Source organism: Actinospica durhamensis (genome assembly GCF_018139695.1).
Classification (GTDB): Bacteria; Actinomycetota; Actinomycetes; order Streptomycetales; family Catenulisporaceae; genus Actinospica; species Actinospica durhamensis.
On record NZ_JAGSOG010000003.1, the window covers coordinates 57,672 to 105,122 of the forward strand.

46 protein-coding genes and 1 pseudogene (1 of these 47 cut by a window edge) are annotated in these 47,451 nt (G+C 72.5%); 26 read left to right on the forward strand and 21 right to left on the reverse strand.

Annotation, left to right across the window (positions count from 1 at the left end; all coding sequences use genetic code 11):
• Together phoU and KDL01_RS01235 are read left to right on the forward strand one after the other, a co-directional pair.
• Positions 1-370 carry the 3' portion of a phosphate signaling complex protein PhoU gene (phoU, locus tag KDL01_RS01230; protein WP_212526394.1) on the forward strand. Its footprint begins 269 nt before the window's first position, so the window shows 370 of its 639 coding nt (coding positions 270-639); its start codon lies beyond the left edge, outside the window; the stop codon is at positions 368-370.
• A 51-nt stretch (positions 371-421) separates the two neighbouring features.
• On the forward strand, positions 422-1,282 hold the full coding sequence (locus tag KDL01_RS01235) for a hypothetical protein (RefSeq protein ID WP_212526395.1): 861 nt from the start codon (positions 422-424) through the stop codon (positions 1,280-1,282).
• A gap of 17 nt (positions 1,283-1,299) precedes the next feature.
• Here KDL01_RS01235 and KDL01_RS01240 read toward each other — a convergent pair whose 3' ends face one another.
• Positions 1,300-1,530 carry a hypothetical protein gene (locus KDL01_RS01240; RefSeq protein ID WP_212526396.1) on the reverse strand — a complete coding sequence of 77 codons (231 nt, stop codon included), beginning with the start codon at positions 1,528-1,530 and terminating at the stop codon, positions 1,300-1,302.
• 161 nt (positions 1,531-1,691) lie between these two features.
• Entirely contained in the window at positions 1,692-1,967 is a 276-nt protein-coding gene (locus KDL01_RS01245) for a hypothetical protein (RefSeq protein ID WP_212526397.1), read from the reverse strand.
• Positions 1,968-2,235: 268 nt separating this feature from the next.
• Between KDL01_RS01245 and KDL01_RS01250 the strand changes: the two genes are divergently transcribed.
• Positions 2,236-3,117, forward strand: coding sequence for a hypothetical protein (locus KDL01_RS01250; protein ID WP_212526398.1), 882 nt, complete (start codon positions 2,236-2,238; stop codon positions 3,115-3,117).
• Between the two features lie 30 nt (positions 3,118-3,147).
• On the opposite strand, the gene KDL01_RS01255 is transcribed toward KDL01_RS01250, so the two are convergent.
• Positions 3,148-3,885: an HAD family hydrolase gene (locus KDL01_RS01255; RefSeq protein ID WP_368861491.1), complete on the reverse strand. Its 738-nt coding sequence runs from the start codon at positions 3,883-3,885 to the stop codon at positions 3,148-3,150.
• A gap of 6 nt (positions 3,886-3,891) precedes the next feature.
• Here KDL01_RS01255 and KDL01_RS01260 point away from each other — a divergent pair, with 6 nt between their 5' ends.
• Entirely contained in the window at positions 3,892-4,617 is a 726-nt protein-coding gene (locus KDL01_RS01260; protein WP_212526400.1) for a DUF2625 family protein, read from the forward strand.
• 94 nt (positions 4,618-4,711) lie between these two features.
• On the opposite strand, the gene KDL01_RS01265 is transcribed toward KDL01_RS01260, so the two are convergent.
• The 5 genes from KDL01_RS01265 to KDL01_RS01285 all read right to left on the reverse strand — a co-directional run bounded on the left by KDL01_RS01265 (position 4,712) and on the right by KDL01_RS01285 (position 9,739).
• Complete coding sequence (locus tag KDL01_RS01265) at positions 4,712-6,130, reverse strand: hypothetical protein (protein WP_212526401.1); 1,419 nt, start codon at positions 6,128-6,130, stop codon at positions 4,712-4,714.
• Positions 6,131-6,264: 134 nt separating this feature from the next.
• On the reverse strand, positions 6,265-6,852 hold the full coding sequence (locus KDL01_RS01270) for an SMI1/KNR4 family protein (RefSeq protein ID WP_212526402.1): 588 nt from the start codon (positions 6,850-6,852) through the stop codon (positions 6,265-6,267).
• A gap of 99 nt (positions 6,853-6,951) precedes the next feature.
• The gene (locus KDL01_RS01275; protein ID WP_212526403.1) at positions 6,952-7,728 is read right to left on the reverse strand and encodes a hypothetical protein; all 777 of its coding nucleotides are present in this window, start codon (positions 7,726-7,728) and stop codon (positions 6,952-6,954) included.
• Positions 7,725-8,633, reverse strand: coding sequence for a hypothetical protein (locus tag KDL01_RS01280; protein WP_212526404.1), 909 nt, complete (start codon positions 8,631-8,633; stop codon positions 7,725-7,727). Before KDL01_RS01280 ends, KDL01_RS01275 begins: the two co-directional genes overlap by 4 nt.
• Before the next feature lie 218 nt (positions 8,634-8,851).
• Positions 8,852-9,739, reverse strand: coding sequence for a hypothetical protein (locus tag KDL01_RS01285; RefSeq protein WP_212526405.1), 888 nt, complete (start codon positions 9,737-9,739; stop codon positions 8,852-8,854).
• 16 nt (positions 9,740-9,755) lie between these two features.
• Between KDL01_RS01285 and KDL01_RS01290 the strand changes: the two genes are divergently transcribed.
• Positions 9,756-10,181, forward strand: coding sequence for an MmcQ/YjbR family DNA-binding protein (locus KDL01_RS01290; RefSeq protein WP_212526406.1), 426 nt, complete (start codon positions 9,756-9,758; stop codon positions 10,179-10,181).
• Positions 10,182-10,201: 20 nt separating this feature from the next.
• Here the strand turns inward: KDL01_RS01290 and KDL01_RS01295 are convergent, their stop codons facing one another.
• On the reverse strand, positions 10,202-10,717 hold the full coding sequence (locus KDL01_RS01295; RefSeq protein ID WP_212526407.1) for a GyrI-like domain-containing protein: 516 nt from the start codon (positions 10,715-10,717) through the stop codon (positions 10,202-10,204).
• Between the two features lie 152 nt (positions 10,718-10,869).
• On the opposite strand from KDL01_RS01295, the pseudogene KDL01_RS01300 reads away from it, so the two are divergent.
• Positions 10,870-11,805: pseudogene (locus KDL01_RS01300) on the forward strand (LacI family DNA-binding transcriptional regulator); the annotation flags it as partial.
• 29 nt (positions 11,806-11,834) lie between these two features.
• Here KDL01_RS01300 and KDL01_RS42935 read toward each other — a convergent pair.
• The gene (locus KDL01_RS42935; protein ID WP_307846007.1) at positions 11,835-13,121 is read right to left on the reverse strand and encodes an MFS transporter; all 1,287 of its coding nucleotides are present in this window, start codon (positions 13,119-13,121) and stop codon (positions 11,835-11,837) included.
• Positions 13,118-13,690, reverse strand: a complete 573-nt coding sequence (locus KDL01_RS01305; protein WP_212526409.1) for an ArsR/SmtB family transcription factor — start codon at positions 13,688-13,690, stop codon at positions 13,118-13,120. The genes KDL01_RS42935 and KDL01_RS01305 overlap by 4 nt, the downstream gene beginning before the upstream one ends.
• Positions 13,691-14,194: 504 nt before the next feature.
• Between KDL01_RS01305 and KDL01_RS01310 the strand changes: the two genes are divergently transcribed.
• Positions 14,195-15,361 (forward strand): glycoside hydrolase family 11 protein, encoded by a 1,167-nt coding sequence (locus KDL01_RS01310; RefSeq protein WP_212526410.1) that lies wholly within the window; start codon positions 14,195-14,197, stop codon positions 15,359-15,361.
• A 75-nt stretch (positions 15,362-15,436) separates the two neighbouring features.
• On the opposite strand, the gene KDL01_RS01315 is transcribed toward KDL01_RS01310, so the two are convergent.
• Positions 15,437-15,799, reverse strand: a complete 363-nt coding sequence (locus KDL01_RS01315; protein WP_212526411.1) for an ATP-binding protein — start codon at positions 15,797-15,799, stop codon at positions 15,437-15,439.
• A 182-nt stretch (positions 15,800-15,981) separates the two neighbouring features.
• On the opposite strand from KDL01_RS01315, the gene KDL01_RS01320 reads away from it, so the two are divergent.
• A complete protein-coding gene (locus KDL01_RS01320) occupies positions 15,982-16,650 on the forward strand; it encodes a DUF1345 domain-containing protein (RefSeq protein WP_212526412.1) in 669 nt (222 codons plus the stop codon).
• Between the two features lie 31 nt (positions 16,651-16,681).
• Here the strand turns inward: KDL01_RS01320 and KDL01_RS01325 are convergent, their stop codons facing one another.
• The 5 genes from KDL01_RS01325 to KDL01_RS01345 form a co-directional block, all read right to left on the reverse strand.
• Complete coding sequence (locus KDL01_RS01325; RefSeq protein ID WP_307846008.1) at positions 16,682-17,947, reverse strand: PP2C family protein-serine/threonine phosphatase; 1,266 nt, start codon at positions 17,945-17,947, stop codon at positions 16,682-16,684.
• Entirely contained in the window at positions 17,944-18,753 is an 810-nt protein-coding gene (locus tag KDL01_RS01330) for an alpha/beta fold hydrolase (RefSeq protein WP_246575778.1), read from the reverse strand. The genes KDL01_RS01325 and KDL01_RS01330 overlap by 4 nt, the downstream gene beginning before the upstream one ends.
• 106 nt (positions 18,754-18,859) lie before the next feature.
• The gene (locus KDL01_RS01335; RefSeq protein ID WP_212526413.1) at positions 18,860-19,945 is read right to left on the reverse strand and encodes a hypothetical protein; all 1,086 of its coding nucleotides are present in this window, start codon (positions 19,943-19,945) and stop codon (positions 18,860-18,862) included.
• A gap of 32 nt (positions 19,946-19,977) precedes the next feature.
• Complete coding sequence (locus KDL01_RS01340) at positions 19,978-21,201, reverse strand: acyl-CoA dehydrogenase family protein (RefSeq protein WP_212526414.1); 1,224 nt, start codon at positions 21,199-21,201, stop codon at positions 19,978-19,980.
• Between the two features lie 7 nt (positions 21,202-21,208).
• Positions 21,209-22,675 carry an MFS transporter gene (locus tag KDL01_RS01345; RefSeq protein ID WP_212526415.1) on the reverse strand — a complete coding sequence of 489 codons (1,467 nt, stop codon included), beginning with the start codon at positions 22,673-22,675 and terminating at the stop codon, positions 21,209-21,211.
• Between the two features lie 324 nt (positions 22,676-22,999).
• On the opposite strand from KDL01_RS01345, the gene KDL01_RS01350 reads away from it, so the two are divergent.
• Together KDL01_RS01350 and KDL01_RS01355 are read left to right on the forward strand one after the other, a co-directional pair.
• The gene (locus tag KDL01_RS01350) at positions 23,000-24,028 is read left to right on the forward strand and encodes an MDR family NADP-dependent oxidoreductase (RefSeq protein ID WP_212526416.1); all 1,029 of its coding nucleotides are present in this window, start codon (positions 23,000-23,002) and stop codon (positions 24,026-24,028) included.
• A gap of 95 nt (positions 24,029-24,123) precedes the next feature.
• Positions 24,124-25,278, forward strand: coding sequence for a glycosyltransferase (locus KDL01_RS01355; RefSeq protein WP_212526417.1), 1,155 nt, complete (start codon positions 24,124-24,126; stop codon positions 25,276-25,278).
• Positions 25,279-25,304: 26 nt separating this feature from the next.
• Here KDL01_RS01355 and KDL01_RS01360 read toward each other — a convergent pair whose 3' ends face one another.
• A complete protein-coding gene (locus KDL01_RS01360) occupies positions 25,305-26,312 on the reverse strand; it encodes an Lrp/AsnC family transcriptional regulator (protein ID WP_212526419.1) in 1,008 nt (335 codons plus the stop codon).
• 15 nt (positions 26,313-26,327) lie between these two features.
• Positions 26,328-27,776: an MFS transporter gene (locus KDL01_RS01365; protein ID WP_212526420.1), complete on the reverse strand. Its 1,449-nt coding sequence runs from the start codon at positions 27,774-27,776 to the stop codon at positions 26,328-26,330.
• A gap of 473 nt (positions 27,777-28,249) precedes the next feature.
• On the opposite strand from KDL01_RS01365, the gene KDL01_RS01370 reads away from it, so the two are divergent.
• The gene (locus tag KDL01_RS01370; protein WP_212526421.1) at positions 28,250-29,782 is read left to right on the forward strand and encodes an MFS transporter; all 1,533 of its coding nucleotides are present in this window, start codon (positions 28,250-28,252) and stop codon (positions 29,780-29,782) included.
• A gap of 94 nt (positions 29,783-29,876) precedes the next feature.
• Positions 29,877-30,323 (forward strand): VOC family protein, encoded by a 447-nt coding sequence (locus tag KDL01_RS01375; protein ID WP_212526422.1) that lies wholly within the window; start codon positions 29,877-29,879, stop codon positions 30,321-30,323.
• A gap of 82 nt (positions 30,324-30,405) precedes the next feature.
• Here KDL01_RS01375 and KDL01_RS01380 read toward each other — a convergent pair whose 3' ends face one another.
• A complete protein-coding gene (locus tag KDL01_RS01380; protein ID WP_212526423.1) occupies positions 30,406-31,824 on the reverse strand; it encodes an FAD-dependent oxidoreductase in 1,419 nt (472 codons plus the stop codon).
• 538 nt (positions 31,825-32,362) lie between these two features.
• Here KDL01_RS01380 and KDL01_RS01385 point away from each other — a divergent pair.
• Together KDL01_RS01385 and KDL01_RS01390 are read left to right on the forward strand one after the other, a co-directional pair.
• Positions 32,363-33,466 (forward strand): phenylacetate--CoA ligase family protein, encoded by a 1,104-nt coding sequence (locus KDL01_RS01385; RefSeq protein WP_212526424.1) that lies wholly within the window; start codon positions 32,363-32,365, stop codon positions 33,464-33,466.
• Positions 33,466-34,890 (forward strand): aldehyde dehydrogenase family protein, encoded by a 1,425-nt coding sequence (locus KDL01_RS01390; RefSeq protein WP_212526426.1) that lies wholly within the window; start codon positions 33,466-33,468, stop codon positions 34,888-34,890. The genes KDL01_RS01385 and KDL01_RS01390 overlap by 1 nt, the downstream gene beginning before the upstream one ends.
• 171 nt (positions 34,891-35,061) lie before the next feature.
• On the opposite strand, the gene KDL01_RS01395 is transcribed toward KDL01_RS01390, so the two are convergent.
• Positions 35,062-36,087 (reverse strand): Lrp/AsnC family transcriptional regulator, encoded by a 1,026-nt coding sequence (locus tag KDL01_RS01395; protein WP_212526427.1) that lies wholly within the window; start codon positions 36,085-36,087, stop codon positions 35,062-35,064.
• Positions 36,088-36,439: 352 nt separating this feature from the next.
• Here KDL01_RS01395 and KDL01_RS01400 point away from each other — a divergent pair, with 352 nt between their 5' ends.
• The 12 genes from KDL01_RS01400 to metK all read left to right on the forward strand — a co-directional run bounded on the left by KDL01_RS01400 (position 36,440) and on the right by metK (position 47,384).
• Positions 36,440-37,288, forward strand: coding sequence for an SAM-dependent methyltransferase (locus KDL01_RS01400; protein WP_212526428.1), 849 nt, complete (start codon positions 36,440-36,442; stop codon positions 37,286-37,288).
• Positions 37,289-37,334: 46 nt separating this feature from the next.
• On the forward strand, positions 37,335-38,552 hold the full coding sequence (locus KDL01_RS01405; RefSeq protein ID WP_212526429.1) for an acyl-CoA dehydrogenase family protein: 1,218 nt from the start codon (positions 37,335-37,337) through the stop codon (positions 38,550-38,552).
• A gap of 146 nt (positions 38,553-38,698) precedes the next feature.
• On the forward strand, positions 38,699-39,205 hold the full coding sequence (locus KDL01_RS01410) for a PhzA/PhzB family protein (protein WP_212526431.1): 507 nt from the start codon (positions 38,699-38,701) through the stop codon (positions 39,203-39,205).
• 54 nt (positions 39,206-39,259) lie between these two features.
• The gene (locus KDL01_RS01415; protein WP_307846010.1) at positions 39,260-40,489 is read left to right on the forward strand and encodes a 3-deoxy-7-phosphoheptulonate synthase; all 1,230 of its coding nucleotides are present in this window, start codon (positions 39,260-39,262) and stop codon (positions 40,487-40,489) included.
• Between the two features lie 31 nt (positions 40,490-40,520).
• The gene (locus tag KDL01_RS01420; RefSeq protein WP_212526432.1) at positions 40,521-41,141 is read left to right on the forward strand and encodes an isochorismatase family protein; all 621 of its coding nucleotides are present in this window, start codon (positions 40,521-40,523) and stop codon (positions 41,139-41,141) included.
• Positions 41,138-43,018 carry an anthranilate synthase family protein gene (locus tag KDL01_RS01425; protein ID WP_212526433.1) on the forward strand — a complete coding sequence of 627 codons (1,881 nt, stop codon included), beginning with the start codon at positions 41,138-41,140 and terminating at the stop codon, positions 43,016-43,018. Before KDL01_RS01420 ends, KDL01_RS01425 begins: the two co-directional genes overlap by 4 nt.
• The gene (locus tag KDL01_RS01430; protein ID WP_212526434.1) at positions 43,015-43,365 is read left to right on the forward strand and encodes a hypothetical protein; all 351 of its coding nucleotides are present in this window, start codon (positions 43,015-43,017) and stop codon (positions 43,363-43,365) included. Before KDL01_RS01425 ends, KDL01_RS01430 begins: the two co-directional genes overlap by 4 nt.
• The gene (locus KDL01_RS01435) at positions 43,365-44,198 is read left to right on the forward strand and encodes a PhzF family phenazine biosynthesis protein (protein ID WP_212526435.1); all 834 of its coding nucleotides are present in this window, start codon (positions 43,365-43,367) and stop codon (positions 44,196-44,198) included. The genes KDL01_RS01430 and KDL01_RS01435 overlap by 1 nt, the downstream gene beginning before the upstream one ends.
• A 71-nt stretch (positions 44,199-44,269) precedes the next feature.
• Positions 44,270-44,911, forward strand: coding sequence for a phenazine biosynthesis FMN-dependent oxidase PhzG (gene phzG, locus KDL01_RS01440; protein ID WP_212526436.1), 642 nt, complete (start codon positions 44,270-44,272; stop codon positions 44,909-44,911).
• Between the two features lie 63 nt (positions 44,912-44,974).
• Positions 44,975-45,490 (forward strand): flavin reductase family protein, encoded by a 516-nt coding sequence (locus tag KDL01_RS01445; RefSeq protein ID WP_212526437.1) that lies wholly within the window; start codon positions 44,975-44,977, stop codon positions 45,488-45,490.
• Between the two features lie 106 nt (positions 45,491-45,596).
• Positions 45,597-46,169 carry an NAD(P)H-dependent oxidoreductase gene (locus KDL01_RS01450; RefSeq protein ID WP_212526438.1) on the forward strand — a complete coding sequence of 191 codons (573 nt, stop codon included), beginning with the start codon at positions 45,597-45,599 and terminating at the stop codon, positions 46,167-46,169.
• Positions 46,170-46,190: 21 nt separating this feature from the next.
• A complete protein-coding gene (gene metK, locus KDL01_RS01455; protein ID WP_212526439.1) occupies positions 46,191-47,384 on the forward strand; it encodes a methionine adenosyltransferase in 1,194 nt (397 codons plus the stop codon).
• Positions 47,385-47,451 lie beyond the last annotated feature (67 nt).

Below are 47,451 nucleotides of genomic sequence, written 5' to 3' on the forward strand. Positions count from 1 at the left end.
GGAGCGGATGGGCGACCTCGCCCGGCACATCGCCAAGGTCGCCCGGATGCGCTACCCCGAGCACGCCGTGCCGCAGGAGCTGCGCCCGATCTTCGAGCAGATGGGCGAGATCGGCGCGGAGCTCGCGGAGAACGTCGCGCGCATCGTCGAGGACAAGGACGTCGAGGCCGCGCGGGGCATCGAGGCGCGCGACGACGCGGTCGACCGGCTGCACAGCGCGGTGTTCATGGCCCTGCTCGCCCAGGACAGCCCGCACACCACCGAGTCGGCGATCGACGTCACCCTGCTCAGCCGCTACTACGAGCGCTTCGCCGACCACGCCGTCTCCGTCGCCCGCCGCCTCGTGTTCCTCGTCACCGGGGAGCAGTGACGGCAGGCGTCCACCCCCGGCCCCGCCGCTCTTTATGCTCATGGGCGTACGATGGCGGAGCAGGGGGCGCGCACAGGTGCGCCGGGGGACGCGGGGGACGGCGAGCGCGGTATGGCTTCGGTGGCGAAAGGCGGCGTGGCCGGGGGCTACGGCCCTGCTGAGGAGCGCAAGCTCGCACTGCTGGTACTGCGTATCCAGCTCATCCTCGCCGCCCTGATGACGCTCTCCATCGGCTGCTTCGCGATACCGGCTCAGTTGGCGGCGCAGCGCTACGACTCGGCGCCGCGCTGCCCGGGCACGACGCAGGGGCCGAATTGCGTCGCCTCCGTTCCGGTCACCGTGTCCTCGATCGATCAGGGGGGAGACGAGCGGGACACCTCGTACTGGCTGGAGCTCACCGGGATCGGATCGGGGCAGACGACGTTCACCCCGGCCGGTTCCAATCACGGTCTCCACGGCCTGATCGCTCAGGTGAAGCCCGGGCAGCAGGTCACGGCGACGGTGTGGCACGGCGACCTGATCCAGTTGGAGTCGGCCGGCACGGTCAGCGTGGACAGCGGTTCTCCGGACATCCGGGCCCGCAACTGGCTCGGCGGCTTCGCGATCCCGTGCAGCTTCCTGCTCGGCTTCGTGATCATGTACGTCGGACGGCGCCGCCCGGGCCGGCGCGCCAAGGCCCTCGGGATGGGCGTGGGCCTGCTGGTGATCCTGAACGGGCCGGCGTTCCTGTTCCTACAGTACGCATTGACGGACAGGCCGAGTCCGCTGCTGGCGTTGGCCACCTTGGCCGGTGTCGGCGCGATCGCCGCCGGACTGTGGGCACTGAACGCGTGGGGGACGCGGCGCAACAACCGGAGACTGGTGGAAATGCTCGAGATGCGCGACGCGGTGCCCGCCGACTCGCGCTTGTAGCGCTCGGGCATCGATCCCTACTCGACAGGCTGAGTCTCAGCCGGCGCCGACGCGTCCACCGCGCTGTCACCGGCGTGGGGGCGGCTGTATGTCAGCAACTGGAAAAGGCGCTGCCGCACTGCGTACGCGGTCCCGCGCAACAGATCGCCTTGGGCCGCGGCGGGCGCCTCAACGCGCTCGGACCTCACCGCTTCGCCGGCGGCACCGACCGCAAGGTCGGTGGACACCATCTCCACGAGCTGCGACATCACGAACCCCTTGATCCATCTCGACCCACACGGTGCGTGCCGAGGACTCCAGGCTCGCGGCCTGTCGTGCGCATCGGCAGGACCATGTGTCCCGTCCGGGCAGATCTACACGGCCCGGTGCCAAGAAAAAAATCAATGGGGCCGCGAAGGCGACGTCGAGCTCAGAGGACGGACAACAGGGTGCTCGTGTCCATCCGATCGGCAGCCAGGTCCGCGTCGTCGGCGTGGTGCACGGACGCGAGCAGCGCCGGCAACCGCGCGGGGGAGATCGGCTGCAACGATTGGCTGTCGACCGTCAACGCGACATAATATGCGCCGTAACGCTCCACCTGGGTTGTCGCGGTCGATTCCGGCTCCCCGGTGACAAGCCATCGGCCGCTGGGGAGCGCCGAGCACGACACCGGGCCGCCGCCGTTGAATCCCACACTGCTGCTCAAGGCGGCGCCGATCGACGAACACGGCGGCTCCGGTGCACCGACCGCCCACGCGACGGCACGTCCCCGGGCCGGCCACCCCCTGCATGAAGCGCGATTTCGGTCACGCGACCCACCTCCCGCCCCGTCAGACGTCCTCTCCGGCCGAGTGGGTTGCAGCCCGCTCTCGCAGGACGAGCCCCGGCTTGAATGACAAGGTCCGACCCGGCTCTTGGTGTCGGGTGCGGCGACAGGCTACTGTTCGGCTGATTGCTCGACCTTGGAGGGGGAAATGGCAGCCAAGCGGACGCTGATCACCGGCGTATGCGCCGCCGTACTGGCCGGATGTGCGCTGACCTGCGCCGCCCCGGCGGCTTCGGCCGCGAGCGTCGAGCTGAAGATCACGGAGAGCTGGAGCGGCAGCCTGCCGCAGCGGGTCGAGCCGGGCCAGACGGTGACGCTGCTCACCTCGTTCGGCCAGAACACGTACCACCAGCCCATCCAGATCAGTGGCCTGAGTTTCGGCCTCTCGGCGCAGGGCTCGACCATCGACCACGAGGTCCAGGTCCAGTTCATGAACCCGGTCACGCACGCGTGGGTCACCGAGAGCCCGGACAACGGCCAGAGCTGGAGCTACGAGTTCGACACGTTCCTGACCGAGGAACCGGGCAAGACGTACACCTCAGGCGTCCGCTTCACCATCGAGGACAAGGCTCCCGCCGGAACGTGGACCGTCGATTACCCGACCGTGTGGGGCGTGACCACGCAGACCGCGCTCCCCTACGGCGCGATCTCGTTCCCGACCGGGCCGACGCGCACCTTCACCTTCAAGAGTTCGACGGCCACGGCACCGGTCCCCGTGCACTCGACGGCGCCGGCGTCGGTCCGCACGACGCACGCCGCCTCGAAGCCCAGTCCCTCTCCGTCGCCGCGTAAAGCCGCGACCTCGGCGGCGCCCACCACGCCGAGTGCGACGGAGACGGCCACGACCGCTGCGGCACCGAGCCCGAGTGCAGCGGCCCCGTCCGCCACGCCGATCAGCGCTGATCTCGCCGCGGACGGCAAGCCGTCGAGCACGGCTTCGCCGGCACTCGCCGCCGGCGCCGCCGCGGCGGTCGTCGCGCTGCTGCTCGGGCTGGGGCTGTGGCGCAGGGTACGTCGACGCGGGGTCTGAACCGACGCCACCGTGAGGTGACGTGACGGGTCAGGCGGCCGAGGCCAGCAACGCAGCGAGCGTGTCTTGGTCAAGATACGTGTAATCTGCGATGGAGTCCTGCACCTGGGCCTTGAGCGCTGCGTTCGGGTTGACCGCGATGAACGCGACGCCAGCTTGCCGAGCTGCGTCCCGGTCTGCCGGAGCGTCACCGAAGAACACCACGTGCTCATCGCGGTGTCGCGCGCAGATCTCGCCCAGTGCCTGCGTCTTCGTCCACCGGCGCCCGAACACTCCGTGGAACGCCGCGTCGAGGCCGTGTCCGGTCAGCATGCGGTGGATCTCCGCCTCCGGAGCGCTGCTGACCACGTAGCGGACCGCGGCGACGGCCGCGATGAACTCCGCGAGCCCGGCGATCGGCGGACACTGACCCAGCCGCTGCTCCAGCAGGTGCGCGTACCGCGCGTCGACCTCGTCCTGCAACCGCGGCGGCTGCCCGAGGATGTCGGTCAGGATGTGCTGGAACTTCTCCGCTCGAGGGATCCCGCGATGAGCGGTGTTGTACGCGTCGACCTGCCCGAGCTGCTCCTCGTTCGCGCACAGCGGAGCGAACGCGTCTCGGAACGAAGCCAGCTTGACGCCCTCGGTGTCGAACAAGGTCCCGTCCATATCGAACGCCAGCACACGTGCGTGCCCACCCACCGCGTCGCCCTCCCCCACACCACGAATCGATCTACGAGAACCTAGCGCATCCCTTGGTCGCCAAGGGCCTCGCGGTAATGCGATCATCGGTCGGTGCGTGAACTCGAGGAACTGACGACGGTCGATGACCCGGCGTGGCCGGCGCTGGAGGCACTGTTCGCGGAGAGCGCGGTGCCCCCGGTGGTGCTGCCCGCCGACGACGGCGAAGCTCGTCGCGGCCTGCTGCAACTGCAGATCAGCGCCCGCTCCGCGCTCGGCGGGCTGGTGCTCAACTGTGGCGGGTTGCTCGTGGACGAGGGCTGGGTGCGCGTGTACGGCGCCGGGTCGAGCAGCGAGCGGCGCATGCCGAGTCTCGCCGAGGTCAACGCGTTCCCCGCCGACTTCGACCCGGAATGGCATCCGGCGCCGAGTCTGGTCGTCGGCCACGACGTGCTCGGCGGGGTGTTCGCGCTGAACGGGCACGATCCCGCCGCGGAGGGCCGCCCCGGCGTGCCGGGACAGATGACCTACTTCGCGCCCGATTCGTTGGAGTGGGAGGAGCTGCGGATGGGCCACTCGACGTGGCTCTCCTGGCTGCTCTCGGGCCGGCTGGAGCAGTTCTACGAGGGAATGCGCTGGCCGGGATGGCAGCAGGAGACCGGGGCGCTGGCTTGGACCGAGGGCATCAACTTCTTCCCGCCGCTCTGGAGCGAGGAAGCCCACGCCGATCTCCCGGCCACCAGCCGGAAGGCGGTGCCCATGGGTCAAGTACTGGGCGTGGCCGTGGACTTCGCCCGGCAGATGGGACCCGCGGATCCCGGCTTCCTCGGCACGGTGTAGGACTCTGATATAGGCGGACAGCCCCGATCCGAGCGCCCGAGCCACCGAGCGCCCGCGTGCCAGGGACCGCGGGGTCCACCACCGCAGGGTTCTTCTAGGACGAGCGCTTCCACAGGCGACGCTTCTTGTCCGGGTTCCGGGCCGCCGCCTGCGCGTCGTGTTGCGCCTTGATGCCCTGCCCCCACTGCTTGATCGCGTCCGGGGTGAATTCGGCCGGAACCGGCGGCTCCGCCAGGGACCGGTGCATCGCCAGGATGTCGCGGATCGGCTCGCGCAGGCGCGGGTTGTCGCCGGGCGTGGTCAGGATGAGTTCACCGAGGGGCTCGAGCAGTTCCGTCGCACGGGAATGGCTCGCCTCGATCACGGTCAGCGTGCGCTTCATCAGTAGGTTGAGGATCTCGGCGCGCGTCTCCGGCAGGTTCCACGCGGCCGTGGCGAGCGCGTTGGCCGCCGCGTCCACGGTCCAGTCCTCGGGGCCGAACAGCAGGTCGCCGAGCACGTGCAGGCGCGTGGACGTGCGCCACGGCTCCTCGGGACGCACGTGCAGCCAGCCGAGGCACACCCATACCTGCGCCACGCGTGGCCAGTAGAGCGGATTGTGCCGGGACATCGCAGCCCACCGCTCGTCATCAGGGGCCGGGGGCACGTGCGTGAGCAGGCCGAGCAGGTCCTCGTCGCCGAGCTCTCCCAATGCGGCGGACTGCTCGAACACGTGCAGCGGATCTCCCCACCGCGTGGCGGCGACTCGGCGCAGCGTGGCCGCGGCCTGCGGCGACGGCTCCGGGTAACGGGCGATGGCCGTCGTGTCCTGATAGTCCCACAGCCGGTAGGCCAGGCCCTCCACGGCCGGGCGGCGGATGTCGGGCTCGGGAACCTCGACGACGGTGAGCTGCGCCTCGGGAAAGAGCGCGCCGAAAGCGGCCGCGGCACTCGGCGACTCCAGCGCCGACGCCTTCAGGACCAGCGGCGCGTCGTAGGTGCCGTCCGGGCCGGGGGTGTAGTCACCACTCGCGAGAAGGTTGTGTGTCAGGGAGACGAGCGAGTCGGTGGGTCCGGGCACGAATCCCAGCCACGTCGTGCCACGACATGACACCGCGAACAGTCTCCGCACGACGTCGTCCTCGTCCGGTTCCTCGCGCGCGAGGTCGGCCAGCTGCACGAGCAGCTCGATGTCGCCGGTGTGCTTGTAGGTGAACGCGAGCAGCTGCGCTCGGGACCTGCGCTCCTGCGGCGCCAGCTCGTAGGTGCGCTGGGCCCAGCTCACCGCCTGCGCCGTGTCGCCCGTGTCGATGAACAGGCCGGCGAGCGTGCCGGTGAGGCCGGCGTCCTGGGACCCCGCCTCGGCCACGCGCGCGGCGAGCATCTCCAGCGCGTCCTTGATCTCCGGGGTCGCCCCGCCCGCCGTCAGTGCTCGAATCACGTGATCGACCGCGTGTTCGAACTCGCCCGCAGCCGCCAGCCGACCTGTGATCTCGAGTTCTCCGGCGACGTCAGCCGGGTGATCCGTAGCCATCCGTCCACTCCCCCACAGGTCCCGCGGACGATCCGCGCACGTGAATATACCGCCTCACACGGATGCCCCGCGGCCCCTCACCCGACACAGCACACTGCTTCGCTCCGCAGAACCCGGATACAGCCCGATTCCGCCTACCTGACCTTGCGCCTCCAGTCGCTGCGCATATGCCACTGCACGTCGGGGCCGGCCCAGCTCGGCGTCCACGGAAACTCGCCGGTCACCACGCGCCGCAGGAACTCGACGAAGCCGCAGTCGAGGGTGAACGCCTCGGCCGGATCGCGCATCCAAGCGACCACCGGCCACGCGTCGGGATCCTCGCCCCGCATCAGCCAGAAGAACGAGTCGCCCCACTCGCTCATGCCCCAGCCGAGCACTCCGCCGGGCTCGGGATACACCGGGTACGGCGCGCCGTTCCACATGGCCAGGTCGGCGCCGTCATAGGTGAAGGACTCGTGGAACCCCGCCATGTGATACTCCCGCAGACCCGCGAGCCCGGCCGGGCAGCGGCCGCGGGGAGCACTGGTGGGCGCGAAGATCTCGAACTCCGAGCTCTCCATGACCGACGCGCCCTGGAAGAGCGATCCACCACCGTAGGTGTCGCAGAACCACCGATAGTCGGCAGGCGGCCGGAAACCCAGTGCGGACTCGATCTCGTCCCAGGGCGGGCCGGCCACCTCCACATCGGGCGGCGGGAGCAGCTGGACTAACTCTTCGTACACTGATGGCGTCATGCCACAGGCTTATATCCTGCGGCGTCGAGCTTCGGCAACCGGGGTTCGACAGGACACTGTCGGCGCCCGCTCATCCCACGCCGACGCTCACCCCACGCCGACGAGCACGCCCAGCCGGTCGCGGACGCCGTCGCGGCCGTCGACGGTCTCGGGGGTCAGTGCACCGTCGCCGGTGGACCGGTCGCGGCTGAGGGCGTGCAGGTGGCCGTCGCGGGCGGCGAGGATCAGGTCGGTGCTCGCGCCCGCGGTCTCCGCGGAGCCTTCGGCCGTGTACTCGGTGAGGGTGACCAGTGCGGACCGCTTGGAGCCGGAGAGCAGTTCGTCCTCGTCGGTCACGGTCTCCTGGCGGGCGGAGGAGCCGTGCGGCAGCCAGTCGGTGAGCATCTGCAGGGTGTCGTCCAGCTTCCGCAGCGCGATCTCGTGCACACCCAGCGCGTCGATCCGCACGACCAGGCAGATCTGCTCCGGCTGCGGGAGGACGAGGATGCGCCAGGGCTCGCCGGGCTCGGTGCCGGAGACGCGGGCGTCGAGCACCTTGCGGGCGCGCTGCTGGAACGCCACCGCGATGCCGAGGTCGCCGCGCACCTGCACCTGCTCCGGGGTGTCGCCGGGCAGCAGCAGCTGGCGGGCCGCGAGCGAGCGCACCGCCTCGGCCAGTACCTCGTCCGAGGGGCGGCGCTCGAGGAAGTCCACGACCGCGTCCACCGCCGTCAGCTCGGCGATGGTGTAGGCGCCGAGCAGGACCGGTCCGGTCTCGACCAGGTGGACCACGGCGTCCACCAGGCCTTCCGGCACCGACGCGGCGCCGGGCAGGCCGGCCGATCCCGGTCCGGAGGCGAGGCCGTCGTGCTCGGGGGCGTTCATCCCGTCTCTCCCGTCTGCCAGGTGTGCGGTGCCGGGGGTGTGCGGGTCCGGCTGAGCAGGGCGGCGGCGCTGGGCGACGGGGCCTGGGTCACCCACACCTCGGAGCTGCCGAACAGCCCGCGGCCGCTGTGGCCGGACAGGGCCTGGCCCAGCTCCTGCGCCGGCTCGGCCCGTTCCGGCGGCGGCACCCGGGTCGCTAAGTCCGCGGAGACCGCCGTGGTGTCGTCGGCCTCCTCGATCCGCCGCAGCGCCTGGTCGAGGGTGCGGGCGACCGGGTGGCTGAGCTCGACCGGCACCGCCAGCATCGGCGAGAGGTAGAGCGGGCGGCGCTCGGTCATCCGCGAAAGGCCCCAGGGGCCGACGTTGCTCCTGGTGACGCGGTAGACGAAGTAGTCCATCAGGTGCCGCAGGTCGTCGAGGCTGGGCAGCTTGCGCTTGCCGAAGGCCGCGGGGGTCTTCTCCAGCTGCACCCAGGTGCCGGTCTTGGTGCGCCCGTGCAGCTTCTCCCGCACCAGGCTCCCGCGCAGGCCGATGTCGGGGTAGCGCGCCTTGTCGATGTCGCGGTGGTGGCTGGAGATGCGCGGGTGGCTCACGTCCGGAAACCGCCACTGCTCGTACAGGTCGGGGTCGTCGACCAGCACGTGGCCGCCGCGCAGCACGTCGCGCAGCTGCGGCACCTGCAGGCCGTGATCCTCGAGGTCGCCGAGGATGATCGTCTCCTCGGTGCTGAGCCGGTCCGCCGCGTGCACCAGGCCCCTGCGGTATTCGCCGGCCCGCGCGGTGATCAGGATCATCAGGCGCACGCGTTCACGGCGCCGCGCGGCGGCACGTTCGCGTTCGTCGTCCGCGGCCGAGCCGGACTTCTTGGAACGTGCGCCGAGCAGGAGGGTGCGCTTGCGGTCCACACCGCCAGTGAAACATCGCCACGCGGGTCCCGCATCGTCGGCCGCGCCTCGGCCGAGGAGTCGTCACCGCAGGTCAGAGCACATTCCGGGGGCGGGCTGGAGCACGGCGCCATTCGGCTTGCGCCCCAGGGTTGCGCGGCATCCGGCCGCGACCGTCCGCAGTAGGGCGGTGTGGGAAGTTGCGTATGCATATGGGTTCAGTTTGCCTGTTTATCTGTTTATGGTGGAGTCTTGCGGTCGGCACTAGGCGAAGGGAACCCGATGCGCGAGAGCAGGACGGGGGCACGGCACGCTCGCGTGAAGCCCCAGGTCGTCCGCAGCAGAGTCTTCCGCACCAGCGTCTTGCGCAGGGCCGGTCTGCGGGCGCGCTCCCGGCTGATGCACCCGGCGAAGGGCGTGCTGCTCAGCTCCGTCGGCGTGGTCGGCATCGCCGCCGCGGCCGCCGCGCTGAGCTTCGGCACGGCCGGCTCGAACCACCCGGCGCAGGCGTCGTCCGTCTCCGTGCCGGTGACCTCGTCCTCGGCGCCGACCACGTCCGCGACGACGTCGCCGGCGGCGCAGACGACCGCCGCGAGCACGACCACGACGGCCACCACCGCGAGAAAGACGTCCTCGGCCGCGGCGGCGCCGAGCACGTCGATCAGTTCGATCGCATCGCTGACGTCACTGGCCTCGCTGACCGGCACGCAGGGGTCGAGCGCGACCCCGCTCGGCTCCCTGACCATCACGGCGGCGCCCACCACGTCCACGGCGGACACCACCCAGCCCACGGTGACCCCGTCGGCCGGCTCCTCGTCGACTTCGGCGTCCAGCACGCCCAGCCCGTCGACCTCGACGAGCACGAGCGCACCGTCCACGACGAGCACTACGTCCGCGCCCTCGACGGGCTCGAGCAGTTCGACCACCTCGACCACCTCGACCACCTCGACCACCTCGACGCCGACGGCCACGCCGAGCGCCACGTCGTCGGCCACCACGTCCAGCTCGTCCTCGTCCTCGGCTTCGGGGTCCGCCTCGTCCACCTCGAGTGACGGTTCGTCCGCGTCCGCATCCCCGAGCGCGTCGCCGTCGGACTCGGCCACGTCGCCGTCAGCGAGCGCGTCCATCGGCTAGCGTGGCCGCATGGCCACGTGGGACGACGTACGGCGGCTGGCGGCGCGGCTGCCGGAGACGACAGAGGGCTCCGGGACGCAGGTCGGCGGCCCGGTGTGGCGGGTACGCGACGCGATGTTCGCGTGGGAGCGTCCGCTACGCCGCACCGACGTGCAGGCACTGGAGTCGATGGGCGCGCCGGTGCCGCCCGACCCGATCCTGGCCGCGCGCGTGCCCGATCTGGGCGTGAAGGAGGCGCTGGTGGCCGACGCTCCGGACATCTACTTCACCATCCCGCACTTCGACGGCTACAAGGCCGTCCTGGTCAAGCTGCCTTCGATCCCTGAGTCAGAGCTCTCCGAACTCCTGGTCGAGGCCTGGCCGTGCCGCGCGCCGAAGCGGCTCGCGAAGGAGTGGCTGGCCCGGCACGAGGCCGCGGGGTCATCAGGGGACTGAAGCGGCCGGTACGCGGAGGCTCAATCCGCGAGGCGGAAGGCGAACTTGGTCGTCAGGGCATTGACCTCCGGCCCCACCGCGGATCCGGAGAGCTCGATGGACAGCCGCCCGCCCCACACCTCGCCCTCCTCGCCCGGCGCCACGTCCCAGGCCAGGTTCCGCTCCTCGGCCCAGGTGAAGATGGCGCCGATGACGGGGATGTGGTCCTCGGGGCGGCCGACGAAGGTGTGGGTGACGTAGCGTCCGGCCGAGAGCACGTCGCAGTGCAGTTCGCCGTCGGTGGGCACGGGAGCGGCGAGCGGGATGCCCGCTTCGATCTCGAGGCGGCGGAACATGTCGATGACGCGGTAGCGCAGGAACGGTGCTCCGGCCGGCTCGATGCCCTGCGCGGCCAGGTGGGCGAGCAGTTCGGGCACCCGCCGCGCGACCGTGCCGATCGTCTCCAGGGTGACGATGCCGGTCACAGCGAGGTAGGGCTGCTCGGGCCAGTCTTCGATGGTCGGTTCGACGGTGGATTCGGCTGCCTGCTCGGACATCGCTCGCTGCTCTTCTCACGCGGTTCGGGATCGGACGGCCGAGTCTTCACCTGAAACCGCTTTCGCTTCTAGCGTCGGATCCGTCGGGTCGGATCATTGTGCACCACCGCCGCACGCGCAGCCGCGCGGCGGTCAGGAGAATCGAGGGACCCATGAACCAAGCTGCTCGCGTTCAGCGTGGCAAGCCGACCATCCGAGACGTGGCCCGCGCGGCCGGCGTCTCGGCCGCCACCGTCTCGCGCGTGATCAACCACGAGGCCGGCGCGTCCCCCTCGATCCGCACCCGGGTGCACGCGGTCGCGGCCGAGCTCGGCTATCAGCCCAGCGCCATCGCACGCGCCCTGGCCACCGGCCGCACCCGCACCATCGAGGTGATCGTCACGGAGTCCTGCACCGGCTGGCTCGGCGCCCACCCGCACTACGGCCGCGTGCTGGCCGGGGCGATGTCAGCCCTCGAAGGCACCGACACCCAGCTGCGCATCCACTCCCTCACCCCCGACCGGGCCGCGGCGGCGATCGACGCCCTGGCCGCCGACGCCACCGTCGGAGCGCTGCTGGCCAACGTGACCCCGGAACTGGCCACCCGCTACTACCTGCGCTGCCGACGCGTCATCTCCCTCGTCCCGACCGCCCCCGCGGTCCCGGCGCTCGAGGTCGACAACGTCGCCGCGGTACGCATCGCCGTCGCCCACCTGCACCGGCTCGGCCGACGCCGCATCGCCGCGATCCACGGACCGGTCGGCAACAGCTGCGCCGCCCAACGCCGCGACGGGTACCGCAGCGCCATCGCGCACTTCGGGCTCCCCGAGCTGAGCGCGGAGGGCGGATTCAACCGGGAAGGCGGCCACGACGCCGCACGGGAACTGCTGCGGCGCCATCCCGAGATCGACGCCATGTTCGTGGCCTGTGATCTGATGGCCGCCGGGGCCGTCCAGGCGATCACGGCCGGCGGCCGCCGCGTCCCCGAGGACGTGGCCGTCGTCGGGTTCGACGACAGTATCGCCGCGATCTGCGCCAACCCGCCGCTGACCACGATGCGGCTGCCGGTCGAGCAGATGGCCGCCGACGCCACCCGCATCCTCATGGACGGCGACCCCGAGTTCGGCTTCCGCCGCTTCTACCCCGTCGACCTGGTCCTTCGGGAGAGCGCTCCCGACTTCAGCCCGGCGCGCCTGTCGCGGGGCGCGGGGTCGGGGGCCGAGTCCGACAGCCAGCGCAGCGCGACGGCTCCGCCGAGCAGGGAGAGCACGCCCTGAGCGTCGAGCAGCCAGCCGATGGCGATACGCTCGCCCAGCAGGCCTGCCGTGATCATGCCCGCGGCCTGCCCGGCCGAGAACACCGCCCCGACCAGCGCGAACAGCGGGCCGCGCTCGCCTTCCGCCGTCGCCAGCTGGAGCGCGGAGGTCAGCCCCGAGACCATGCCCACGGACGGGACGCCGATGGCGATGAACAAGGCCACGTAGACCGGTTCCCACGAAGTGGCGTGCGGGAGGTTCCAGACCGTCAACGCGATCACGCCGAACAGCAGGCAGGACCAGCCGGTCAGCCGGGCGGGCCGGGTGCCCCCGGACCGGGCGAGCAGGAGGCCGCCGGTGACGGCGCCGATCGCCTGGACTCCGCGCAGCACGCCGTTCTCCGCCGCTGTGCCGTGCAGGGTCCGCGCGACGAAGACCACGAACAGCACGATGAAGAGCCCTTGCGCGACGGCGGTCAAGGCGAGCACGGCCAGGCCCGCGCGGATCGGTCGGCGCGCGAGCAGCTCGGCGGTGCGCACCCGCGCGGTCGCAGTGCCCTGTTCCGATGGGCCCGGTTCCGATGCGCCCGGTTCCGATCGCGGCGTGCCGGGCGGGGCGGGGTGCGGATTGCGGACCAGGGCCGCGCACAGCAGGAAACTGGCGGCGTCGCCGACGACGATCGTCCACACACCCCCGCCGGCCAGGGCGAGGCCGCCGAGCGAGGCTCCGAGGAGGCGGCCGAGGTTCTGGTTCAGGCCGATCAGCGAGTTCGCGGTGAGCAGGTCCCGCGCCGGGACCAGGGTGGGCAGCAGGGCGTTCTTCGTGGTGTCGAAGACGCAGGCCAGCGCCGCCTGGGTGGCGATCACGCCGTAGAGGATCGGCAGGTGGGCCCCGGCGAGCAGCGGGAGCAGGAACGCGGCCTGGATCAGCGAGACCGCCACGAGCAGCGCGGGCCGGTTCCGGCGTTCGGCCAGGCGGCCCGCGAACGGCGTCACCGCGAGCACGGGTATCAGCTCGATGAGGAAGGCGAAGGCGGTGCCGAGGGTCGAGCCGGTCGCCTGGTAGACCAGGACCGGCAGCGCCACCAGGAGCATCCAGTCGCCGGTGTCGGAGATGAAGCCGGCCACCCACAGCCGGCGGAAATCCCGGTGCGCGCGCAGGACGTTCACGTCTCAGGACCCTGTGGGAAGGCCTGGAACGCGACCGAGGCCAGGGCCGCGCCCGGGGGCCGCGCGTCCCGGGTGGCGGCGATGTAGGGGCGCAGGACCGCGTCGATCCGCCTGGTCAGCTCGGCGAGTTCGTCCGGTGTGACCCGCAGGGTGTAGGCGTTGAACGACGTCGCCTCCTGCCAGGCCCGCTCCAGTGCCGGGAATCGGGTGAGGGCCTCGCGGGCCTCCTGCTGGGCCTGTCGCAGGGTCAGCGCCGCCAGCGCCGCGGCGTTGCGTCCGGCCGGGCTGCGCGGGTCGGCGGCGAGGTCGATGTCGAATCCGGTGACCAGCGCCCGCCACGGCCGCTCCCGCCCGTCGGCCGAGTCCTGCGCCGCCACCCAGCCGAACTTGGCCAGGGTCCGCAGGTGGTAGCTGCTGTTGGACGGGGTGTCCCCCACCGCCCGGGCCGCCTGCGACGCGGTGGCCGGCCCGGCGGAGATCAGGTGGTTGAGCAGCTTGGTCCGCATCGGGTGGGCCAGCGCCGCCAACGCCTCCGGATCGTCGATGTGGACCCGGACCTCTTCGGCCATCGTGCGTTCCTCCGCGCCGAAAACTCTGAAAGAGCCTTTCAGAGTGGAGTCAACCACGCCGGGCGGGGATGCGAAAGGGCTTTTCAGATTTTCCGGCCACGACGATCAGATGCGACTCGATCGAGGACTGTATCGAAACATTCGAGATCATCCGTCCGCGAGCTCACCGCCTTCCGCAACATCAGTGGACTCATTTCGATCTTGATTGCTTCAGCATCGCCATTGCCAGGGATGATGTGCGCTCTGGTAGATCTTGACTTCGAAATCGTTTCCGAAAGATCTCCGAAACTTCTTGACAGCCCTCTCCCACCCGACCAATACTTTCGCCGTGGTCGGTGCCCTCACCGACCACCCATCGGCCGTCACCCACGTCGGCCCGGTCGAACTTCTCGCCGTGCACGACACCGACGCGGCGGCCGTCCCGAGCACGCTGACGGGCCCCGCCGTGCCATCTCGTGCTGCCTGGATTCGCCCACCGTCCTCAACGAGGAGGAAACGCGCGCAATGAACGACGCCCCCACCCAGCCGGCCGGCCGCAGACGCGGCCGATTCGGGCTGCTCGCCAGCTTCGCCTGCACCGCGGCACTGGCCGTGATCGCGGCGATGATGCCCGGCACCGCCCAGGCCGACACCACCGTCACCTCGAACGCGACCGGCACCAACAACGGGTACTTCTACTCGTTCTGGGAGCAGGCCAGCGGCGCCACGATGACGCTGGGATCCGGCAGCAACTACAGCCTCACCTGGAACACCGCTTCGACCAACGTCGTCGCCGGCACCGGCTGGAACCCGGGCACGACCTCCCCGGTGACCTACTCCGGCTCCTGGAACTGCAACGGCAACTGCTACCTGTCCCTCTACGGATGGACCACCAACCCGCTCGTCGAGTACTACATCGTCGACAACTACGGCGACTACAACCCGAGCACCGGAGCCACCAAACTCGGCTCGGTCAACAGCGACGGCAGCACCTACGACCTCTACGAGACCACCCGCACCAACGAGCCCTCCATCCAGGGCACCGCGACCTTCAACCAATACTGGGCCATCCGCGAATCCAAGCGCACCGGCGGCACCATCACCGTCACCAACATCTTCAACGCCTGGACCGCACTCGGCCTGAACCTCGGCACCCCGAACTACCAGATCCTGGCCACCGAGGGCTACCAGTCCAGCGGCAGCTCCAACATCACCGTCACCTCAGGCGCGAGCAGCACGGCCACGCCCTCCGCCACGCCGACCACGCCGACCACGTCGGCCTCGCCGACCGGTTCGCCGAGCAGTGGCGGGGGTGGCAACCGCAACGCGTACCAGCAGATCGCTGCCGACTCCTACGATGCGGCATCCGGCGTCACCACCGCGGCGGGCGACGGTGGCACCGTCGTGAGCCTTTCCGGCGCCAGCAGCTACCTCGCGTTCAACGGCGTGCAGTTCGGCTCGTCGGGTGCGGCCGACGTCTCGTTCCGCGTGGCGAACCCGACCGCAGGGCTCAACCTCCAGGTGCGGATCGGCAGCCCGACGGCCTCCCCGGCGTGCACCGTGTACCCGAGCGGAAACGACACGTGGACCCTGAGCTCCAACTCCTGCTATCCCAAGCCGAGCGGGACGCAGACCGTCTACATCACCAGCACCGGAGCCACGGAGATCAATTACCTGGTATTCGGCCAGTGATCGAATAGCAGCTTTCGACGGCCCGGGCGATCCCGTCCCGGGCCGTCGGGAACCATGGGCGTCACCGGGCGAACCTCACGCGGCCAGGCCGGCGCAGGCGAAGATCCGTACGGTGGCGCACACGGTCTTGCCCAAGGGCGGGCGGACGTAGACGTCGATCCGCCGGGCCAGACGGCGCAGCAGGAACCACCCGAAGCCGCCGCCGCGCTCGACGTCCGGGGAGCGCGGATGCGGAAGCGCCGTGCTCGAGTCGCTCACCGCGATCGTCAACTCGGTGTCGTCCTCGACCAGATACAGCGAGCACGGGCCCGGCGCGTGCACCACCGCGTTGGTCACCAACTCGCTCACCAGCACCAGCACGTCCCCCTCCGCCGCGTCGGGGACGGGTCGCCCGCACTGCTCCAGGTACGCACGGGTGCAGGCCCGTGCCGTGGACACGCAGCTTTCCGAACCGTCAAGTCGGTACACGGCGTGACGCCCGTGGGGGCACGCGCCCTCATGCGCATCCATGCGAAGTCCCACCTTCTCCAGCCGTCTGTGTGAATCCGGGTCAGCTCCCAGTGCCCGCAACGCGCCGTCGCACGCAGGGCGGCCCCGTCGAGGTCGAATACGGTGTGTCCATGGACAACGAACCCGCCGGAGCGGACCCCGACCCGCGCGCCTTCACCTCGGCCCGTACCAAGCTGCTCTCGTGCTGCGCGGCCGGGATCGCCGCGGGCTCGGCCGCCGCGGTGCTCGGTACCGGCCGGGAGGCGCCGTTGATCGGGTGGGGTACCTTCGCGGTGATCTACTGCCTCTGGATGTGGGCGTCCGTCTGGCACATGGACGCGCCCGCCACGGCCGCTCACGCCAACACCGAGAGCCCGGGGCGCGACCTGGCCGACGTGGTCGTGCTCGGCGCGTCGATCGTGAGCCTGATCGCCGTCGGCCTCGTCCTGTTCGACGCCGGCGGCCAGAGCGGCGCCACCAAGTACGTCCAGGCCGCCCTCGCCGTCGCGTCGGTGATCACGTCCTGGATCCTGGTCCACACCGTGTTCACGCTGAAATACGCGCGCCTCTACTATCAGGACCCCGTCGGCGGCATCGACTTCAACGAGGACGACAGGCCGCAGTACACCGACTTCGCCTACCTGGCCTTCACGATCGGCATGACCTTCCAGGTCTCCGACACCGACCTGCAGACCAAGGCGGTCCGGCGCGCCGCGCTGCGCCACGCCCTGATCTCCTTCCCCCTGGGCACGGTCATCATCGCGACCTCGGTCAACCTCGTGGCCGGACTCGCCAAGTGACGCCCGGACAGGCCGAGCCGATGGAAGCCGATCATCCCATATCAGGATGTGATGACATACCGAGGGCGAGCAGGGCGGTGTCGTCCTCGAGGCCGTCGCCGAAGCGCTCGAGCAGATCGGTGAGGGCATCGATGAGGGCGTGGGCGCCGACCGGGGCGAGGGAGGCGGCGAAGGTGCGCAGGTTCTCCTCGCTGTAGCGGGGGCCGGCCTTGGTGCGCGCTTCGGTCAGCCCGTCGGTGTAGAGCAGCAGCGTCTCGCCGGGACCGAGCACCGTGGTCGCGCGGACGAAGCGGGGATCGGCCAGCGCGCCGACGAGTTGGCCGCCGGAGGTCGTCAGGAAGTGCGCGGTGCGGTCCGCGCGCAGCAGTAGGGCAGGCGGGTGACCGCCGCTGGCCAGCGTGACCGTGTGCGCCTCGCCGTCGCGCGTCACGGTGCCGGCGATCGCGGTGCAGTAGGTGGCGTCCGGACCCGTGTAGCGCTCGCGCACGGCGGCGTCGAGCGTGGCGAGGGCGCGTTCGGGGTCGGGATCGACCAGGAACGCGGCGCGCAGGGTGTAGCGGACCAGCGAGGTCACCGCCGCGGCCTTCGGGCCCTTGCCGCACACATCGCCGAGGAAGAATCCCCATCGGCCGCCGCCGAGGGGGAACAGGTCGTAGAAGTCGCCGCCGATCTCGTCGACCGAGGCCGGGTGGTAGTACGCGGCCGCCTGCAGGCCGGGAACGCGCGGCAGGTCCGGCGGCAGCAGGCTGGTGCGCAGGATGGAGACGACCTGCTGGAGCCTGGCGCGTTCGGCTTCGGCGGTTCGGCGGGCCTGTTCGGCTTCGATGCCGGCCGCCTCCGCCTCCTGGCGGGCGCGCAGGAGCTCGTTCTCGTAGGTGCGCCGGTCGCGGGCGTCGAAGAGCGTGGTGCGGATCAGCACCGGCTGTCCCTGCGTGCCGGTCTTGACGGTCGAGGTGACCAGGACCGGCAGCCGGCGGCCGTCGGCGCCCTTGAGCTCCAGGGCGATCCCGGAGACGTGGTGCTGCATCGAGAGCAGCGGGGCGAAGTGCGTCTCGTGGTAGAGCTTGCCGCCGACGGTCAGCAGGTCGGCGAAGCGGCGGCGGCCGACCAGCTGTTCGGCGGAGTAGCCGAGCCACTCCAGCAAGGTGGCGTTGACCTTGGCGATGCGGCCGTCCATCAGCGTCGAGAGGTACCCGCACGGCGCGTTGTCGTAGAGGTCCTCCAGGCTGTCTTCCAGGAGCCCGGCGAACTGCGCCGACTCCGCCTCGTCCACGTCCTTGCCTCCGGTGGAACTCACCGAGGGGCTCCGGCGAACGCCACGATCTGCTCGGCGGTCGCCTCGGGCGCGCTCAGCTGCGGGCAGTGCCCGGTCGCCGGCAGGGTCACCAGGCGGCTGCCGGGAACGGCGGCGTGCACGAACGCGCCGACCTCCGGAGGCGCGATCACGTCCGTCGTGCAGTCCAGCACGAGCGTGGGCACGGTGACCGAGGCGAGCTCGGCCCGGGTGTCGGACAGGAACGTGGTGCGGGCGAAGACCGCGGCCATCGCCGGATCGGTGGCGCAGAAGCTGTTGGTCAGCTCCTGCCCGAGCTCGGGACGCTCGGGATTGCCCATGATCACCGGCGCCATGGCCGCCGACCAGCCCAGATAGTTGGAGTCGAGCGAGGCGAGCAGCTCGTCGATGTCCTCGGCGGTGAAGCCGCCGACGTAGCCGTCGGCCGGGTCGTCGATGTAGCGGGGAGAGGGGGCGAGCATCACCAGCTTGCCGAAGCGCTCCGGCTCGCGGGCCGCGGCCAGCACTCCGACCATCGCGCTGACCGAGTGGCCCACGAACACCGCGTCCGTCAGGTCGAGCTCGGCGCAGACCTCCAGGACGTCCTCGGCGTACCCGTCCAGCGAGGAGTAGCGCTCCGGGTCCCAGGCGGCCGGGTCGGCACGGCCGGAGCCGACGTAGTCGAACAGGACCACCCGGAAGCGCTCGGCGAGAGTCGGCAGCACCAGGCGCCACAGGTTCTGGTCACAGCCGAACCCGTGTGCGAGCAGCAGCGTCGGACCATCGGATCGACCGGTCACCGTGACGTTGTTCCTGTCGATCACATCCATACGCAATATCCTCGCACGCAGGACGCGCTGCGCATCCCCGGCGGGTCTGGTCAGGTCGCACACGCAGAACCGGGGTCGCCGAGACCCGGCTCGGCGGCGGCCGTTGTCAGGAAGCTGTCGTATCGCGAACCGCGCTCAGGACTGCGGCGATGACGAGTTCGGTGCCCGCGGGGGTGAGACGGTCGAGCGTTTCGGGGGCGAGGCAGCGGCGGAGCGCGCCGGGAAAGGCCGTCGCGAGGGCGCTGCGGCCCGGAGCCGAAAGCCGCTCGGCGACCAGGTCCGGATCGGTGTGCGCGCCGAGCCCGAGGGCGAAGTAGCCGCGCCACAGCTCGAAGAGCACGATGTCGGTCAGGGTCTCGCGCAGCGCGCCGTCGCGATCGATCCGGCGCAGGTCCTCGGTGTAGCGGGCGTGCAGCACCTCGGCGGACAGTTCGGGCGGCAGCCGCTCGGCCAGCGGCGCGCCGAACCATCCCGGCTCGGACGCGGGATCGCAGCGGAACCACTCGGCGACCAGTCGCCACCAGTCCACGTGCGGCAGCTGATCGAGATCGTCCCCTGCGATGCCCCCGGCGCCGGCGCGAAGATCCGCGTGGGCGGCGAACCACACGGAACGGCGCGGCCCCTGGAAGCCGTTGCCGGTGAGGCTCGGGCGGTCGTCGTGGTCGACGAGGTTGGGCGCGGTGACGATGCTCGGCACCTTGTGGGTGCCCAGGAATCGCCGCATCACCACGTCGTCGGGGCCGTGTTCGCCGACGCTCTCGGCCGCGAACTTCGCCGCCCACTCGGTCGGCAGCACCAGCGCCTGAGTCGGGGTGAACGGGTCCGCGGCGAGTGCGGCGTTCTGGCCGCGGACGGCCGCGAGCCGCACCGTCGTCGCCGAGCGCGAGCCCCATTCGGCGAACAGGCTGATCGCGGCGGCCGGGTGGGACCGGACCGCGTACAGCAGCTGCTCGGCGAAGTTCTCGCACAGGATGACGTCGTCCTGCAGCACGAGGTGGTGGGTCGCCGTCGGGTCGGCGCGCGACCAGGCCGCGAGGGCGGCGCTGAGGCTGGTACCGCTCTCCGGCTCGGGATCCACCACGATCTCCAGGCCGAGCTCCGGATGGTGCGCGGCGAGTCGCTCGGCCGCCGCGAGCCGCCGCGGGTGGGTCATCACGGCGACGGAGACCGTCACCGCGTCATCGTGGATCATGGGTTCACCTTCGTCCTCTGATAGATCGGCCGTCAGTCCAGGAAGCTGATGCGCCGCGGGTCGTCCTCGACCAGGGCGCTGCCGTACACCTGCTGCGGGATCCCCATGCCGAAGGCCGCGTGCCGGCTGCCCACGTTCACGTCGCGCCAGATCCGTTGCAGCGGGCTGGCTTCGGCGAAGGCGGACGAACCGTGGGCGGTCATCAGGATCTCGATCGCCTCGCGGCAGTTGCGGGCGACGTACGCGGCGTCCATCCGGGAACGGGCCCGATCGCGCGCGCTCGGCTCGGCCTGGGTCGCCACCAGGGCGTCCGCGTCCTCGGCGATCCGCCGGGCGTGCAGCTTCGCCGTGTCCAGCCGGGTCGCCGCGTCGGCGAGGTCGAGGCGGAAGCTCGGCGAAGCCGTCTGGTTCTTGTACGTGGTGGCGGCGACCGGGCGGTGCGCGCCGCGTTCGAGCACGAAGTCCAGGGCCGTGTCCACGCCGCCGATGAGCGCGCCGAGCAGGCCCACCGACAGGCCGGCCAGCCCCTTGCGTCGCCACACCTCCGGAGCGTTCGGCGTTCCCTCGACGAAGCACTCGAACGGCAGCAGCCGGTGTTCGGGTACGAACACGCTCTCGGCCAGCACGGTGTTGCTGCCGGTCCCGCGCATCCCGCCCATCTGCCACGTGTCCTCGATGTTCACCTGCGTCGCCGGGATGAGCGCCAGGTGCGGGCCGGGCTCGCCGGCGGCGGCACCGGCGGCGACCACGACGATCATCCAGTCGCTGTGCAGGCTCCCGGAGAAGTAGGGCCAGCTGCCGGTGAGCACCACGCCGTCCGTCGTGCGCTCGACCGGCGCGGTGGGACGGCCGAGGAAGAACGCGGTGGTCGCGTCGGGGCTGCCGGACCACACCTCGGCCTGCGCCTTCTCGCCGAACGACGCGACGATGAGGTTGCCCGCGTTGAGCACGCCGGTGACCCAGGCGCTCGAGCAGCATCCCCGGCCGAGCTCGGAGATCACCTCGAGGTAGGTGCGGAAGCCGATCTCGTGTCCGCCCCACCGGGCCGGGGTGAACAGGCGCAGCAGCCCGGCCTCGCGCAGCGCGGCGAGGTTCTCCCGCGGCAGCCGGCGTTCCGCGTCGCTGCGCGGGGCCAGCTCGCCCAGACACTCCCGCAAGGCCGCGGCCCGCAGGACGAGCTCGCCGTGGTCCGCTGTGTCGGCGCTCTGCTCGGCGCTCGCGGATGCGCGCTGTGTGAGCACGTCGGTCGTGGTCATCTCGTCGCTACCTTTCCACTGGGGCGGGACGGCTGGGGGAGCCTGCGGGCTCGATCGCGGCGCCGGACGGCGCCGGCGCGGTGAGCAGGGCGGTGCCGAGGACGACGGGGGCCAGCATCGCGCCGCCGACCCAGAACGCGGCCTGGCCGGCGTGCAGCGAGGCGGCCGGGGTGTGTCCGGCGAGGCCGAGGTACACGCTGCCGAGCACGGCGACGCCGAGGGTGGCGCCGAGTTGCTGGACCGCGTTGAGCAGTCCGGCGGCGGAGCCGATCTGCTGCGGTCGCAGGGAGCTGAGCGCGGTGGCGAAGAAGGAGGAGCAGAACAGCCCGACGCCGAACCCCTCCACCGTGACGGCGCCGAGCAGCGGGGTCGGATAGCCGTGCGGCGCGGCGGTGCGGTAGACCGCGATGACGCCGAGCACGCCGGCCAGCAGCGTGCCGACACCGGAGAGCATGACGCCGCGTCCGCTCCCGCGCGGGCGGCTGCCGCCGAGCCAGGACCCCGCGGCCACGGCGAGCGAGGACGGGACGAGGGTGAGGCCGGTGGTCAGCACGGTGCGGCCGAGACCGAGCTGCATCTGCATGACGACCACGAGTGAAAGGCCGGTGGTCACCGCGAAGAAGAACATCGACGTCACCAGCGCCGCGGTGAAGCGCCGGTTGGCGAACAGGCTCGGCTCGATCAGCACGCTGCGACCGGCCCGAGCCGCGCGGCGCAGCCGCAGGGTCAGCGCGGTGAGCACGACCAGGCCGGCCGCGATCATCGACCACTCCCGGGCCGTCGGCCACCCCGAGGAGATCTCGTTGAGCGGGTAGACGATCAGCGCGATGCCGGCGACGGCCGCGAGCACGCCCAGCGGGTCGAGGCCGGGGCGGCGCGGGGCGCGGTCCTCCGGCAGCAGCGAGGCCAGGCCCAGCACGACCAGCGAGAGCGGCGCGTTGACGAGGAACACGGCGCGCCATGAGGAGCCGAAGAGGTCGGCGTGGACCAGCACGCCGCCGAGCAGCGGCCCGCAGACTCCGGCCAGGCCCATGACGGGGCCGATGCTCGCCAGCGCCCTGCCCAGTTCCGGTCCGCGGAACATGGCGCGCATCAGCCCGATCGTCTGCGGCATCGCCGCGGCCGCCGCCGTGCCCTGCAGGGCGCGGAAGGCGATCAGCGCGGCCGCCGAGGGCGCGAAGGCGCAGGCGAGCGAGGCCAGCAGGAAGCCGACGACGCCGAACACGAACATCCGGCGGCGCCCGACGATGTCGCCGAGCCGCCCACCGGTGATCAGCAGCAGCGAGAACGGCAGCGTGTAGGCGCCGGTGAACCACTTCAGGTCCGCGGCGCCGCCGCCGAGCCCGCCGTGGATGGTGGGCGCGGCGATCTGCACGATCGTCGCGTCGAGCAGGTCCATGGCCTGGCCGATCAGCAGTGCGGCGACGGCGATCCACCGCCACCGGTACGCAGAGCCCGGTGAAGTCTCGGGCACGGCGCACACCTCCCTCCGCGCTCGCCGTGATGTCCGGGGACAGCGTGGCGAACGCGCGCTGCGGACTCCAGCGGGACCGCTCAGATCGGAGATTCCTTCCATACGGCCGGTCTCGCACGATCGATCCGTGCAGACACGGTGCCGCGGACCGCCCTATCCGGTCGAGGACTGAGGGAAATGTGCAGCGGCGGCCGTCGGCATGGCAGAAATCTCCCAATCCCCCGGCCGGTCGGGGACATGTCAAGGGGCGAGGGCCAAGCTGTCGGCGAGGCCGTCGCACGTCGATGCGCCGTCCCCCTTACCCCGTCCCGGCAGGAGACCTCCATGCCCTCTGTTCCCCGTCCCGGCAGCTCGCGCGAGGTCCGCCTCGTGCGCCGGCCGACCGGCCTGCCCGCGGCCACCGACTTCGAGGTCGTGGACGCGGCGCTGCCCGTCCTCGGCGACGGCGACGTGCTGGTGCGCAACCGCTTCTTCCACGTGCACTCCTCGGTCCGGATGCTGATCGCCGGGGGTGTCGAGGGCACGCCGTTCACGCCGCTCAACCCCGGGGACACGCTCGGCAGCGCGGCGGTCGGCGAGGTGGTGGAGGCTCCCGCGAGCTCCGGCCTGCGCGAGGGCGACCTCGTCGCGCACTGGCTGGGCTGGCGGGAGTACGCGGTGCTGCCCGCGGCCGCCTGCCGCCGCCTCGACGGCGACCTGCCGGATCCCGCGGCGTACCTGGCCCAGGGCTGGACCGCCTGGGCGGCGCTGACCTTCGGGGTGGAGCTGCGCCGGGGCGAGACGGTGTTCGTCTCCGGCGGCGCGAGCTCCATCGGCTCGATGGCCGGCCAGATCGCGCGCCTGCTCGGGGCGGGCCGGGTGATCGGCAGCACGAGTTCGGCCGCGAAGGCGCGGCGGATGACGGCGGAGCTCGGCTACGACGCCGTCGTGCTGCGCGGCGCGGAGCCGTTGGAGGAGCAGCTGGCGAAGGCGGCGCCGGACGGTGTCGACGTGCTCTTCGACAACGTGGGCGGCGAGCAGCTGCGCGCGGCCGTGGCCGTGGCGAACGAGGGCGCGCGGTTCGTGCTCATCGGGGCGCTGGCGGGCCAGCTGTCCGAGGACTCGAGCGGGACGACGGCGCCGGTGACGCTCGACCTGTTCCCCGTGCTGTTCAAGAGGATCACCCTGCGCGGCTACAGCGCGGACGACGACGTCGAGCACGAGCCCGCCTGGGACGAGTGCTTCAGCGCCTGGCTGCGCTCGGGCGAGATCGTCTTCGCGCACGATCGGGTGCACGGGATCGAGGCCGGCCCCGCGGCCCTGGCCGATGTCATCGCGGGCCGCCACTTCGGCGCCGTGATCGTCGAGCTCTGACCGCCCGGCCGGAGCACGGCCCCGGCACCCCCACCGGCGTACGCGACCACTGATATCCGCAGTCTGTCCGCATCTTCTCCTCGAGGGGTCTCGACATGCGTGTGCTCCTGTCCACCCTGCCGGCCGCCGGCCATCTGTTCCCCACCCTGCCGATCGGCCGCGCTCTGCGCGAGCGCGGCCACGAGGTCGCGGTGCTCACCGGCGGCGCCATGACGCCGTACATCGAACCGGAGGGCTTCGAGGCACTGCCCGCCGGTCCCAGCCAGTCCGAGCTGATCGCGCAGGTCGCCGCCCGGCACGGCGCCGAGGGCGTGTTCCGGCCGACGGCCGAGGGCTTCGCCGAGATGTTCGGCGGCGCGCGCCTTGACCTGGCCGCCGACCAGGCGCTCGGCGCGGCCCGCGGCTGGCGCCCTGACCTCGTCGTGCACGAGTTCACCGACACCGTGGGGCCGCTGGTCGCCACGGCGCTCGGCGTCCCGCTGGCCACGCACGGGCAGGGCCCCGGCCTGCCGCCGCCGCTGACCGCCGCGCTCAGCCGGATCGCGGCCTCGCGCTACGCCGAGCGCGGCCTGGCGATGCCGCCGACCGGGGCGGCGCTCGGCACGCTCTACATCGACGGTTGCCCGCCGGCCCTGCAGACGCCGGGCTGGCGCAGCCTCGTGCCGAGCACGCCGCTGCGTCCGGAGCCGTACGCGCAGCCGTGGGCCGCCGACGCGGACACACCGGTGTGGCAGGACGACGGCGAGCGGCCGCGGGTCCTGGTCACCTTCGGCACCCGGTTCGGCGACCCCGCCGCGCTCGCGCCGCTGGTCCGGGCCCTGTCCGCACTCGACATCGAGCTCGTACTCACCGTCGCGCCCGGACGGGACGCCGCCGAGTACGAGGTGGATCGCGCCCGGGTCCGGCTGGTCGGCTTCACGCCCAAGGACCGGCTGCTCGCGGGCGTCAGCGCGGTGGTCACCCACGGCGGGCTCGGCAGCGTGATCTCCGCGCTGTGCCACGGGATCCCGCTCGTCGTGCTGCCGCAGGCGGTCGACCAGTTCATGCAGGCGGAGCGGGTGGCCGGCGCGGGCGTCGGCGTGGCGCTGGCGCCGCCGGAGGCCGACGGCGACCGGGTCTCGAAGGCGGTCGACCAGGTGCTGACCGACACCGCGATCCGGGCGGCGGCGCGCGAGGCCGCGGAGCGGATCGCCGAACTGCCCGGGCCCGGGCAGATCGCGCTGCGGCTCGAGGCGTTCGCAGCGCACTGACGGCGCGCGCCGGATCGAACCGGCCGTCACCCGATCGCCCCGAACCGCTTGACGGTTCGGGCGATCGGGGCCGCCTCGATCCGGCGCACCCCGGGTATCGTGCCGATCCGCCTCGAGATCGACTCGTAGAGCCCGTCCTGGTCGCGGTAGGTCACGTACGCCACCAGGTTCGTCCGGCCGGTGGTGGCCGCGGCGAAGCAGACCCCGAAGTCGCCCGAGAGCCGGCGCGCTATCTCGGGCAGCAGCGCCATGTCGGCGTCCATCCACAGCATCGCCCCGGCCCGGTGCCCGAGCACCGCCTCGTCGAGGTAGAGGTCGAACTCGAGGATCCCGGCCGACCGCAGCGCCTCGACCCGGCGGCGCACCGTGGACTCGTCGCGCCCGGTGAGCGCCGCGAGTTGGCGGTAGCTCGCGCGCCCGTCGCGGCCGAGCCAGCCGATGACCTCCAGATCCGCCTCGTCCAGGCGCAGCGGCGCGCCCGGGCGCGGCGCGCCGGGGGCGGGGGCGAACGCCGCGGGGGCGAGCACGGCGATCCGCTCCGGGCTGAGCGCGGCCGAGATCTGGCTCCAGCCGCGCACCCCGCGCCGGTAGACCGACACCAGCGCCTGCGCGGAGATCCGGATGATCGAGCCGCCGGCCGGGCGCCGGCCCAGCAGCGCCTCGGCGTCCAGGCCGCCGTGGGCGACGACCTTGCAGGCGATCTCCGTGCCGCCGGACACGAGCGCGACCCAGCGCACGTCCTTGCGGGCGGCGATCTCGTCGGCCAGCGCCTCCGCGCGCTCGGGCTGGGTGAGCAGCCGCACCATCCATTCCGTGTCCTCGACGGTGCGCAGGCCGTCGGCGCGGGCGAGCACCCGCAGGCCGCCGGCCTCGCGCAGCCGCCGGTAGTGCTGGGTCGCGGTGCGCGCGGTCACCTCGAGCGCCTGGGCGATCCGGCTCAGCGGCGCGCGCCCGTCGACGCAGAGGGCTTGGAGCAGCTGGCGGTCGATCAGGTCGAGCCGACCGACCGCCGGGGCCCGGCGGATGTCTTCCATCGCGCGATCCTTCTGTCAGGCCGCTTCTTCAGCGTGCTGTCCGGAGCGGACCATGAGCGCGCTCGTCGGCAGGCAGAGCGCGGTCAGGGCCGCGGCGAGGACGAAGACGACCTGCACGGCGTGCAGCGCGGTCTCGGGATGCCCGGCCTCGGCAGAAAGGAAGTAGACGCTGCCGAGCACCGCCACGCCGAGGGTCGCGCCGAGCTGCTGGACCGCGTTGAGCAGCCCGGCGGCCGAGCCGATCTCCTGGGGCCGCACCCCGTGCAGCCCGGTGGTGAAGAATGCCGGGCTGAACAGGCCCACGCCGATCCCGACGACGCCGAGCGCCACCGGCAGAGCCCTGGGATACCCCGTCGTGCTCGCCTGGTGGTAGACGGCCAGCGCGGCCAGCAGGCCGACGAGCATGATCACCAGGCCGACCGTGGTGAGCCGGTGGCCGTACCGGCCGACCAGGCGCGCGCCCGCGATCCAGGAGGCGACCCCGAGGCCGACCGACCAGGGCACCAGGGTCAGGCCCGCGGTCAGCACGCCCTCGCCCAGGCCCATCTGGAGTTCGAGCACGATCACCAGGGTCAGGCCGGTGGTGGTGGCGAAGAACAGGGTCGAGGTGAGCAGCGCGGCCGGGAAGGTGCGGTCCCGCAGCAGGCTGACTTCCACCAGCGGGTGGCGCCCGGCCGCCGCGGCACGCCGCTGGTGCAGCGCGAAGACCGCCAGCAGCACCAGGCCGACCGCGACCGCGGCCCAGGCGCCCGCGGACAGCGCGCCGGTGCCGACGGTGATCAGCGGATAGACGATCAGGCCCACCCCGGCCATGGCCAGCAGCGTGCCCACCGGGTCGATCTCCGGCCGGCGCGGCGCCCGGTTCTCCATCAGCGTCGGGGACACGGCGAGCACCAGCAGGCTCAGCGGCACGTTGACCAGGAAGACCGCGCGCCACGAGGTGCCGAACAGGTTCGCGTGGGTCAGCACCGCGCCGAGGATCGGGCCGCTGACCGCGGCGAGCCCCATCACCGGGCCGATGCTGCCCAGCGCCTTGGCCACCTCGGGACCCTTGAACATGGTCTTGATCAGGCCGATGGTCTGCGGGATGATCAGCGCCGCGCCGCAGCCCTGGACCGCGCGCAGCCCGATCAGCACGCCGGCCGAGGGCGCGAGGGCGCAGCCGAGCGAGGCGGTCATGAACACCGCGACGCCGACCCGGAAGATCCGCCGCCGCCCGGCGATGTCGCCGAGCCGCCCGCCGGTCACCAGCAGCAGGGCGAACGGCAGCGTGTAGGCGCTGGAGAACCACTGCACGTCCGCCGCCGAGCCGCCCAGCCTGGCGTGCATCACCGGCGCGGCGACCTGCACGATCGTGGAGTCCAGCAGGTTCATCGCCTCGCCGGTCAGCAGCGCGGCCAAGGCAAGCCAGCGCCAGCGGTATTCTGTGGTGGCCTCGGCCCCCACGGGTGTGGTCGTGGTCATCGCAGTCCTCTCCCTGTTCCGGGGGCGGTCCCGCCGGCCGAGCGGCCGTCGGTTCCCCGGCGCCCCGATACCGAGCATGGCGCCGCCCTGCCCGCGTTTCCATTCAGACCGGTTTGCCTTGTCGAAAACATCCATGCCGACCGCTCTGGGTGCAGATGAATTCCATGAATGCGGGAACTTCGGGCTGACCTCATCCAGCAGAAGCGGGCGGATCGCACACCGGTGCGCCACACGGTGTCGTACGCAAGCGGAGTTCCGGGCCCCGCCGGCCCGCAGGCCCGGCCCGCTCAGCCCTCGCCCCGGCGCGGCATTTTCCATCGCCCGGTCACGATCAATGGAACTATTCTGCGACCACTCCCGGAATCGCTGGAGTCAGCGGACGCTCTTGCGCAGGCTGTGCGGGAAAGGCGGCGCCGCCGCGGGACGCACCCGCCGGCGGCGCGCGCGAAACACGCCGCCCTAGGAGCCGACCCATGCGCAAATGGCTGCCTCTGCTGACGATCTCGCTCAGCACCTTCATGCTCCTGCTCGACGTCACCATCGTGAGCGTCGCACTGCCGACGATGACGAGCGCGCTCAACTCGTCCTTCTCGGCGTTGCAGTGGACCGTCGACCTGTACGTGCTCGTCCTGGCCTCGCTGCTGATGGCCATCGGCTCGGCCTCGGACCTGTGGGGGCGGCGCCGAACCTTCCTCGTGGGCCTGATCGTCTTCGCCGTCTCCTCCCTGGTCTGCGGCCTCGCGCCGGACACCGGCGTGCTCATCGCGGCGCGCGCGGTGCAGGGCGTGGGCGGCTCGGCGATGCTCGCCACCAACGGCGCGCTGATCGGCTCCAACTACTCCGGCAAGGACCGCGGCGTCGCCTTCGGCGTGTGGGGCGCGGTGATGGGCGCGGCCTCCGCGGTCGGCCCCATCCTCGGCGGCCTGCTCACCGAGCACATCAGCTGGCGCTCGATCTTCCTGGTGAACCTGCCGGTGGCCGCGATCGCGATCGTGCTGGGCATGCGGACCCTGAACGAGACCAGGAACCCGAACCGCACCCGCGTGGACCTGCCCGGCACGCTCACCTTCACCGCCGGGGTCACCGCCGTCGTCTACGGCCTGATCGAGGCCGGGGACAAGAGCTGGGGGGACACCGCGACGGTCACCGCTTTCGCCGCCGCGGCCGTGTGCCTGATCGCCTTCGTGCTGGTCGAGCGCTCCCGTCCGAACCCGATGCTGGACCTGTCCCTGTTCCGCCGCCCCTCCTTCTCCGCGCTGATGGCCGGCGGCCTGTTCCTGCACGTCGCCGCGTTCGGCAACCTGATCTACGTCTCGCTGTGGGCGCAGACGGTGCTCGGCATGGACGCGGTGAAGGCGGGCCTTGTGCTCACGCCGCTGGCCGGGCTCGCGTTCGTCACGGCGTGGCTGGCGGGCAAGTACCTCGAGCACCGGGTCAGCCCGCAGCACCTGATCGGCGTCGGGCTGATCCTCGTCGGCGCGGGCGCCGCGGCGAACGCCCGGATCGGTGCGGACTCCTCCTGGACCGTGCTGTTGCCCGGCTTCCTGGTGGCCGGGGTCGGCGTCGGCTTCTCCTCGCCGGTGCTCGCCTCCGCCGCGCTCGGCGCCGCGCCGCCGCAGCGCGCCGGCATGGCCACCGGCGCGATCAACACCTTCCGCCAGCTCGGCTTCGCGCTCGCGGTCCCGGTCTTCGCGACCGTGATCACCGGCGGCACCGAGCACGTGCTGTCCGACAGCGGGCTCTTCCCCGACGCGTCGGCGGCCTCGACCCAGCTGACGGCGGGTCAGGCCGGGCGCCTGGTCGCGGCCGCGCCGTCGGCCGGCCGCGCCGCGGTGGCGCACGCGCTGCACGACGCGTACGCGACCGGCCTGCAGCGCGTCTTCCTGATCAGCGCCGTGATCGGCGTACTGGCCGGGGTCGGGGTGCTCGCGCTCGTGCGCAACCCGGCCGAGGCCCCCGTGCCCGCGTCCGCGCCGGCCCGGGCCGTGGCCCCGTCCTCCGAATGAGCACAGGAATATCCGAACCATTCCATCGAAGCACCGGACCGGGCGGCCGCGAGCGTGCGGCGCCCGTCCGCCCCAGGAAGCGAGGATGCCGATCGTGACGAACTCCCCCTCCCCGGCCGCGGCGCCGGACCACGCCGCCGCGGGCGGCCTGCGCTGTTTCCCGCTTTTGTTCGTCCGCAAGGTGGCCGCGGTCGCCGAGTTCTACGAAGGGCTCGGATTCACCCGCCACGCGCAGAACCCGCCCACCGGCGAGCCGCACTACGTCGGCCTGCGCCGCGACCAGGCCGAACTCGCCGTGGTGAACGGCACCTGGCCCCAGGAGCAGTACGGCGTGGAGGCGGGCGCGGCCCCCACGGCGGCGATGTTCGTGTTCGTCGACGACGTGGACGCCGTGCTGGAGCGGCTGCGGAGCGAGGGCACCACCGTGCTGCGCGAACCGGTGAACATGCCGTGGGGCGAGCGGATCGCGCACGTGACCGACCCCGAGGGCGGCGCCGTCGCACTGGCCTCACCCATCCCGGCGGCGCACGCGGCGGGCTGAAGCACTCGAGCACGAGCACAGGCACAGGAGCGGCCGACGACCAGGGAGGGTGGGGTCGTCGGCCGCTCCTGTCTCGTGGTGGCTAGTGAGCCCCGCCGCGCGCCGTGCGGCCGCGGCGGCCGCCGATCAGCACCCGGAGCACGAAACCGGGCGTCAGCAGGGCGAACGGCGGCGCCAGCAGGGAACTGACCTGCACGAAGCGCCGGGTCACCTTGGGGTCGTGCTCGGCCGCGCACAGGATCCTGGCGATGTACGCGTTGACCATCCGCACCGCGGCCGGGCGCGGGCCCGGCACCTCGGGCAGCGCCAGATCGCCGCCCGCGGCCATCCGCCAGGCGACCTCGATGCGGCGCGAGGCGGCGCGGAAGAAGCGCGGGGCGAGCCGGTCGGTGCCGCGGGCCAGGGCGCCGCGCAGCACGGTGGCCTGCAGGGCCGCGACCGACATGCCCTGGCCGTAGACGGGGTTGAAGCTGCAGATGGCGTCGCCGAACACGAGCAGGCCCTCGGGGAAGCGGGGCAGCCGGTCGTAGCGGCGGCGCACGCTCGCCGGATACCGGTGCGCCACCAGTCCGTCGAGCGGTTCGGCCGCCTCGATCGCGGCGTACACGTCCGGCGGCACCACGCCGCGGATGAACTCGAGGAAGGGCTCGCGCTCGGTCGGCGGGTGGTGTCCGGCGTAGCCGATCATCGTCAGCACCCAGCGACCGCCCTCCTGTTCCAGGAAGTTGATACCGGTCGGCCGGCCCGGCTCGGCGCCGATGATCACCACCTTGCGCCGGCCCAGCGCGCCCGGCGCCAGGCGCAGATGCTGGGTGACGTACTTGATGTCGACCGAGACCCGCTCCTCGGCGGGCCGCGGGTAACCCATCTCGTCGAGCCACGCGGCCGAGCGACCGGCCCGGCCGGTGGCGTCCACCACCAGGTCCGCGGCGAGCAGGCTCTCGTCCGTCTCGCCGCGGCGTACGACGCGGGCGCCGACGACGCGCGAGGCGTCGTCGGTGTACTGCACGCCGACCGCCTCGCACTCGTCCAGGAACTCGATCTGCGGGAACGCGCGCAGCCTGGCCCGGGTGTGGCCCTCGAGGTACGGCCGGCTCGGCTGGTAGACCGGCGTGGGGTTGGCGTACGCGCCGTGATCGAGCCGGTGCCCGGCGGGCGCGAGGTGGATCTCGGCCCCGTCGCGCAGCACCGGCACGCCGTCCGCGGCGAACTCCTCGAGCATGCCGGGGAACAGTTCGTCCAGCACGCGCACGCCGGAGGACAGCAGCCCGTGGGCGTGCCTGCCCTGGGGTACGCCGCGTCGGTCGCGCCCGTCCGGGTCGAGCGGATCGCGCTCGACCACGGTCACCCGGTCGAAGTGCTCGGCCAGTACGCGCGCGGCCAGCAGGCCGCTCATACTCGCGCCGAGGACGACGGCGTGGCGGCCGAGGCCGGGCGGGGCCGGGTCGAAGGGCTCGGCGCGTCGCGCGGTCAACGAGCCGGGGTCAGCGGTGTCGGTCATCGTGTCTCTCCCGTCGAGCGTGCAGTCGGCAGCAGGCCCGGCGCGCGGGCCGGCGATGCGGCAGGTGGGACGGGCGCGGATCCGCCGTCCCGCGCCGGGCGACCGACGGCGCCGGCACCGTCGGTCGCACGACGCGGGAGAGCGCCCGGGGCGGCCGTCGGCGGTGGCTCGGCCGACGGACGGACGGGGCGCGGCCGCGGCCGCAGGGCCGGGCCCGGTGTGGCTCAGCATGACCGCGGGCCGCGGCGGCTTCCAGCGACCGGCCGGATATCGCAGATTCCTTCCATCGGGGGCGCGAAGCGCGAAGGATTCCGGCCGCGGCGGCGGGATCGGGCGCCACGGCGCGGTGCCCGAGAGCGATGTGTGCGCGCACGGCCCCGCAACCGCTTCTTTCCTGCGCGCGCCGCGCCGGGCGTGGAAGAAAACCCCCATTCGCCCGCCGCGCCCTCCCGCCGGCGCCGTCCGGTGCCGCATCCTGGCCGCGGGGCGCTCGTGCCCGCACGGTGACCATCGCTCCCCCGAAGACAAGGAGTGCAGCATGCCGTCAGCCGACCTGGGCATCCTGGACCTTCCGCACGGAGCACGCCCCGACCCGGACGAGTTCATCCGCGCCGCGATGCGCTGGCACTTCGATCCGCAGACCGGCTCGCCGTTCTGGCTCGAGCTCGCGCCCGGACTCGGCTTCGACCCGCTCAGCGACGTCAAGACGCTGGCCGACCTGAGCCTGTTCCCGGACGTCGCGGGCCGGATGCGCGACGTGCGTATACGTGATCTGATCCCACAGGGCTACGGTTCGCGGCCGCCGATCGCGGGCGTGTTCGAGAGCGGCGGCACCACCGGCGGCCCGAAGCGGGTGGTCGTGCTCGAGGACTGGTTCGAACGCCTGCTGGCGTGGAGCGACGCGAACCTCGACGCGCACGGCTTCGGCTGCGGGACGGACTGGCTCGGCCTCGTACCGACCGGGCCGCACTTCGTCGGCGAGTTCTTCCGGCGCTCCGCGGCGCGGCGCGGCGGGCTCGCGTTCGCGGTGGACCTGGACCCGCGCTGGGTCAAGAAGCTGATCGCCTCCGGCCGCGGCGCGGACGCCGGCGGCTACGCCGAGCACCTGATCGCGCAGGCCGTGGACGTGCTGCGGACCCAGCAGATCGGCGTGCTGGCGGTCACTCCCCCGCTGATGGAGCGGCTCGCCGCGGACGAAGAACTGGCCGTGCTGATCGACGAGCGGGTCGGCGGGATCCGCTGGGGCGGCACGCAGATGGACCCGGATTCCCGGGCGATGTACCGGGCCGAGGTCTTCCCGAACGTGGCGCTGTGCGGGAACTACGGCAGCACCATGATGCTCGGAGTGGCCGGCGAGCGTCCGGGCCTGGGCGAACAGGATCCGTGCGTGTTCGAGCCGCTCGCGCCCTGGGTGACCTTCTCGGTCGTGGATCCGCAGACCCGGCTGCCGGTGGCCTACGGCGAGCGCGGCCGGGTCGTGGTCAGCCACGTCAGCCGCTCGTTCCTGCTGCCGAACAGCCTGGAGCGCGATCTGGCCACCCGGATCCGGCCGCACGAGGACTTCCCGGGCGGCGACTGGGTCGCGGACATCGCGCCGGTGGCGGTCTTCGAGGACGAACGCGTCATCGAGGGGGTCTACTGATGGCCGCCCCGCCGCCCGGCTCGGGCGAGCCCTACGTCGTTCCCGCGCTCGGCGCCTGCGGTTCCTACCGTGCCAGGGTCCGGATTCCGGTCGCCGACGTGGCCGGCCGGACGCTGGCGGAGCTCAGCCAGGTCCCGCCGCTCTTCGTGGACCGGTCGCTGCGCGCCCAGCGCCGCGCCGAGCCGGTGCCGGCCGAGGAGCGCGCGGCGCTGTTCGCACGGGCCGCGGAGCTGTTCGCCACGGGCGAGCCGGACGGCTGGACGGTGCAGCGGTATCAGCACCATGTCAGCCGGGTGGGCGGCCTGCCCATCGCCGAGGTCCGCGCGTCCACGGCCGCCGTCGCCCGCCGGCTGACCGCGGTGGCGGACTCGGCCGGACGGGCGCGGCCGGTCGGCACGCTCGAGGCGGCCGACACCGGAGCGGCGTTGCGTACGCCGGGCCCCGGCCTGGCCGAGGGCCGCGCGGTGTGGGCGCGGCGGGGCGAGCTGTTCGCCGTGCACGCCGCGGGAAACCACCCGGGTACGCACACCTACTGGCCCGAGGCGCTGGCGCTCGGCTACCGGGTCGCGGTGCGTCCCTCCAGCCGCGACCCGTTCACCCCCTTCCGCCTGATCAGCGCCCTGCGCGCGGCCGGCCTGCCGGACGCGCTGGCGACGCTGCTGCCGACCGCCCACGAGCACGCCGAGACCCTGCTGCGCGGGGCCGACCTGGCCATGGTCTACGGCGGCGAGGAGGTCGCCCGGCGCTACGGCGGCGATGCCGGGGTCCTGATCCAGGGGCCCGGGCGCTCGAAGATCCTGGTCACCGCGGACTGCGACTGGCGCGAGCACCTGGACGTGATCGCCGGCTCGGTCGCGGACCACGCCGGCACCGGCTGCGTCAACGCCACCGCGGTGTTCGTCGAGGGCGATGCCGCAGCGCTCTGCGAAGCCCTGGCCGAGCGGCTCGCCGCCCTGCCGAGCCTGCCGCCCGAGGACGACAAGGCCGTGCTGCCGGTGCAGCCGGCCGCCTCGGCCCGGGCCGTCGCCGCGCACCTGGAGCGCACCGCGCGCAACGCCCGGCCCTGGCTCGGCGCCGACACGGTCGTCGACGAGCTCGGCGACGGCAGCGCGGTCCTGCGCCCTGCGGTGCACCAGGTCGAGGACCCCGGCGACCCGGCGCTGCGCACCGAACTGCCCTTCCCCTGCGTCTGGGTCGCTCCGTGGACCAGGGACGCGGGCCTCGCCCCGCTGCGCGAGTCCCTGGTGCTCACGGCGCTGACCCGGGACTCAGCGCTGGCCGCACGGCTGCTGGACGAGCCGTCGATCGCGAACCTGTACATCGGTCCGTACCCCACGCACCTGATCGCACCCGGCCTGCCGCACGACGGATTCCTGGGCGAATTCCTGATGCGGAGCAAGTCGACGCGCATATCCAACATGTGAACTCCGGGTTTAATCGCATGCGGCCGCAAACGACAGAGTACGGCTCCACCTTTCGAAGCAAGGGTTAATTCCGCATTACCACCGGAGCGGCCCACCCCGCCCCGCGCGACCGGAGCCTTGTGAAGTTTTCTCAGGATGCATACACGGAGTTTCCACGTTCCCGCAAGGGTCTCAACGGCTCTCGGCGGGGCGTGCGCGGCGCGCGGCGGCGCGTTGGGCCGGCGCGTCCGCCGGGCCGGAGGCCTTGAGCGTCTGGAGCACCGGGGCGGTCTCCATCGTGTGGATAGCCGGCAGCGAGCCGAGCCGGTGCGCGAGATATTGGTGCAGGTCGGCCGGATCCGAGCACAGGGCGTTGGCCACCAGGTTGCGCGGCCCGGTGGTCGCGGCCACGAACGCGAGCTCCTCGTGCTCGGCCAGGGTGGTGGCCACGCTGTGCAGGTGGGCCGGGGCGACCGACATCCACAGCAGCGCCTGGGTCGGCGCGCCGAGCAGCGCCGGATCGATCTCCACGTCGAAGAACACCGTGCCGCGGGCCTGCAGGTCCTCCAGCCGCCTGGCCACGGTGACCGGCGCGAGGCCGGTGACGGCGGCCAGTTCGGCGTGGCTGGCGCGCCCGTCCCGCTGCAGCGCCACCAGCAGCTCGTGGTCGGTGGCGGAGAGCGTGTACGTCTGCTGCGAGGACGCCGCCTGCGGTTTCGCGCCGTCCTCCGGCTGCTCGATCATGCGCACCTGCTCCTCGCTCAGGCTGCTGTAGGAGCCGCGCCAGTAGCGGGGTCCGCCCAGGTAGGTGTGCAGCAGGCAGTGCGCGGAGACCGCCGTGATCGAGGAGGTGCGCGGGATGTCGCGCAGCAGCAGCGAGTGCTCCCCCGGGTTGGTCGAGGTGTTGATGATCGTGGTGATCTCGGTCCCGCCGGAGGTCAGCTTGACCCAGGAGGTGTCCGGCCGGCGCACCAGGGCGCGCGCGAGGTCCTGCGCGGTGTGCGGGCTGGTGGTCAGCCGTACCAGCCACTGCGCCTGCCCGGCCCGGTGCGCGTCCACGACCCCGACGACCCGCAGCGCCACCTCGGCCCGCAGCCGCTGATAGCGGCGCGCGACGGTCTGCGGCGAGACGTCGAGCGCGGTCGCGATCCGGTTGAACGGTGCGCGACCGTCGACACGCAGGGCATGAACCAAAGCCCTGTCCAGGTCGTCGAGCATGAGTGCCTCCTGCATTCGAACGCGAGTCCGTGGAATTTTCGAGACTTCACGACACTATATGTGGCCCAACCAGGATTCTGATGGCAGGATTCGGCACGAGCGGAAAACGGTAATCGCCGCCGAGGGGGCCCGCACGAAGACGGGCTGGGCGGCTTCGGCGATTTCCCGAGCCTCAGGCGTCACGGCATGTGCACCGCGCACGAAAACGCACCGTCCGTTCCGGGCCCATCGCCGTGCCCGACCCACCGCACCACCGCGCCGCGGGCGATCCCGTGCGCCGCGTTCAGCGACACACCGCGCACCGACCGCACCGTCCGGAGCTGCGCGCCCACGCGTCGAGTAGGGAGTGATCATGGCTGATTTGAAGGCCCCTGCCAAGGGGGTCGGGCACACCGCGATCTTCATAGCCTGGGTGCGGCACATGGAGAGCCTGCGCGAGGACGCGCTCTTCCGCGACCCGCTGGCCGCGGCCATGATGACCACGCTGGCGGAGGACCCGGCGCTGTCCGAGGTCGCCGAGGTGGTGGACGCCACCCACACCAGCGCCCGCGGATTCCCGGAGTACTTCGCGGTGCGCACACGGTTCTTCGACGACGAGCTGCGCGACGCGATGGACCGCGGCATCCGCCAGGTGGTGACCCTGGCGGCCGGACTCGACGCCCGCACGGTCCGGCTGCCGTGCCCGGACGGCACGGTCTGGTACGAGCTCGACCTGCCGGAGATGACCGAGTTCAAGACCGGCCTGATCGCGCGCGCCGAGCTGCTCCCCACGTGCGCACGGCGCGCGGTGGCCGCCGACCTGACCGAACCGTGGTCCCAGGCGCTGCTCGCGGCCGGCTTCGACCCCGAACTGCCCACGGCCTGGCTGGTCGAGGGGCTGCTGATGTATCTGGAGCCGGCCGACGGCGACGCGCTGCTCGCCCGCCTCAGTGCCCTGTCCGCCCCGGACAGCACGCTCGCCCTCGAGCACCTGCAGGCCGCGATGCTCGGCGACGAGGGCGCCCCGGTGCGCGCCCGGGTCGAGGAGCAGGGCGCGTCCTGGCTCGCGGCCCGCGACGACCTGGGGCCGTGGCTGGCCCGCCACGGCTGGCACGCGGACGTCTTCGCCGGCGACGACCCGCGGATCGGCTACGGCCGCTCGGTCGCGCCGCTGCCCGCGTGCTGGCTGGTCGGCGCCCGGCGCAGCCGGACGGCCGGCTGACCCGCACCGCCCCCGGTACCGGAAAGTCGAGAAGGGATACAGCACCATGACAACGATCGCGGAAGCGCCGGCCGAGCCCGGCACCCTGGTCCCCGCCCGTACCGAGCTGCTGGAGCGGGCCCGCGCGCTGCGGGAGCCACTGTGGCGCGACGCCGCGGAGTGCGACCGGCTGCGCCGGCTCACCGACGCCTCGTTCGACGCGCTCACCGGAGCCGGGCTGACCCGGCTGATGACCCCGCGCCGCTTCGGCGGCTACGAGGCCGACATGCGCACCTTCCTGGACGTCACCTCCGAGCTCGGCCGCGGCTGCTGCTCGACCGCGTGGCTGGCCGGCGTGCTCAACGCGGGCAACTTCGTCGCCTCGCTCTTCCCCGAGCAGGCGCAACGCGAGGTGTGGCAGGACGACCCGGGGGCGAGCGCCGCGCTGGTGCTCGGCGCGCCGGTGGCCCAGGTCGAGGACGCCGAGGGCGGCCTGGTGGTGACCGGGCGCTGGGCCTACGCCTCCGGCGTGCTGCACGCCGACTGGGTTAGTGTGCTGATACCGCGAGGCCTGGACGGGCCCGGGTTCGCCGTGCACCTGGCCCTGCTGCCGGTCGCGCAGACCACCGTCGAGGACACCTGGCACTTCGCCGGCATGCGCGGCACCGGCAGCAACACCGTGGTGGCCGAGCGCCTGTTCGTGCCCGCGCACCGGGTGCTGCCGTTCATGCCGGTGGTCAGCGGGGAGACCGACTCCTTCGCCGACGCCTCGCACCGCTACCGCAACAGCCTGATGGGCCTGTTCTCCATCGGCCTGCTCGGCGCCCAGCTCGGCGGCGCGGCGCGCGCGCTGGACTACGTGCTCGAGCAGGCCCCGAGCCGGCCGGTGGCCGCCTCCACCTACCGGGACCAGACCCAGTCGCCCACCTTCCAGCTCGACGTGGCCGAGGCCGCGACGCTGGTCGACAGCGCCCTGCTGCTGGCCGGACGACTCGCCGACACCGTCGACGAGCACGCCGCGGCGGGCACCAACCCGGACCTGGTCCGCCGCGCCCGGGCCCGGATGGACTCCACCCGGGTCGCCGAGTACTGCCGCGAGGCGCTCAGTGTGCTGATGACCGCGTACGGCTCCTCGGCCTTCAACGACGCCAACCCGCTGCAGCGGCTGTGGCGCGACGTCAACGTCGCCTCCCGGCACGCCGGGTTCGGCATGGGTGTGCCGCAGCAGCTCTACGGCCGCGCCCTGGCCGGGATGGACCCGCGGGAGATCAGCTACCTGGTCTGACCCCGCGCACCGCAGCACACGACGGCGGCCGCCGCGCCCGCACCGGGCGCGGGCCGGGCCGGCGCGCCCCGCCGCGCCCGCACGCCGCCGCATCCGCCCGACGGCACCGTGAGACAGCACCCGAATTCCCCCGAAAGAGGACTGCCATGACCGATGCGCTGATCGGAACCGAGAAGGACACCGCGGACACCTGGGTCGAGGACGCCGACCGGCGCGCCCACAACCGCGCGATCGTGGAGACCTACATGAACACCCGCGGCCAGGACCGGCTGCGCCGGCACCTGCTGTTCACCGAGGACGGGATCGGCGGCCTGTGGACCACCGAGACCGGCGAGCCGATCGCCATCCGCGGCCGCGACCGCCTCGGCGAGCACGCGGTCTGGTCGCTGCGCTGCTTCCCGGACTGGGCCTGGTTCAACATCGAGGTCTTCGACACCCAGGACCCCGACCGCTTCTGGGTGGAGTGCGAGGGCGAGGGCGCCATCGTCTACCCCGGCTACCCGGTCGGCCACTACCACAACCACTTCATCCACGCGTTCGAGTTCGAGGACGGGCGGATCAAGCGGCAGCGCGAGTTCATGAACCCCTGCCGGCAGTTTCGCGCTCTCGGCATCCCGGTCCCCCAGGTGCGCCGGGAGGGCATCCCCACCTGAACGACGCGGCCGCTGCGCCGCGGCGTCCGCCCGTCCACTCACTGGAGAATCATCGTGGGACATACCGTTGCCGACCTCGTCGCCGACGTGGAAACCGCCAAGGCGCACCAGCAGCCCGACTGGCCCGACCCGGCCCAGGTCCAGTGGGTGCGCTCGGTCCTGGCCGCCCGCCCGCCGCTGGTCGCGCTGGAGGACGTGCGCACCCTGCGCACCCTGCTCGCGCGGGTGGCCGCCGGCGAGGCCGACCTGCTGCAGTGCGGGGACTGCGCCGAGGACCCGGACGACTGCACGCCGGAACGCGTCTGGCGCAAGTCCGCCGTGCTCGACGTGCTCGCCGGCACGCTCAAGATGGCCGACCACCGGCCGGTGGTGCGGGTCGGGCGGATCGGCGGGCAGTTCGCCAAACCCCGCTCCCAGCCGGTGGAACGGGTCGACGGCCACGAGCTGCCCGTCTTCCGCGGCCACATGGTCAACGGGCCCGAGCCCGACCCGGACAGCCGCCGCGCCGACCCGCTGCGCATCCTCACCGGCTACATGGCGGCGCGCGACATCGTCGAACACCTCGGCTGGCCCGGGCCGGCCGCGCGGGCCGGCGCCCCGGTGGAGCCGCCGGTCTGGACGAGCCACGAAGCCCTGCTGATCGACTACGAACTCCCGATGGTGCGCGACCTCGGCGCCGGCCGCCGCTGGCTCGGCTCCACCCACTTCCCGTGGATCGGCGAGCGCACCCGCCAGCTCGACGGCGCGCACGTCGCGCTGCTGGCCGGCGTGTGCAACCCGATCGCCTGCAAGGTCGGCCCCTCGATGACGGCCGAGGAGATCGTGGAGCTGTGCCGGCGCCTCGACGCCCGGCACGAGCCCGGCCGGCTGACGCTGATCGCGCGCATGGGCGCGGGACTGGTCGCGGACCGGCTCCCGGCCCTGGTCGAGGCGGTGCGCGGAGCCGGACACCCGGTGATCTGGCTGTGCGATCCCATGCACGGCAACACGGTCACGACCCCGCGCGGCACCAAGACCCGGCTGCTCGGCACGGTGCGCGAGGAGATCCGCGCGTTCCGCCGGGCGGTGGCGGCCGGCGGCGGAGTGGCCGGCGGGCTGCACCTGGAGACCACACCCGACCCGGTCACCGAGTGCGTCGAGTACCTCGAACACCTCGACGAGCCCGGGGCCTGCTCGACCAGCCTGTGCGATCCGCGGCTCAACCCCGACCAGGCCGCCTCGGTGGTCTCGGTATGGGCCGAGCCGGTCCCGCGGCGCGCCGAGACTCCGCTGCTCGCCCACTGACCCACGCCCTCTGCCCGAGAGGAATCCGTCGATGCCCATACCCAGCATCGCGTCCTATCCCCTGCCCACCCGCGCCGGCCTGCCCGCGGCCAAGGTCCCGTGGACTCCCGATCCCAGTCGGGCGGTCCTGCTGGTGCACGACATGCAGGGCTACTTCGTCAACACCCTGCCGGAGCCCCTGCGCGGCGAGCTGCTGCACAACGCCGCGACCCTGCGCAAGCGCTGCGCCGAGCTCGGCGTTCCGGTGGCGTACACGGCACAGCCCGGCCGCATGACACCCGAGGAGCGCGGCCTGCTGGTGGACTTCTGGGGTCCCGGTATGCGCACCCTGCCGCAGGACCGGCTCATCGTGCCCGAACTCGCCCCGGCCCAGGACGACTGGCTGCTGACCAAGTGGCGCTACAGCGCGTTCGCCCGCTCCGACCTGGGCGAGCGGATGGCCGCGGCCGGCCGCGACCAGATCGTGCTGTGCGGCGTCTATGCGCACATCGGCGTGCTGGCCACCGCGCTCGACGCGCTCGCCCGCGACACCCAGGCGTTCCTGGTCGCCGATGCCGTCGGCGACTTCTCAGAGTCCTACCACGCCATGGCCGTGGAGTACGCGGCGGAGCGCTGCGCCCGGGTACTGACCGCCGAGGAGGTGTTCGCATGAGCCGCCCGGCCGAGCCGGACGCGCTCGAGCGGATCCTCGGCCCGCACCCGCCCGCGTTCGCCCTCCTCTACCGCCCCGACCGTGAGCGCACCCTCGTCGACGTCGTGGTCGGCCGGATGAGCTCCCCGGCGAGCCTGGAGGAGACCCCGCTGCCCGAGGACCTCGCCGCGAGCGGCCGGCCGGAGATCGACACGCTGCTGGTCATCCCCTACCGCCAGCTCGCCGAACGCGGCTTCGCGGCCCCCGACGACGGCGCCGCGCTGCTGGCGCTGACGGTGGACGCGCACGAGACGATGCCCCTGGCCGAGCTGCTGAACCGGATTCCCGAGGTCGTGGCCGAGGTGAACGGCGGCGAGTTCGACCTCGACGACGAGCAGTACGCCGAGATCGTGCGCCGGGTGATCGCGGACGAGATCGGCACCGGCGAGGGCGCCAACTTCGTGATCAAGCGCAGCTTCACCGCCGAGATCGCGCACTACGGCGTCCCGCACGCGCTGGCCCTCTACCGCCGGCTGCTCGAGCGCGAACGCGGCGCGTACTGGACCTTCATCATCCACACCGGCGAGCGCACCTTCGTCGGCGCCTCGCCGGAGCGGCACATCACCGTCCAGGACGGACACGCGGTGATGAACCCGATCAGCGGCACCTACCGGTACCCGCCGTCCGGCCCGACCGTCGAGGGCGTGACCGAGTTCCTGGCCGACCGCAAGGAGACCGACGAGCTCTACATGGTCGTCGACGAGGAACTCAAGATGATGGCGGGGGTCTGCGAGAACGGCGGCCGGGTGGACGGACCGTATCTCAAGGAAATGACACGGCTGGCGCACACCGAGTACTTCATCGAGGGCGAGACCACCCGGGACGTGCGCGAGGTCCTGCGCGAGACGATGTTCGCCCCCACCGTCACCGGCAGCCCGCTGGAGAGCGCCGCCCGGGTCATCGCCCGGTACGAGCCGCACGGGCGCGGCTACTACAGCGGGGTCGCTGCGCTGATCGGGCGCGGACCGAACGGCCGGCGCAGCCTCGACTCCGCGATCCTGATCCGCACGGCCGACATCGACGCCACGGGCGCGCTGCGGCTCGGGGTCGGCGCCACTCTGGTGCGCCACTCCGACCCGTACGGCGAGGTGGCCGAGACCCGGGCCAAGGCGGCCGGCCTGCTGGACGCGCTGACCGCGGGCCGCGGCGCGCGCCTGGGCGCACATCCCGACGTGCGCGCGGCGCTGGCCTCGCGCAATCGCGGCATCGCGCGGTTCTGGCTGCGCGACGGCGCCGCCGGGCCGGGCGCGCCGCGGCTGGACGATCTCAGTGTCCTGGTCGTCGATGCCGAGGACACGTTCACCGCGATGGTCGGCGCGCAGCTGCGCTCGCTCGGCGCGCAGGTGACGGTGCGCCGGTTCGACGAGCCGCACAGCCTCTCCCGCCACGACGCCGTGGTGATGGGCCCGGGCCCGGGCGATCCGCGGGCGTTGGCGGAGCCGAAGATCGCGCACCTGCACCGGGCCGTGGACGAGCTGCTCGAGCGGCGGCTGCCCTTCGTCGCCGTCTGTCTGAGCCACCAGGTGCTCAGCCTGCGGCTCGGCCTCGAACTCGCCCGCCGCGACGTGCCCAACCAGGGCGTGGCCCGGGAGATCGACCTGTTCGGCACGCGCGAGCGGGTCGGGTTCTACAACACCTTCTCCGCACGCTGCGGCCAGGACAAGTGGGACGCCCCGGGGATCGGCCCGATCGAGGTCTGCCGGGAGGAGCCCACCGGCGAGGTGCACGCGCTGCGCGGGCCCGGCTTCGCCTCGATGCAGTTCCATGCGGAGTCCGTGCTCACCGTCGACGGGCCGCGCATCCTCGCCCAGGCGGTCCGGGGAGCGCTGACCCGATGACCGACCGACCCGACGCCGACGCCGACTCCTGCCCCGTGCGGGTCGACGTGACCTGGTGGGACATGCCGGAGCTGGACGAGGACCTGGCGGGGCTGCGCTCCGACCTGGCCCAGGACGGGCAGGTGTGGAGCAAGGTGCCCGGCCTGCGCGCCAAGCTGTGGATCGTCGACCGCGAACACGGCCGCTGGGGCGCGGTGATGATCTGGGACGCGCCGCGTCCGCCGATCGAGCAGCTCCCGCCCAACCGTGCCCTCGAACTGATCGGCAGGCCGCCCGCGGTGCGTGCCTCCTTCGACGTCGAACACGCGGTGGACGGCGACGTCACCCCGCCGAGGAGTGAGCCCTGATGCACCATTACATGGTCGTGGACGCGTTCTCCCGCCGCCCGCTCGAGGGCAACCCGGTCGCGGTCTTCTTCGACTGCGCCGATCTCGACACCGCGCTGATGCAGCGCATCGCCGCCGAGATGCACCTGTCCGAGGTCACCTTCGTGCTGCCGCCCACCGAGGGCGGCGACGTCAGGATCCGGATCTTCACGCCCGTCAACGAGCTGCCGTTCGCCGGACACCCGATGCTCGGCACCGCGCTGGCCCTGAGCAGGACGCTGAACGCGGACCGGCTCGAGGTCGAGACGGCGATGGGCGTGATCCCGGTGGAGATCGTCGAGCAGAGCGGCGCCGCCATGGTGCGCATGCGCCAGCCGGTGCCGGTCTGGCAGCCGTACGAGCATGCCGAGCAGCTGCTCGCCGCGCTCGGCGCGCCGGGTTCGATCGCGCCGGTGGAGATCTACCGCAACGGCCCGCGCCACGTGCTGGTGGGCTTGGACAGCGTGGCCCGGCTCGCCGCGCTGCAGCCGGACCACCGCGCGCTGCGCGAGTTCCCCGACATGGCGGCCAACTGCTTCGCCGGCAGCGGCACCAGCTGGCGCAACCGCATGTTCTCCCCGGCCTACGGGGTGGTGGAGGACGCCGCCACCGGCTCGGCCGCCGGGCCGCTGGCCATCCACACCGCGCGGCACGGGCTGGCCTCCTACGGACAGGATCTCAGCATCATGCAAGGCGTGGAGATGGGCCGGCCCGCGCTCATGCGCGCGATCGCGCACGGCGAGGGCGAGCAGGTCGAGGCGGTCTACGTCGGCGGCCACGCCGTGATCGTGGCGCACGGCACGCTCCTGGTCTGACCCGCCGCCAGGCCGAGTACCCGACCGCGGCCGCCCGGCCCGAGAACCCCAGCGGAAGGCACCTGTCACCGATGTCCACCACCAGCAGATTCGAGTCCCTGACCGGCCAGGTCGACCTCGACTTCCCGGAGTACGACGCGCCGCCGCCCGAACCGCTCGGCCTGCTGCACTCCTGGCTCGCCGCGGCCGCCGAGGCCGGCGTGCGCGAACCGCGGGCGCTCGCCCTGGCCACTGCGGACGCCCGGGGCCACGCGTCGAACCGGATCGTGGCGATCTCGGCTGTGACCGAGCGCGGGCTGCTGTTCCTGAGCCACACCACCAGCCTCAAGGGCCGCCAGCTGGCCGAGACCGGCTGGGCTTCCGGCCTGCTCTACTGGCGCGAGACCGGCCGGCAGGTGATCGTGTCAGGGCCCTGCCGCCCGGTGCGCGCCGAGGAGGCCGACCGGCTCTGGTTCGCCCGCCCGATCCCGATGCACGCGATGTCCACCGCCTCCCGGCAGAGCGACCCGCTCGAGGACGTCGAGGGTCTGCGGACCGAGGCGAACCGGCTGGAAGACCTCGGCGTCGCGCTGGAGCGGCCGCCGCGGTTCACCGGCTACTTCCTGGAGCCGGCCCAGGTGGAGTTCTGGAGCGCCGCGGCCGACCGGCTGCACCGGCGCCTGCGCTACGACCTCGTCGACGGCCGCTGGCAGGCCGGCCGGCTCCAGCCCTAGCCACATCCGCTCGGCCGCGGCCGCCGCCTGCGGCCGCCTGAGAATGAGGGGATTGATGATCGCATGGACGCCAAGGCGTTCACCGCCGCGATGGCCCGGGTCCCGGGTGCCGTGACGGTCGTGACCACCGTCGACGGCGCGGGCCGGCGCTGGGGTTTCACCTCGAGCTCGTTCTGCTCCGTCTCGCTCGACCCGCCGCTGGTCCTGGTGTGCCTGGGCAAGAAGGCCAGCACGCACCCGGCGTTCGCCGCCGCCCGGCACTTCATGGTCAACGTGCTGACCGAGGACCAGGCGCTGGTGGCGCAGCGCTTCGCCACCTCGGGCATCGACCGGTTCGCCGCCGGCGACATGCAGGCCTGCGAGCTTGGCCTGCCCGGCCTGCCCGCACCCTGCGCGCGGGTGGCCTGCGCGGCGCGCTCGCTGGTCGACGCCGGCGATCACAGCATCCTGATCGGCGAGGTCGAGGCCGTGCACGTCGGCCCGCACACCCCGCTGGTCTATGTCGACCGCGCGTACACGTGCCCGCTCTCCGTCGGGGACGGCGCGGTCCTGGCCGGTGTCACCGCACGACCGAAGTAATCCATCCGGCTCCGCATTCGTGGAGATGCGGGCGCCGCACGACCGGTACAACGATTCGTGAGCAGGGGCGCCCGCTCACCGTCCCGTTCCGCCTAGGAGGAGAACGATGCCCGCATCCGCCCCCGAGCCCGACACCGGCGCCGTCAACGCCGCGGTCGTCTACTACAGCCTCACCGGCAATGTCAGGGCCCTGGCCGAGGCCGCCGCGGAGGGCGCGGCCAAGGCGGGTGCCGAGGTGCGCCTGCTGTCGGTGGGCGAGGCGACCAACGACGACCTGGTCTGGGCCGACGCCGTGCTGTTCGGCACGCCCACCCGCTACGGGTCGATGGCGGCACAGCTCAAGGAGTTCATCGACGAGACCGGCCCGCTGTGGAAGGCCGGGCGGCTGGCCGGACGGGTCTACGGCGCGTTCGTCTCCACCGCCAGCGCGCACGGCGGCCAGGAGTCCACGCTGCTGAGCCTGATGACCGTGTTCTGCCACTGGGGCGGGATCATCGTGCCGCCCGGCTTCACCGCCCCGATCCAGTTCGCCTCGGGCAACCCGTACGGCACCTCGCACGTGTCGGCGAAGGGTTCCCGGCCGGGCGACGTGGAGTTGGACGCCGCCCGCTACCAGGCGCGGCGCGTCGTCGAGGTGGCCGCCGCGCTCAAGGCCGGCGGCGCCGGCGCGGCCGGCTGACCATTCACTGAGGAGAGAGACATGGACGCACGCCTGTTCACCTCGGAGTCCGTGACCGAGGGACACCCCGACAAGATCGCGGATCAGATCTCGGACACGATCCTGGACGCGCTGCTCACCCAGGACCCGGACTCGCGGGTCGCGGTCGAGACGCTGATCACCACCGGCCAGGTGCACGTGGCCGGCGAGGTCACCACCTCAGGCTGGGCGGACATCCCGGCGCTGGTGCGCGAGCGGATCCTGGAGATCGGCTACGACTCCTCGAAGAAGGGCTTCGACGGCGCCTCCTGCGGCGTGTCGATCTCGATCGGTTCGCAGTCCCCGGACATCGCCCGGGGTGTGGACGCGGCCTACGAGGCGCGGGTGGAGGGCGAGCGGGACGAGCTCGACCGGCAGGGCGCGGGCGACCAGGGCCTGATGTTCGGCTACGCCTGCTCCGACACGCCCGAGCTGATGCCGCTGCCGATCGCGCTCGCGCACCGGCTGGCCCAGCGCCTGACGTCGGTGCGCAAGGACGGCACGATCGCGTATCTGCGGCCGGACGGCAAGACGCAGGTCACCATCGAGTACGACGGCGACAAGCCGGTGCGCTTGGACACCGTGGTCGTCTCCACCCAGCACGCCGCCGACATCGACCTGGACACGCTGCTGGCGCCAGACATCCGCGAGTTCGTGGTGGAGCCGGAACTGGCACAGCTGGAGCTCGACACCGAGGGCTACCGCCTGCTGGTGAATCCGACCGGGCGGTTCGAGATCGGCGGCCCGATGGGCGACGCCGGGCTGACCGGGCGCAAGATCATCGTCGACACCTACGGCGGCATGGCCCGCCACGGCGGCGGCGCGTTCTCCGGCAAGGACCCGTCGAAGGTGGACCGCTCCGCCGCGTACGCGATGCGCTGGGTGGCCAAGAACGTCGTCGCGGCCGGCCTCGCGGGCCGGTGCGAGGTGCAGGTGGCGTACGCGATCGGCAAGGCCGAGCCGGTGGGCCTGTTCGTCGAGACCTTCGGCACCGAGACCGTGCCGGTCGAGCAGATCCAGGCGGCCCTGACCAAGGTCTTCGACCTGCGCCCGGCCGCGATCATCCGCGACCTCGACCTGAAGCGGCCGATCTACGCCAAGACCGCCGCGTACGGCCACTTCGGCCGCGAGCTGCCGGAGTTCACCTGGGAGCGCACCGACCGGATCGAGGCGCTGCGCGACGGAGCCGGAGCCTGACCGACCGCCGGCTCCGCGCCGGATCAGAGCCCTGCGTACGCACCCTCACCCGCCGCCCGCCCCCGAC

Coding starts and splice junctions, on each gene's coding strand:
- KDL01_RS01235 (WP_212526395.1), top strand. CDS start 422: ATGGCGGAGCAGGGGGCGCGCACAGGTGCGCCGGGGGACGCGGGGGAC.
- KDL01_RS01240 (WP_212526396.1), bottom strand. CDS start 1,530: ATGTCGCAGCTCGTGGAGATGGTGTCCACCGACCTTGCGGTCGGTGCC.
- KDL01_RS01250 (WP_212526398.1), top strand. CDS start 2,236: ATGGCAGCCAAGCGGACGCTGATCACCGGCGTATGCGCCGCCGTACTG.
- KDL01_RS01255 (WP_368861491.1), bottom strand. CDS start 3,885: ATGATCGCATTACCGCGAGGCCCTTGGCGACCAAGGGATGCGCTAGGT.
- KDL01_RS01265 (WP_212526401.1), bottom strand. CDS start 6,130: ATGGCTACGGATCACCCGGCTGACGTCGCCGGAGAACTCGAGATCACA.
- KDL01_RS01275 (WP_212526403.1), bottom strand. CDS start 7,728: ATGAACGCCCCCGAGCACGACGGCCTCGCCTCCGGACCGGGATCGGCC.
- KDL01_RS01285 (WP_212526405.1), bottom strand. CDS start 9,739: ATGGACGCGCTCGCTGACGGCGACGTGGCCGAGTCCGACGGCGACGCG.
- KDL01_RS01290 (WP_212526406.1), top strand. CDS start 9,756: ATGGCCACGTGGGACGACGTACGGCGGCTGGCGGCGCGGCTGCCGGAG.
- KDL01_RS01295 (WP_212526407.1), bottom strand. CDS start 10,717: ATGTCCGAGCAGGCAGCCGAATCCACCGTCGAACCGACCATCGAAGAC.
- KDL01_RS01305 (WP_212526409.1), bottom strand. CDS start 13,690: ATGGCCGAAGAGGTCCGGGTCCACATCGACGATCCGGAGGCGTTGGCG.
- KDL01_RS01310 (WP_212526410.1), top strand. CDS start 14,195: ATGAACGACGCCCCCACCCAGCCGGCCGGCCGCAGACGCGGCCGATTC.
- KDL01_RS01320 (WP_212526412.1), top strand. CDS start 15,982: ATGGACAACGAACCCGCCGGAGCGGACCCCGACCCGCGCGCCTTCACC.
- KDL01_RS01330 (WP_246575778.1), bottom strand. CDS start 18,753: ATGGATGTGATCGACAGGAACAACGTCACGGTGACCGGTCGATCCGAT.
- KDL01_RS01335 (WP_212526413.1), bottom strand. CDS start 19,945: ATGATCCACGATGACGCGGTGACGGTCTCCGTCGCCGTGATGACCCAC.
- KDL01_RS01340 (WP_212526414.1), bottom strand. CDS start 21,201: ATGACCACGACCGACGTGCTCACACAGCGCGCATCCGCGAGCGCCGAG.
- KDL01_RS01350 (WP_212526416.1), top strand. CDS start 23,000: ATGCCCTCTGTTCCCCGTCCCGGCAGCTCGCGCGAGGTCCGCCTCGTG.
- KDL01_RS01355 (WP_212526417.1), top strand. CDS start 24,124: ATGCGTGTGCTCCTGTCCACCCTGCCGGCCGCCGGCCATCTGTTCCCC.
- KDL01_RS01360 (WP_212526419.1), bottom strand. CDS start 26,312: ATGGAAGACATCCGCCGGGCCCCGGCGGTCGGTCGGCTCGACCTGATC.
- KDL01_RS01365 (WP_212526420.1), bottom strand. CDS start 27,776: ATGACCACGACCACACCCGTGGGGGCCGAGGCCACCACAGAATACCGC.
- KDL01_RS01370 (WP_212526421.1), top strand. CDS start 28,250: ATGCGCAAATGGCTGCCTCTGCTGACGATCTCGCTCAGCACCTTCATG.
- KDL01_RS01380 (WP_212526423.1), bottom strand. CDS start 31,824: ATGACCGACACCGCTGACCCCGGCTCGTTGACCGCGCGACGCGCCGAG.
- KDL01_RS01385 (WP_212526424.1), top strand. CDS start 32,363: ATGCCGTCAGCCGACCTGGGCATCCTGGACCTTCCGCACGGAGCACGC.
- KDL01_RS01390 (WP_212526426.1), top strand. CDS start 33,466: ATGGCCGCCCCGCCGCCCGGCTCGGGCGAGCCCTACGTCGTTCCCGCG.
- KDL01_RS01395 (WP_212526427.1), bottom strand. CDS start 36,087: ATGCTCGACGACCTGGACAGGGCTTTGGTTCATGCCCTGCGTGTCGAC.
- KDL01_RS01400 (WP_212526428.1), top strand. CDS start 36,440: ATGGCTGATTTGAAGGCCCCTGCCAAGGGGGTCGGGCACACCGCGATC.
- KDL01_RS01405 (WP_212526429.1), top strand. CDS start 37,335: ATGACAACGATCGCGGAAGCGCCGGCCGAGCCCGGCACCCTGGTCCCC.
- KDL01_RS01410 (WP_212526431.1), top strand. CDS start 38,699: ATGACCGATGCGCTGATCGGAACCGAGAAGGACACCGCGGACACCTGG.
- KDL01_RS01420 (WP_212526432.1), top strand. CDS start 40,521: ATGCCCATACCCAGCATCGCGTCCTATCCCCTGCCCACCCGCGCCGGC.
- KDL01_RS01425 (WP_212526433.1), top strand. CDS start 41,138: ATGAGCCGCCCGGCCGAGCCGGACGCGCTCGAGCGGATCCTCGGCCCG.
- KDL01_RS01430 (WP_212526434.1), top strand. CDS start 43,015: ATGACCGACCGACCCGACGCCGACGCCGACTCCTGCCCCGTGCGGGTC.
- KDL01_RS01435 (WP_212526435.1), top strand. CDS start 43,365: ATGCACCATTACATGGTCGTGGACGCGTTCTCCCGCCGCCCGCTCGAG.
- phzG (WP_212526436.1), top strand. CDS start 44,270: ATGTCCACCACCAGCAGATTCGAGTCCCTGACCGGCCAGGTCGACCTC.
- KDL01_RS01445 (WP_212526437.1), top strand. CDS start 44,975: ATGGACGCCAAGGCGTTCACCGCCGCGATGGCCCGGGTCCCGGGTGCC.
- KDL01_RS01450 (WP_212526438.1), top strand. CDS start 45,597: ATGCCCGCATCCGCCCCCGAGCCCGACACCGGCGCCGTCAACGCCGCG.
- metK (WP_212526439.1), top strand. CDS start 46,191: ATGGACGCACGCCTGTTCACCTCGGAGTCCGTGACCGAGGGACACCCC.